At 64.5% G+C, this 56167-nt stretch carries 54 protein-coding genes and 1 tRNA gene (2 of these 55 only partly in view); 22 read left to right on the top strand and 33 right to left on the bottom strand.

Going from position 1 to position 56167, the window contains the following annotated elements:
* The 4 genes from BJI69_RS16035 to BJI69_RS16020 all read right to left on the bottom strand — a co-directional run.
* Positions 1-2268: the 5' portion of a TonB-dependent receptor plug domain-containing protein gene (locus BJI69_RS16035; RefSeq protein WP_125903085.1), read on the bottom strand. Its footprint begins 603 nt before the window's first position; the window shows 2268 of its 2871 coding nt (coding positions 1-2268); the start codon lies at positions 2266-2268; its stop codon lies off the left edge, out of view.
* A gap of 195 nt (positions 2269-2463) precedes the next feature.
* Positions 2464-2706: a DUF3820 family protein gene (locus tag BJI69_RS16030; protein ID WP_046966759.1), complete on the bottom strand. Its 243-nt coding sequence runs from the start codon at positions 2704-2706 to the stop codon at positions 2464-2466.
* 17 nt (positions 2707-2723) lie between these two features.
* On the bottom strand, positions 2724-2960 hold the full coding sequence (locus BJI69_RS16025) for a hypothetical protein (protein WP_046966758.1): 237 nt from the start codon (positions 2958-2960) through the stop codon (positions 2724-2726).
* Between the two features lie 65 nt (positions 2961-3025).
* Positions 3026-3271: a hypothetical protein gene (locus BJI69_RS16020; RefSeq protein WP_046966757.1), complete on the bottom strand. Its 246-nt coding sequence runs from the start codon at positions 3269-3271 to the stop codon at positions 3026-3028.
* A gap of 204 nt (positions 3272-3475) precedes the next feature.
* Here BJI69_RS16020 and BJI69_RS16015 point away from each other — a divergent pair, with 204 nt between their 5' ends.
* Positions 3476-4516 (top strand): TraB/GumN family protein, encoded by a 1041-nt coding sequence (locus BJI69_RS16015; protein ID WP_078023237.1) that lies wholly within the window; start codon positions 3476-3478, stop codon positions 4514-4516.
* On the opposite strand, the gene BJI69_RS16010 is transcribed toward BJI69_RS16015, so the two are convergent.
* Positions 4483-5520: an Lnb N-terminal periplasmic domain-containing protein gene (locus BJI69_RS16010; protein WP_425476862.1), complete on the bottom strand. Its 1038-nt coding sequence runs from the start codon at positions 5518-5520 to the stop codon at positions 4483-4485. The two genes, BJI69_RS16015 and BJI69_RS16010, sit on opposite strands and share 34 nt — an antisense overlap.
* A gap of 178 nt (positions 5521-5698) precedes the next feature.
* On the opposite strand from BJI69_RS16010, the gene BJI69_RS16005 reads away from it, so the two are divergent.
* A complete protein-coding gene (locus BJI69_RS16005) occupies positions 5699-6397 on the top strand; it encodes an HAD family hydrolase (RefSeq protein WP_046966755.1) in 699 nt (232 codons plus the stop codon).
* 15 nt (positions 6398-6412) lie between these two features.
* Here the strand turns inward: BJI69_RS16005 and BJI69_RS16000 are convergent, their stop codons facing one another.
* Entirely contained in the window at positions 6413-6826 is a 414-nt protein-coding gene (locus BJI69_RS16000) for a PAS domain S-box protein (protein ID WP_046966754.1), read from the bottom strand.
* Positions 6827-6986: 160 nt separating this feature from the next.
* Between BJI69_RS16000 and BJI69_RS15995 the strand changes: the two genes are divergently transcribed.
* On the top strand, positions 6987-7520 hold the full coding sequence (locus tag BJI69_RS15995) for a BON domain-containing protein (RefSeq protein ID WP_052767075.1): 534 nt from the start codon (positions 6987-6989) through the stop codon (positions 7518-7520).
* Position 7521: 1 nt separating this feature from the next.
* On the opposite strand, the gene BJI69_RS15990 is transcribed toward BJI69_RS15995, so the two are convergent.
* The 3 genes from BJI69_RS15990 to BJI69_RS15980 all read right to left on the bottom strand — a co-directional run bounded on the left by BJI69_RS15990 (position 7522) and on the right by BJI69_RS15980 (position 9042).
* Positions 7522-7944, bottom strand: coding sequence for a response regulator (locus BJI69_RS15990; protein ID WP_046966753.1), 423 nt, complete (start codon positions 7942-7944; stop codon positions 7522-7524).
* 134 nt (positions 7945-8078) lie between these two features.
* On the bottom strand, positions 8079-8603 hold the full coding sequence (locus tag BJI69_RS15985) for a tetratricopeptide repeat protein (RefSeq protein WP_052767074.1): 525 nt from the start codon (positions 8601-8603) through the stop codon (positions 8079-8081).
* A gap of 79 nt (positions 8604-8682) precedes the next feature.
* Positions 8683-9042, bottom strand: coding sequence for a DUF1304 domain-containing protein (locus tag BJI69_RS15980; RefSeq protein ID WP_046966752.1), 360 nt, complete (start codon positions 9040-9042; stop codon positions 8683-8685).
* Between the two features lie 98 nt (positions 9043-9140).
* On the opposite strand from BJI69_RS15980, the gene BJI69_RS15975 reads away from it, so the two are divergent.
* From BJI69_RS15975 to BJI69_RS15960, 4 genes are all read left to right on the top strand, one after another.
* Positions 9141-9416, top strand: a complete 276-nt coding sequence (locus BJI69_RS15975) for a hypothetical protein (RefSeq protein ID WP_125903083.1) — start codon at positions 9141-9143, stop codon at positions 9414-9416.
* A gap of 83 nt (positions 9417-9499) precedes the next feature.
* Complete coding sequence (locus tag BJI69_RS15970) at positions 9500-9868, top strand: UBP-type zinc finger domain-containing protein (protein WP_046966750.1); 369 nt, start codon at positions 9500-9502, stop codon at positions 9866-9868.
* Positions 9865-10845 (top strand): NAD(P)H-quinone oxidoreductase, encoded by a 981-nt coding sequence (locus BJI69_RS15965; protein WP_046966749.1) that lies wholly within the window; start codon positions 9865-9867, stop codon positions 10843-10845. Before BJI69_RS15970 ends, BJI69_RS15965 begins: the two co-directional genes overlap by 4 nt.
* 20 nt (positions 10846-10865) lie before the next feature.
* Positions 10866-11201, top strand: a complete 336-nt coding sequence (locus BJI69_RS15960) for a tRNA-binding protein (RefSeq protein ID WP_046966748.1) — start codon at positions 10866-10868, stop codon at positions 11199-11201.
* 21 nt (positions 11202-11222) lie between these two features.
* Here the strand turns inward: BJI69_RS15960 and BJI69_RS15955 are convergent, their stop codons facing one another.
* The 5 genes from BJI69_RS15955 to BJI69_RS15935 form a co-directional block, all read right to left on the bottom strand.
* Positions 11223-13067, bottom strand: a complete 1845-nt coding sequence (locus BJI69_RS15955; protein ID WP_046966747.1) for a glycoside hydrolase family 35 protein — start codon at positions 13065-13067, stop codon at positions 11223-11225.
* Between the two features lie 85 nt (positions 13068-13152).
* The gene (locus BJI69_RS15950) at positions 13153-13548 is read right to left on the bottom strand and encodes a nuclear transport factor 2 family protein (RefSeq protein WP_046966746.1); all 396 of its coding nucleotides are present in this window, start codon (positions 13546-13548) and stop codon (positions 13153-13155) included.
* A 17-nt stretch (positions 13549-13565) separates the two neighbouring features.
* Positions 13566-13994: a hypothetical protein gene (locus BJI69_RS15945; RefSeq protein ID WP_046966745.1), complete on the bottom strand. Its 429-nt coding sequence runs from the start codon at positions 13992-13994 to the stop codon at positions 13566-13568.
* Between the two features lie 66 nt (positions 13995-14060).
* A complete protein-coding gene (locus BJI69_RS15940) occupies positions 14061-16115 on the bottom strand; it encodes a putative bifunctional diguanylate cyclase/phosphodiesterase (RefSeq protein WP_046966744.1) in 2055 nt (684 codons plus the stop codon).
* 135 nt (positions 16116-16250) lie between these two features.
* Positions 16251-16688, bottom strand: a complete 438-nt coding sequence (locus BJI69_RS15935) for a GNAT family N-acetyltransferase (RefSeq protein WP_046966743.1) — start codon at positions 16686-16688, stop codon at positions 16251-16253.
* A 125-nt stretch (positions 16689-16813) separates the two neighbouring features.
* Here BJI69_RS15935 and BJI69_RS15930 point away from each other — a divergent pair, with 125 nt between their 5' ends.
* The 8 genes from BJI69_RS15930 to BJI69_RS15900 all read left to right on the top strand — a co-directional run bounded on the left by BJI69_RS15930 (position 16814) and on the right by BJI69_RS15900 (position 24289).
* On the top strand, positions 16814-17593 hold the full coding sequence (locus BJI69_RS15930) for a hypothetical protein (protein WP_046966742.1): 780 nt from the start codon (positions 16814-16816) through the stop codon (positions 17591-17593).
* Positions 17594-17735: 142 nt separating this feature from the next.
* Positions 17736-18506 carry a c-type cytochrome gene (locus BJI69_RS15925; RefSeq protein WP_211258465.1) on the top strand — a complete coding sequence of 257 codons (771 nt, stop codon included), beginning with the start codon at positions 17736-17738 and terminating at the stop codon, positions 18504-18506.
* Positions 18503-19729, top strand: coding sequence for a c-type cytochrome (locus tag BJI69_RS15920; RefSeq protein ID WP_046966741.1), 1227 nt, complete (start codon positions 18503-18505; stop codon positions 19727-19729). Before BJI69_RS15925 ends, BJI69_RS15920 begins: the two co-directional genes overlap by 4 nt.
* Before the next feature lie 16 nt (positions 19730-19745).
* The gene (locus tag BJI69_RS22665; RefSeq protein ID WP_046966740.1) at positions 19746-19919 is read left to right on the top strand and encodes a hypothetical protein; all 174 of its coding nucleotides are present in this window, start codon (positions 19746-19748) and stop codon (positions 19917-19919) included.
* 10 nt (positions 19920-19929) lie between these two features.
* A complete protein-coding gene (locus BJI69_RS15915) occupies positions 19930-20499 on the top strand; it encodes a cupredoxin domain-containing protein (RefSeq protein ID WP_046966739.1) in 570 nt (189 codons plus the stop codon).
* Entirely contained in the window at positions 20489-22114 is a 1626-nt protein-coding gene (locus BJI69_RS15910; protein WP_046966738.1) for a cbb3-type cytochrome c oxidase subunit I, read from the top strand. Before BJI69_RS15915 ends, BJI69_RS15910 begins: the two co-directional genes overlap by 11 nt.
* A complete protein-coding gene (locus BJI69_RS15905; protein WP_046966737.1) occupies positions 22111-22902 on the top strand; it encodes a c-type cytochrome in 792 nt (263 codons plus the stop codon). The genes BJI69_RS15910 and BJI69_RS15905 overlap by 4 nt, the downstream gene beginning before the upstream one ends.
* A 121-nt stretch (positions 22903-23023) precedes the next feature.
* On the top strand, positions 23024-24289 hold the full coding sequence (locus BJI69_RS15900; protein ID WP_078023234.1) for a DUF1214 domain-containing protein: 1266 nt from the start codon (positions 23024-23026) through the stop codon (positions 24287-24289).
* Positions 24290-24398: 109 nt separating this feature from the next.
* Here BJI69_RS15900 and BJI69_RS15895 read toward each other — a convergent pair.
* The 3 genes from BJI69_RS15895 to tpiA form a co-directional block, all read right to left on the bottom strand.
* Positions 24399-24483: transfer RNA gene (locus tag BJI69_RS15895), tRNA-Leu, on the bottom strand.
* 32 nt (positions 24484-24515) lie between these two features.
* Complete coding sequence (gene secG / locus BJI69_RS15890) at positions 24516-24947, bottom strand: preprotein translocase subunit SecG (RefSeq protein ID WP_046966735.1); 432 nt, start codon at positions 24945-24947, stop codon at positions 24516-24518.
* Between the two features lie 22 nt (positions 24948-24969).
* Positions 24970-25722 carry a triose-phosphate isomerase gene (tpiA, locus tag BJI69_RS15885; RefSeq protein ID WP_046966734.1) on the bottom strand — a complete coding sequence of 251 codons (753 nt, stop codon included), beginning with the start codon at positions 25720-25722 and terminating at the stop codon, positions 24970-24972.
* Positions 25723-25883: 161 nt separating this feature from the next.
* Here tpiA and BJI69_RS15880 point away from each other — a divergent pair, with 161 nt between their 5' ends.
* Positions 25884-28298, top strand: a complete 2415-nt coding sequence (locus BJI69_RS15880) for a DUF3772 domain-containing protein (protein WP_046966733.1) — start codon at positions 25884-25886, stop codon at positions 28296-28298.
* A 131-nt stretch (positions 28299-28429) separates the two neighbouring features.
* Here BJI69_RS15880 and BJI69_RS15875 read toward each other — a convergent pair whose 3' ends face one another.
* The gene (locus BJI69_RS15875; RefSeq protein ID WP_046966732.1) at positions 28430-30064 is read right to left on the bottom strand and encodes a serine hydrolase; all 1635 of its coding nucleotides are present in this window, start codon (positions 30062-30064) and stop codon (positions 28430-28432) included.
* A 67-nt stretch (positions 30065-30131) separates the two neighbouring features.
* Positions 30132-31034 (bottom strand): DMT family transporter, encoded by a 903-nt coding sequence (locus BJI69_RS15870; RefSeq protein ID WP_125903082.1) that lies wholly within the window; start codon positions 31032-31034, stop codon positions 30132-30134.
* Positions 31035-31133: 99 nt separating this feature from the next.
* On the opposite strand from BJI69_RS15870, the gene BJI69_RS15865 reads away from it, so the two are divergent.
* On the top strand, positions 31134-32012 hold the full coding sequence (locus BJI69_RS15865; RefSeq protein ID WP_046966731.1) for a LysR substrate-binding domain-containing protein: 879 nt from the start codon (positions 31134-31136) through the stop codon (positions 32010-32012).
* Between the two features lie 8 nt (positions 32013-32020).
* Here BJI69_RS15865 and BJI69_RS15860 read toward each other — a convergent pair whose 3' ends face one another.
* From BJI69_RS15860 to BJI69_RS15845, 4 genes are all read right to left on the bottom strand, one after another.
* On the bottom strand, positions 32021-33853 hold the full coding sequence (locus tag BJI69_RS15860; RefSeq protein WP_046966730.1) for an ABC transporter ATP-binding protein: 1833 nt from the start codon (positions 33851-33853) through the stop codon (positions 32021-32023).
* A 55-nt stretch (positions 33854-33908) separates the two neighbouring features.
* Positions 33909-35756, bottom strand: coding sequence for a catalase (locus BJI69_RS15855; protein ID WP_052767072.1), 1848 nt, complete (start codon positions 35754-35756; stop codon positions 33909-33911).
* Positions 35757-35836: 80 nt separating this feature from the next.
* On the bottom strand, positions 35837-36481 hold the full coding sequence (locus tag BJI69_RS15850) for a Pr6Pr family membrane protein (RefSeq protein WP_046966729.1): 645 nt from the start codon (positions 36479-36481) through the stop codon (positions 35837-35839).
* Complete coding sequence (locus BJI69_RS15845; RefSeq protein WP_052767071.1) at positions 36481-38442, bottom strand: M1 family metallopeptidase; 1962 nt, start codon at positions 38440-38442, stop codon at positions 36481-36483. The genes BJI69_RS15850 and BJI69_RS15845 overlap by 1 nt, the downstream gene beginning before the upstream one ends.
* A 224-nt stretch (positions 38443-38666) precedes the next feature.
* Between BJI69_RS15845 and gnd the strand changes: the two genes are divergently transcribed.
* A complete protein-coding gene (gnd, locus tag BJI69_RS15840; protein ID WP_046966728.1) occupies positions 38667-39671 on the top strand; it encodes a phosphogluconate dehydrogenase (NAD(+)-dependent, decarboxylating) in 1005 nt (334 codons plus the stop codon).
* 167 nt (positions 39672-39838) lie between these two features.
* Here the strand turns inward: gnd and BJI69_RS15835 are convergent, their stop codons facing one another.
* From BJI69_RS15835 to BJI69_RS15805, 7 genes are all read right to left on the bottom strand, one after another.
* Complete coding sequence (locus BJI69_RS15835; protein WP_046966727.1) at positions 39839-40783, bottom strand: cation diffusion facilitator family transporter; 945 nt, start codon at positions 40781-40783, stop codon at positions 39839-39841.
* A gap of 175 nt (positions 40784-40958) precedes the next feature.
* Complete coding sequence (locus BJI69_RS15830; protein ID WP_046966726.1) at positions 40959-41942, bottom strand: malate dehydrogenase; 984 nt, start codon at positions 41940-41942, stop codon at positions 40959-40961.
* A gap of 37 nt (positions 41943-41979) precedes the next feature.
* A complete protein-coding gene (locus BJI69_RS15825; protein WP_046966725.1) occupies positions 41980-43179 on the bottom strand; it encodes a pyridoxal phosphate-dependent aminotransferase in 1200 nt (399 codons plus the stop codon).
* A gap of 103 nt (positions 43180-43282) precedes the next feature.
* The gene (locus tag BJI69_RS15820) at positions 43283-43789 is read right to left on the bottom strand and encodes a peptidylprolyl isomerase (RefSeq protein WP_046966724.1); all 507 of its coding nucleotides are present in this window, start codon (positions 43787-43789) and stop codon (positions 43283-43285) included.
* A 125-nt stretch (positions 43790-43914) separates the two neighbouring features.
* Positions 43915-45666, bottom strand: a complete 1752-nt coding sequence (locus tag BJI69_RS15815) for a 3-hydroxybutyrate oligomer hydrolase family protein (RefSeq protein WP_046966823.1) — start codon at positions 45664-45666, stop codon at positions 43915-43917.
* Positions 45667-45859: 193 nt separating this feature from the next.
* Positions 45860-46618 carry a hypothetical protein gene (locus BJI69_RS15810; RefSeq protein WP_125903081.1) on the bottom strand — a complete coding sequence of 253 codons (759 nt, stop codon included), beginning with the start codon at positions 46616-46618 and terminating at the stop codon, positions 45860-45862.
* Positions 46619-46678: 60 nt separating this feature from the next.
* Positions 46679-47587 carry a hypothetical protein gene (locus BJI69_RS15805; protein WP_046966722.1) on the bottom strand — a complete coding sequence of 303 codons (909 nt, stop codon included), beginning with the start codon at positions 47585-47587 and terminating at the stop codon, positions 46679-46681.
* 177 nt (positions 47588-47764) lie between these two features.
* Here BJI69_RS15805 and BJI69_RS22125 point away from each other — a divergent pair, with 177 nt between their 5' ends.
* Entirely contained in the window at positions 47765-49954 is a 2190-nt protein-coding gene (locus BJI69_RS22125; RefSeq protein WP_052767070.1) for a pilin, read from the top strand.
* Positions 49955-49972: 18 nt separating this feature from the next.
* Here the strand turns inward: BJI69_RS22125 and BJI69_RS15795 are convergent, their stop codons facing one another.
* Positions 49973-50494 (bottom strand): hypothetical protein, encoded by a 522-nt coding sequence (locus BJI69_RS15795; RefSeq protein WP_154670751.1) that lies wholly within the window; start codon positions 50492-50494, stop codon positions 49973-49975.
* A 608-nt stretch (positions 50495-51102) separates the two neighbouring features.
* On the opposite strand from BJI69_RS15795, the gene typA reads away from it, so the two are divergent.
* The gene (typA, locus tag BJI69_RS15790) at positions 51103-52950 is read left to right on the top strand and encodes a translational GTPase TypA (RefSeq protein ID WP_046966720.1); all 1848 of its coding nucleotides are present in this window, start codon (positions 51103-51105) and stop codon (positions 52948-52950) included.
* Between the two features lie 113 nt (positions 52951-53063).
* Here the strand turns inward: typA and BJI69_RS15785 are convergent, their stop codons facing one another.
* Positions 53064-54188 carry a mechanosensitive ion channel family protein gene (locus tag BJI69_RS15785; protein ID WP_071925002.1) on the bottom strand — a complete coding sequence of 375 codons (1125 nt, stop codon included), beginning with the start codon at positions 54186-54188 and terminating at the stop codon, positions 53064-53066.
* A gap of 70 nt (positions 54189-54258) precedes the next feature.
* Between BJI69_RS15785 and BJI69_RS15780 the strand changes: the two genes are divergently transcribed.
* Together BJI69_RS15780 and BJI69_RS15775 are read left to right on the top strand one after the other, a co-directional pair.
* Positions 54259-54939 (top strand): Dph6-related ATP pyrophosphatase, encoded by a 681-nt coding sequence (locus BJI69_RS15780; protein ID WP_046966719.1) that lies wholly within the window; start codon positions 54259-54261, stop codon positions 54937-54939.
* Positions 54932-55450, top strand: coding sequence for a mismatch-specific DNA-glycosylase (locus BJI69_RS15775; protein WP_046966718.1), 519 nt, complete (start codon positions 54932-54934; stop codon positions 55448-55450). Before BJI69_RS15780 ends, BJI69_RS15775 begins: the two co-directional genes overlap by 8 nt.
* On the opposite strand, the gene BJI69_RS15770 is transcribed toward BJI69_RS15775, so the two are convergent.
* Positions 55426-56167: the 3' portion of a c-type cytochrome gene (locus tag BJI69_RS15770; protein ID WP_052767069.1), read on the bottom strand. The gene runs 479 nt beyond the window's last position; 742 of the gene's 1221 nt are visible here — the last part of the coding sequence; its start codon lies beyond the right edge, outside the window; the stop codon is at positions 55426-55428. The genes BJI69_RS15775 and BJI69_RS15770 overlap by 25 nt on opposite strands.

The following is a 56167-nucleotide window of genomic DNA, read 5'->3' as shown; positions in this document are numbered from 1 at the left end:
GCCGGGTGCCGCCGGGTCGGGACCGTCCGCGATGATCGCCGAGCCGGCTGGCAGGGGTTCACCGGCAAAGTAGGCGTCGAGGACGGCGTTGGGATCCTGCTGCGCGATCACCCCGGTCTTCTTGATCCGGTAAAAGTCCAGCGACGCGCTGAGGTCCTGCGTCGGCTGGAACAGCAGGCCGAGGGTGTAGCTCTTCGAGCGTTCCGGCTGGATCTTCGGATTGGACGTGGTCAGGAAGGCCAGTGGATACGGCTGCACGTAGCCGCTGTTGTTATGCGCATTCTGAAAATCTTCTGGCGGCGTGAACGTCGCGAAGCCTTCGCTCTGGCTGTTCCCGCTCTCGGAGAAGCCCGGCGCACGGTAACCCTTCGAGAACGTGCCGCGCACGGCCAGTTGCTCGAACGGTTTCCACTTGAAGCCGATCTTCGGCGAGAAGTTGTTGCCGAAGTCCGAGTAATGGTCGAAGCGGCTGGAGGCATCCACTTCGAAGGACTCGGTAAAGGGTGCATCCAGCTCGACGTAGATACCGCCTACCGTGCGCTGGCCGCTCGTCCGCGCGACACCCAGCCCCTGCGCCTGCAGGTTCGCATTGAGATCCGGATCGTTCTGTTGCTCGTGGCGCACGTCGACGCCGGTGGCCAGACCGAGCGAGCCCCCGCCCAGATCCATCAGCGGACGCGTCACATGGAAGTCGATCGATTGCAGGTCGCTGGTCGACGTTTTCCGCAACGTGGGCGAGAGTGCATCGAGCAGCTCACGCGAGTTCGCCGACGGATTGACGAAGTTATACGTGCCATTGGTGATCGCGGAGATCAGCTGCCCGTAGTTGAGCAGACCATCCAGGCGCGTATCCAGCGAATCGTGGTTGAGCACCAGGGCCGTGTCGTAGCTCCACTCACCCCACTGTCCGGTGAGACCGCCGACCAGGCGGAGGTTGTGGTTGTCCGTCTGGCCACTGGCCAGGGCACTGGGGAACGAGTAATTGATCAGTGCCGCACTACCCTGGGCCGCGAACGGGTTGTTCGGATTGAGGGAACCGTCCGGCAGCGTCGCCGGCAAGGCGATCGCATTGGTGTTGTTCGGCGTGCTCGCCTGGATCTGCGCCGGAGTACCCGGGAACGAGGTCTTGACCTCGTAATAGCTGCCGGCGATATAGGCCTGCGTCGTATCGGACAGCTTGATGGTGAAACGGCCATACAACCCGCCCCGCTCCGTCGTGGGCTGGATCGCGGTGTAAAGGGCGCGATTCTGCGCGCAGTAACTGCCCGGATTGGCCGGATCGTCGGTGATCAGGGTACCGAGCGAACCGCACGATTGCAGCGGTTGCGCGAGACCGCCCGGGTCGGCCACCCCGGAGGTGACATCGCCTGGCCGAGACAGGGTACCCGGCGTCACCGTGCCGTAGATCGAACCGGAATTCTGCGAGGGCTGGCCACCGATGAGGTTGTTGCCGCCGCTGCGACGCAGGTCGGCCGTGTTGTACGGATAGCCCCTATCGCGGGTCATGATGCTGTTGTCTTTCTGGTATTCGGCACTGAAGTAGGCATTCCAGCCGTCCTTCCTCAGATCGCCACCACCGAACAACACTGTCCCGCGCTTCGTGGTCCCTCCGCCATGCTCCGACGTACCGACATCGGCGGTGAACTCCGCCCCCTTGAAGCTGGGCTTGAGAATGATGTTGACCACGCCGGCGATGGCGTCAGCGCCATACAGCGACGACGCACCGTCCTTCAGTACTTCGATGCGGTCGATCGCGTTCGACGGAATGGTGTTGAGATCGACAAAGGAACGCTGGCCGTCGTCGGTCACCGGGTAGTTAGCCGCACGCCGGCCGTCGATAAGGACAAGCGTCGAGTTCACGGTCAGGCCACGCAAGGCCACGCCCGTCGAACCGACCGCAAAGCCGGCGGTAAACGAGGCCGGGATGGAACCGCTGTTGTCGGCTGAAATGGAGCGTACGACGTCGGACACCGTGGTCAGGCCGCTTTTCTGAATCTGTTCGGCCGTGATGGTGGTCACCGGCGACGGCGTTTCCACGTCGATGCGAGGCAGGGCCGAACCGGTGACCGTGATGGCGGTCAACTCAGTGGTCTTTTTCGCCTGGTCGTCCGGCGGCGGTGTTTGTGCGGGCGAGGCCGAGGGCGCCGGCGCGGCGGCCGGCGCAGGTGGCGTCTGGGCCGACACTTGGGCACAGGCACAGGCAAGAGCGGCGGCGATGGCCAAAGCGAGGCCGTGGCGCCGAGGCGCCATGTTTTTTGTCGTTTTCATTGTGAGTCTCCGGGCCTTAGGGGAGTTTGGCTGGGACCTGGCGACCCTGCGAATGAGAACGCAACGAGAGATTCACAGGGACGCAAGGAAAACTTACGCCGTGTAAACGTCGTGCACCATCGGCCATTCGGAATAACTTGCACACCCTGAAAAGGGCCTGTTCTGGCACGCGCTATGCACGTGCCATGCGGACGATCAACGGGAGCTCGAGGCCTTGCGCAGGGGGTCGAGCAAGCGGCGCAGGCCGTTGTGATCCAGTTCGAGCATGATCGCAAGGAGGCGGCCAAGCTCTCCCGGCGGGAAGCCTTCCCGTGCAAACCACGCGAGGTAGTTTCCTGGAAGGTCGGCTATGGCCCTGCCCTTGAACTTGCCGAAGGGCATGATGGCCGTGGCGAGTTTTGCGAGGTCGGCGCGGAAGGCGTCGTTGGGATCGGTCATCCCCGCATTCTAACCGCCTACTCGTCGCCCGGATCGAAGCCCTCGCGATCCTTCATCAGCTTGCGCGCCGCCGCGATGCCCAGGGTCAGGCCTTCGGCACAAGCGTCCTCTTCATTTTCGTGCAAGGTGGTGCACAGCTTCTCGGCGATCTCGTCGCCATCCTCGCTGATGACGTATTTGCCGCGCCAGCGCCCGGGTTTGGCAACATAGCACGAACCTTCCACGTCGAAGAAACCGATTTTTCGATGCGTCATGAGTGGGGTGTTCCTCCTTTTCTGCCCCCCATCCTATGCATCGCGCATCAAGGTGACGTGCAGCGCTATTGCAGGCCACTCACCGGACGCTTGGCGTTGGACTCGAATTCGCGCCAGATACCGTCCGCGCCTTCGACCGAGACCAGCACCTGCAGGCCGCTGTGGACGCCCAGCAGCTTGGACTGCTGCACGGCGTACGCGATAGCGCCCACGCGCGTTTCGAAATTTTCCATGGGCACGCCATTCATCTGCACGTGCCATAGCCCTGCCAGGTCGGGGCTGAACGGAATGTCGTAGATCACCAGTGCCATGAATCGGTGGGTAACCCTGTTTGTTACAGCGGACGCGGCGGATGGCAAAGATTATCCGTTCGCGAATGCACCCACAATGGAAGGATCACGCACTATTTCCTTCACGCCGGACTCACCATGAAAGGCGCTGTACACGTGAACGCGAGGCCAGCGGGCATCACCGATGGCAGGCGATCGGTGGGCGTGTTCGTCTAGACTTCGCCGATGACGACGCCCCGCTTCTTCCTTGCCCTGCCCCTCTTCGTCGGTCTGGCCAGCGCGGCCGGCGCGCAGACCCGGACGACTCCCCCGCCTGCCGCCGTTCCGGCGCCTGCCAGCAGCGTCCCGACGCTCGAAGCCGTGACGGTCAGCGGCGTGCAGCCCGGACCGGGCTTGTGGAAGGTCACCAAGGGTGGGCACACGTTGCTGATCCTCGGCAGCCTGGCGCCCATCCCGCAGAACATGACCTGGAAGGCGGACGAGGTCGACGATGCCCTCGCCCATGCCAGCGAGTTGATCCTTCCGCCGAAGGTGGACATCAAACCCAACGTCGGCTTCTTCGGCAAGCTCGCCCTGCTGCCGACGCTGATTGGCGTCCGCAATGCACCCGACGGGGCGACCCTCAAGGACACCCTGCCTGCGGACGTCTACGCGCGCTGGCTGACCGTGAAGGCCCGTTACATCGGTGACGACCGTTCCGTGGAGCGCTACCGCCCCATCTTCGCCGTCGTGGAGCTGTACAAGAACGCCGTCAAGAAGAGTGGCCTCGGCAAGGCCGGTGTGATCACCCGCACCGTGGTCGCCATCGCCACGAAGTACAACGTCAAGCAGACACCGGTGCAGTACACCTTGCTGGTCGACGATCCGCGCAAGGCGGTAAAGGAGTTCAAGCGTTCGACGCTGGACGACCTTTCGTGCTTCACCCTGAGTGTCGAAAACATCGATGCGCAACTGGCCGACATGACCCGTCGCGGCAATGCCTGGGCCACCGGCGATATCGGCGCACTTCGCGACGACCGCACGGCCAAACAGCGCGCAGCCTGCCTCGATGCCGTTACCGACGGCGGCGTGGCGCAGCGCATCGGCCTGACCGACATACCGAAGGCCGTCCGAGACACCTGGCTCGGTGTGGTCGACAACGCCATGGCCCACGATACGCAAGCCGTCGCCATCGTGCCGATCGAAGACCTGCTCGGCGACGACGGCTACCTGACCGCGCTCAAGGCCCGGGGCTACAAGGTCGAAGCCCCCGACGACGGCGACTGAGCCGGCGGCACGCCCTCGCGGATGATCGCCGAGAAGTCGTCGCCCGGCTTCGTCGCCCTCGCCCGCTCGGTGATTCGTCCGAGCCGGCGCCATTCGTCCACCGAGAACCGTCGATCCAGCGCGCCGTTATCCCTGAGGTACCCCGGCAGGTAGCCAGTCAGAAGCAGGCGGATGTCGAACGGAAGACCGTCGTCGATGCGTCGCGCCATGCGGTAAACGATCGTCGTGCAGTTCGAGGTCACCGTATTGTAGAAGCGCGGCCGCTCGACCAGTTCGTTGGCTGCCTTGACGTAGGACAGGAAAAGCGAGCGCATCGCTTCGTTCGGCATGCGTAACGGGAAAATGTAGTCGTCCTCGCCGCGCACATTGGTCCGCACGCGCACGATGTCATGCTCGTCGGCGGCGATCAGCACCAGTTCGAACTGCTTGAAGAACCCGCCAACCTCCGAGAAGGCCTCACCCTTTTCGCGGCGGATCTCCATCGAAAAGACCACGTGGCGGCCATCGTCGAAGCCAAACGACAGCATGGCGTGCGCGATCGCTTCGCTCGACCAGTAGGAGAGAATCGCGTCCGCCGAAACAAGATGATCGAGATCGTAGTCGCGGGTCTCCCAGCGCGCGTCGTAATCGTCGTCGCTGCGCCAGTCGAAGTCGCGTACGTTGCGCAGGGTGACATGCGATCCGTGGACCTCGCCCGATAGCAACTGGGCCACATCGTCCGACCAGAGCCGGTCGTTACGTGGCCGGATGGTGGTCCACCAGCCGATCAGCAGGACCAGGGCGACGGCCAGGGCGATCGGGGCCCACCACGCGCGCCAGCCGAACAGCGCGATCACCAGACCCAGATAGACGACGCTCCACACGACGGCACCGCTGGCGCGTAACGGGACAGCGCCGGGAAGCTGGTAGAACAGGGCGATCGCTCCCCAGGCACCGGAGAAAAACAACAGAACACCGGCGACGGCTCCCGCGACGGTGCGGGCGAGCATCCTGCGTTTTCTCATGGGTAACGGGCTTCCGGTTGGCACATCCGGCAAGCGTCGCCGCTGCGCCCTGCGAACGCAAACGATTCCGCTGCCGAAACGACCTATTCGGACTATGGCGCACTGCCACAAAGCGCGTTATTTTCGGCGTGAAGCCGGGCATACGACCACGGCAACGCTGATTTCGAGGGGGGCTGGCATGGTCCGTTTTCCGGCGATACCGCAGGCGATCGTCTTCGACCTCGATGGCGTCCTCTTCGACACCGAAGCGCTGTACCGCGACGCCCTGCTCGCCGCGGCCTCGGACCTCGGCATCCAGATTCCCCTGTCGCTATGCCAGCGCATGGTTGGGCTGCACGGGCATGCAGCCCGCATGCTGCTTCGGGAGTACGTCGGTGACGAAATCGACCTGGATGCCGTGTGGACCGGTGCCTCGGAGCGTTACCACGCCATGTTCGACACCGACCTCCGGCTCAAACCCGGGGTCACCGCCCTGCTCGACACCCTCGACGAATTCGGCCTGCCCCGTGCCATCGCGACCTCGTCGTCGCATGGCACGGCCATCCACCACCTGGAGGCATTCGGTCTGCGCGACCGCTTCGACGCCCTCGTGGCAGCGGGGGACTGCGAACGCTGCAAACCCTACCCGGATCCGTACGTGCGCGCGGCGCGCATCCTCAACAAGCCCGCCAATTGCTGTCTCGCGCTGGAAGACTCCCAGGCAGGGGTCCGTTCGGCCGTGGCCGCCGGCCTGCCGACGATCATGGTGCCCGACCTGCAGCAACCCTCGGCGGAACTGCGCCGCCTTTGCGCCGGCATCGCGACGGACCTGGTCGTGGTCAACGAATGGCTTCGCCAGGCCTGCGGCGCCGCCAGCCGCAACGAGCCAGCCCACTGATCAACCCGCCGCCGATCAACCCGGTGTCAGACCGCTGATCGCGTCGTGGACCAGGACGGAAGCGACCTGGTCGCCTTCCGCGTCGACCACGGGATAGGCCGAACCCTGCATCGTCTGCCGGGAGCCGTCGGGGCGACGAATCACCCAGCGCGCGTGTTTGCTGGTCTCCCCGTTGCGGACGGCACGAGAGAGCGGCAGGTCCTCGGACGGGTACGGGCGGCCTTCTTCGGTGAAGATGCTGTACATCCGGCTGTAGTCTTCCGGCCCCACGGCCAGCCGGACCCAGCCATGCAATTCCGCGGCACGCTCGTTGAGGTGGACGATGTCGCCCTGCGCGTCAGCAACGATCACGCCGAAGGACGTGTCCTTGAGACTGCGCCAGGGATGGCCGCCAAAGGTCCACGGCTCATCGAAACTGATACGCGACATCTCACCCCCGTTACGATGTCTGGCGGATCGCCGCTTTCCGGCGATGTGTGGGCCATAGTGGCCAAAAGCGCCGACTGCCACAAGGGAACTACGTCGCGTCCACGCGCCCTGCATGGAAAAAAGCGAACACTGAGGACTCTTACCGCGCGGGAGCCGCACCATGGGCCGTTTTGACGAACGCAACGTGCCGGGCGACGAGTTCGGCAGCATGTATGCCAACCGGGGACGCTTCCCCGACCAGCGCGACTTCGGGTCCAGCCCGTACGAAGCGGGCCACGAGTCCGGCGCCGGGCATCATCCCGGCCATCGCGACTTCGGCGGGCACCACGCCTACGAGGGGCGTCATCCGGGCCATCGCCATTTCGGCCGCGACGAGGGCACCTCGACGCAGCCAGGCGAAAGTCGCCGCTGGACGGCTTCGGGCTATCCCGGCGGGCACCGCGGGACGGGGCCACAGGGCTATGTCCGTTCCGACGAGCGCATCCGCGAGGACGTTTGCGAACGACTGACGCTACATGACGCGATCGATGCCTCGCATATCGAGGTCGATGTATCCGGGGGTGTCGTCACACTGGGCGGCGACGTGCCAGAGCGTTACATGAAGCACCTGGCCGAGGACGCGGTGGTGGAAACCATCGGCGTGAAAGACGTCGCCAACACGCTGCGCGTGCGTGCCGGCGGGGCCGCGGCCTGAGTCAGGCCCGGCCGACAACCGACACGGTGATGCTGGCCGGTGCGGTCGCATGCACGGCTGCGTGGCAGCATGCCTCACGGATGGCCTGCTCCAGCTGTTGTGCGCTGTAGGGTTTACACACAAGAGGTGCGAGATAGCGAACAGGAATATCGAGCGGCATGGCCCCCGTGGCGAGCACGTAGGGCACGCCACGGCGGATCAGTTCGTCCAACGCGGGATACGCCATGACGCCCTGCAGATCCAGGTCGACGACGGCGACATCGCAGCGTTCCACATGCGCAACGCGGATGGCTTCCTCGATACACCCCGCGCACGCCACCACGTCGTAACCCAGTCGCCCGACAAGCAGGTCCGTCAGCGCTGCGGCGAGGCCGGAATGGTCTTCAAAAATGATCGCGCGTGGCGCGGACCGCTCAGTACTCATGAAAGCCTCGATATCGGCTTTGGGGAACCTGGGAGTCAAACTACTACCGAATTTGCACGTTGAACATAGACCACTAGGTAGATTTTTCCGTGCGATTCCTTGTCTCGATTGAATCGCGAATCCGTCATATCCCGCTACCGTTCGTCGGTGGGTTCCACGATAAACGGCGGTGCGCCCCCGTTCCCTTTATTTCTTGCTCCGACGTCGTCGCCCACCCTGGCGAGGCGTTGCACGATCCGGCCGCTGTCTCCGCGAAGGCCATCACCGGGCTCGCTCGCGCGAGCGCTGGCGACCAGGGCCGCCTGCGCCTGCTTCAGCCGTACGACGCCGAGGTTGTATAGGGCCTGCGCGTAGTCGGGCCTGAGCTTGATCGCACGTTCGTAGGCCTGCCCCGCCTCGTCGAGTTTCTGCAGGCGGAAGCGGGCATTGCCCAGGCGGAACCATGCGTCCGGGTCCTCAGGCGCGGCCGCGACCACGGATTCGTAGAGACTCGCCGCCTGCGGAATATTTCCGCTCGCATAGGCCTGGTTGGCCGCCTGCTCGTCACGGGCGGCGTCGGCCGCGCGATCGGGCGCGTGCAGGGTGCGATGTCCCGCGCATCCGGCGAGGACGGCCATCGTGGCGATCAGGGGCAGTCGGGAGAATCCACGTAGGGTCACGTTTGCAGCTCCTCAGGGAAGGCGACAGTCACCTTGCCCCTCGAATGCGCAATCCGTCAAATACGCCGCACGCGGTATATCAGCGCGCAAGCCATTGTGCTGCCAGCGCCAGGGCAGCGGGCAAAGCCTGCACGTACAGGATCCGCCGGCTCGCCGTGAGCGCGCCCCAAAGACCGGCGACCACGACACAGCCCAGCCCGTAAAACACGAAGGCGGTGGCGAAGGGCTCGCGCAGGACCAGTCCGAGGACCAGCGCGACGACCAGAAAAGCGTTATAAAGCCCTTGGTTGGAGGCCAGGGCCGCGCTATCTTGCGCGAATTGGGGCGTGATGCCGAAGACCCTGGGGCCACGGGTGCGCCAGAGGACCATCTCGAGCAGCACGATGTACACGTGGATCAGAATCACCAAAACGGTGAGTACGGTAGCGGCGACGGCCATGGCGATCCTTCCTCGGGAGTGACCGCGATTCTACTTAGGCCGGATGGCGGATTGCAGGGCCTCTATACGGACGCTTTCATTAGAAGATGCGTAACCTGATGGCAGCACAGGAGATCTCGCTGGAGGCCCTCGGGCTGCTCCAGGCCTTGCTGCATCACGACTATTGCGAAGCGCAGTTCCGTGCGAACCATGTCGCGCGACACGCCCTCGAACATGAGCATCTGCCCGTGGCCGACGCGGCCGAGCGGATCGAAGGGCTGCTCGAGCAAGGCTGCCCGAACAGCATGGAGTTGCGGATCGCCCTGCGCTTCCTCGCCGCCTCGGTGGACAGCATGCAGATGGTCGCCCTCCATCGTGCCGGTCGCATTCTATGAGCGCCATCGAGAGGGTGTACGGAACATCTAGACAGGCCGCCGCGGCTGTCGGTTAGGATCGGGCATCCCCTCCGGAGTTGCCCATGAACAAGCAAGACGACGGTATCAACCTGGACGCCGAGCCCAGTGGCGACGGCTGCGTCGAGTGCCTGGCAGCCGGCACCTGGTGGTTCCACCTTCGCCGTTGCGCCGAATGTGGTCACATCGGCTGCTGCGACGATTCGCTGCACAAACACGCCAGCAAGCATGCGCATGCCACCGGTCACCCGGTGATCCAGAGTTTCGAACCCGGCGAAGACTGGTTCTACGACTACCGTACCGACGACATGTTCGAGGGTCCGACCCTCAAGGCGCCGCATAGTCATCCCCGCGAGCAACCGACACCAGGCCCGGAAGGCCTCGTGCCGCGCCGCTGGCAGGCGGTACTCGCCCATGGCGAGGAAAACTCGTGAAGGCCGTTGTCTTCGACGATTTCGGCCCCGCCGATGTGCTGCGACTCGACGATGTCCCCGAGCCCGAACTCCGGGACAGCGACCTGCTCGTCCGCAATCATGCCGCCGGCGTGAATCGCGCCGACATCATCCAGCGCACGGGTGGCTATGGCAGGGATAGCTTCGGCGACTCCGCCATCATGGGCCTGGAGATCGCCGGCGAGGTGATCGCCGTGGGCAAGGACGTACAAGGTTTTGCCGTCGGCGACCGCGTGATGGGGATCGTCGGCGGCGGTGGCTATGCCGAACAGGCCCGCATCGACTACCGCATGGCGATGCCGATCCCGCAGGGCATGGATTATGTGCGTGCCGCTGGCATCCCCGAAGTCTTCGTCACCGCCCATGAAGCCGCCCTCCACCTCGGCCGTCTCGACGCGGGCGAAAGCATCCTCATCCATGCCGCCGCCGGCGGCGTGGGGTCCGCCGCCGTGCAACTCGCTCATGCGGCGGGCGCACGGGTTTTCGCTACCGCGGGTGCCGCGAAGCTCGATCGTCTTCGCGAGTTCGGCGCGGATGTCGCGATCGATTACAAAGCCGATGATTTCGCCAGGGTGATCGAGCGCGAGACCGACGGAAAGGGCGTCGACGTGATCGTGGATTTCATCGGCGCACCCTATTTCGAACGCAACCTCGCATCGCTCGGCTATGGGGGGCGTCTCATCGAGGTCGGCCTGCTCGGCGGCGCCAAAGGCGCGACGCTGCCGTTGGACCGTTTGCTCTATCGCCATCTGCAGATCATCGGCACGGTGATGAAGTCGCGTCCGCAGCGTGTCAAGCAAGCCATGACGCAACGCTTTCGCGATCGTTGGCTGCACGCCTTCGACGATGGCACGCTCGTGCCGGTGATCGACAGTCAGTTCGTCCTCGCCGACGCTGTGCAGGCACACCGACGCATGGAGTCCTCGTCCAGTGTCGGTAAGATCATCCTCACCATGTAACCGCAAGGACGAGCCTGACGATGAGTGAACCGATCACCTGGGCCGATTTCGAGAAAGTGATGCTGGTGGCGGGTACCGTCACCCGTGCCGAAGTGTTTCCCGAAGCGAAACGCCCCGCCTACCTGATCTGGGTGGACTTCGGCCCGCATGGCGAGCGTAAGACCAGCGCGCAGGTCACCGGCGTGTATCAGCCCGGCGACCTCGTCGGTCGGCAGATCGTCGGCGTGATCAATTTTCCGGAGAAACAGATCGGCCCCGTTCGCTCGCAGTTTTTGCTCACCGGCTTCCACACCGATGAGGGTGTGGTGATCACGACCGTGGAGCGGCCCGTGCCCAATGGGACTCGGATGGCCTGATCGAACCGACGTGCCGGCGGGTCACTTCGCCGGCGTATCGAACACCGGATCCTTGAGGCCGGCGATGGTATGCGATCCGCCCGCCTGCATCTTGAGCACGACGATATCGTTGCGCCCCTTCTTAAGCCACGAGGCCGGCACGTACAGACTCTGCTGCGGCCCGATGTGCCAGAAGCGCCCCAGGTGATGGCCGTTGACCCAGACGTTGCCCTTGTTCCAGCCGCGCATGTCGAGGAAGGTACCGTCCGGCTTTGCCAGAGTGAAGCTGCCGTGCCAGAACGCCGGACCCTGGCCCGTGCTTGCGCCGGGAGCGAAGTGCAGGCTCGACAGGTCGTCCAGCGGCAAGGGGTAGACCGACCAGTTGAGCAGGTCCTCGCCGGCCACCTGCACCGAATAGGTGATGCCCTTGTCGTCGTCTTCCATGCCGGGGCCGATATTGATCCGGCCCATGTTCTCGACGACGAGGTCGAGGGTGCTGCCGGCCTTCAGGTCCACCGGCATGGCGTGCTGGTCCTGGCGACGATCCAGCGTACCCAGCGGCTTGCCGTCGGCGAGCACGGTGGCGTAGTCACGTACGTCGCTCACATCGAGGGAGCCCTTGGCATCGGTATCCAGTGACTTGCGATAGAGGATCAGCCCGTAGTTCTGGCCGAAGGTCTCCATGCCGTGCGGCGTGACGGACGTCTGCGGCCTGGACAGCCCAGGCAACGCATCGAGCAGGCTGACCGACGTGTCCAGCGTGAAGCGCGGGATCGCCACTGTCGGTGACGAGGCGGGGACCTTGGGCAGGGTCTCTCCCTTCGGCAAGTGTGCGGCGATCACCTTGCGCAGCGCGTCGAATTTCGGCGTCAGTCGGCCGGCCTCGTCGATCGGCGAGTCGTAGTCGTAGCTGGTCGTGACCGGGAGGTAATGCGCGTCGTCGTTATTCGCGCCGTTCATCCAGCCAAAGTTCGTCCCGCCATCGACCATGTACAGGTTGAACGAGATGTCGTGATCCATCATCCACGACACCGCACTGCTCACGTCGCCGACGTCGCGCGTCTTGTGTGCCAGGCCCCAGCGGTCGTACCAGCCCGTCCAGTACTCGCCGGCCATGCGCGGCATGCCTTCCATCAGCGGCGCCGAGCGTCGAAACGCACGCTCGGTCTGCTTGCCATCGCCGGTGAAGTTGATCACCGACACCATGCCGGGCAACGAGCCGCGCGGCATCCACGTCGGGCCAGGTCCATTGGAGGTGAACATCGGGACGTCGAAGCCGGCATCGACCATCTGCTGGTGGATCGCTTCCAGGTAATCCCGGTCGTTGCCGACGTACCCGTATTCGTTCTCGACCTGCACCATGAGAATGGGACCACCGCGACTGCTAAGCAGAGGCGCAAGTTCCTGGTTCAACCGCTTGAACCATGCCGCGCTGGCTTTCAGGAAGCGCGGGTCGAACGAGCGGATACGCAGGCCGGGCGTACGCAGCAGCCACGCCGGAATACCCCCGAACTCCCACTCGGCGCAGACGAAGGGGCCGGGGCGCACGATGACGTTGAGGCCTTCTTCCTGCGCGGTGCGCACGAAGGCGGCGATGTCTCGGTCGCCGCTGAAATCGAACTTGCCCGGCTCTGGCTCGCTCTCGTTCCAGAACGCGTACGTGGTGATGGTATTGAGGCCCATCGCGCGTGCCTTGCGCAGGCGATCGCGCCAGTCCGCGCGGGGAATACGCGGATAGTGCATTTCACCCGAGCGGATCACATAAGGCTTGCCGTCGAGCAGGAACTGCCCCTGCCCCACCGCGAAGTGCGGCGTATCCACCGCGAAGGAAGGAAAGGCGACGCCCGCCAACAGGCAGGTCGACAAGAGCAGACTCAGACGCTTCATCGTGTCTTCCGCGGAGTTTAAGCGTCTGAACTTACCGATGCGCCCCGCAGAGAGCAAGGGCGTCCGTCACACGAAATTGGAAAACTCATACAATATCGAAGCGCTCGGTCGGCGTTCCCTGGTGATAGACCATCCGCCAAGCATCACCTTCGCGGATCCACGTGCTCGACCGCAAGGTGTGCCGCGAGTCCACACCGGATGGCGAACGATGCGCCGAACGATAGAGCAGGATCGCCATGCCATCGATCGGCCGGTGCAACTGGAAGCCATCGGCAACGATCGTCCCGTTCCCTCCCTCCGTGGGAAGATCTCGGAGCACATCGGCGAGGTCGATGCGATAGCCCGACCTGCCGATCTCCTGGAATGAGGGATGCAACAGCGCACGCAGCCGATCGACGTCACGGCGCCCCGCGGGATCGTGGAGCTCCCGCTCCAGGGTCGCGAGTGTCGTCAGCAGTGCGTCGTCGGCATCTACCGTCACGGAAGCTTCCCGACCTTTTACGCGGTGAAGAAGCTCGGCGAGATCTCCACGGCGAACGGATCGTGCAGCCGCACTTCGCGCGCATCTTCCGAGATGATTTCGTAAGGTACGTAGATGAAACGCGCGTAGCCCTTCGACTCGATATGCACGCGCACGCCGTCCTTCGCGGGTGCGTCGAACTCGTCGGGAATGGTTACGTTGGCGACCAGCGCCGCCGCCAGTGCTTCGGAGGGGCGTCCCGTCGCGAAGCGATCGAAGATCACACGATAGACATCGTGGGCTTCCGGCTCGTCGCTGCCATCGTGTCCCGGATCGGCCGCCAGCCTGCCCTCTTCGGACACCGTCGCGCCGAACGGGTAGAAGTCGCCGTTCTCCTCCAGCATCTCCTTCGCAAAATCCATCGAAAAGGTGAAAAGCTGGTTGAGCCGCGTCTGCGTGACATCCATACGAAATCCTCGAGCACGCCGATCGGCGATGGGTGGAGGCATCGTAAGACAGCGCGGCCGCCGAAGCTACGCCGCCGTCGGCAGGGTCCGGGCCAGCTGGTCGCCGGGGACCGGACTGCCCAACAGGAAGCCCTGGAGCACATCGCAGCCCAATCGTGTCAGTAATTCCTGCTGCTCGCTGGTCTCGACGCCTTCGGCGACGATGTTCAGGCCCAGCGTCTTGCCCAGCGCGATGATGGCCGAGACGATGGCTTCATCGTCGTTGCCCCGGGTCAGTTCGGTAACGAAACCGCGGTCGATCTTCAGTTCATCGGCGGGGAGCTGCTTGAGGTAAAGAAGACTGGAATACCCCGTGCCGAAGTCGTCGATGGAAATACCCACGCCGAGGGCGGCCACCTCGTTGAGGATGGCAAGGCTGGCCTCCGCATCGCGCATCGCCGTGGACTCGGTGATCTCCAGGACCAGGCAGGCCGGATCGAGTGAGTGGCGTGCGAGTGTCGAGCGGAGCACATCGACCAGGCCGGTATGCGTGAGCTGCACCGTCGACAGGTTCACCGCGACCGTCCAGGCCGCATGCCCTTCGTCCTGCCACACACGCATCTGCCGGCACGCCTCGTCGAGCACCCAGTTGCCGATGGGAATGATCAGGCCCGTACGCTCGGCGACACCGAGGAACTCGTCCGGAGGCACCAGACCCACCCCGGGCTTTTGCCAGCGAAGCAAGGCCTCGACGCCGGTAACCGGACCATCCGGCGAAACGAGCTTCGGCTGGTAATAGAGCAGGAACTCGCGCTGGTCGAGCGCCCGACGCAGGTCGTGCTGCAGCTGGAGCTGCTGGTGTACGTTGGCGTTCATCGCGCTTTCGAAGAAGCAATAGCCGTTACGGCCCTGCTCCTTCGCGTGATACATCGCCGCGTCCGCATTGATCATCAGGTCGTGCGTGGTCCGGCCGTTCTCCGGAAACACCGCGATGCCGACGCTGGCCGACACATGCACACTGTGCTCGTCGATCAGGTAGGCCGCCCCGAGTACGTCGACCAGTCGTTGCGCCAGCACGGCCGCATCCTCCGGTCGCGAAACGTCCACCGCCATGACGAACTCGTCGCCGCCCAGGCGGGCCACCGTGTCCTCGCCACGCTTGGTGGTCAGGACCCGACGGGAAACCTCCTTCAGCAGCAGGTCGCCGACATGGTGGCCGTAGACGTCGTTCACCGCCTTGAAGCCGTCCAGGTCCATGAAGAGCACGGCAAACTGACGCCCTTCCCGCGTCGCCTTGTGGATCGCCTGGTCCAGGCGATCGCCGAGCAGCACCCGATTCGGCAGACGCGTGAGGTTGTCATGCAAGGCGAGCTGCACGAGCTCGCTATTGGCCCGGTCCAGCGACGTGGTCAGCACGTTGGCGCGGACGTCGAGCATCGACACGATCAGCGCGATCGCGAACACGGCGAGGCTGACGACGATCACCACGAGGGCCAGCCACTTGGCGTCGATGCCGGTGTTGGCGGCGCCACAGAAGCTGCCGACCGGAAAATTCGCGGCGGCCATGCCGGTGTAGTGCATACCGACGATCGCGCAGCCCATCACCAGCGACGCACCCAGGCGGGCGCGCACCACGTGCTCGGCATCCTTGCGCAAGCGGAAGGCAATCCACAGCGCGGCACCCGAGGCCAGCACTGCTATGACGACCGACAGGGCGAAGAGGAGTGGTTCGTAAACCACCCCAGGCATCATCCGCATCGCTGCCATGCCGGTGTAATGCATCGCGGCGATGCCGGCGCCCATCATGAGCGCACCGACGACAAGCCGCCGCCTTGGCAGCTGCTCGTGGCATACCACCCAAAGGGCGAAGGCCGAAGAACCGATCGCAAAAACCAGCGAAAGCAGGGTCAGGTCGAGGTCGTAACCGATCGAAATGGGCAGGCTGAAGGCCAGCATCCCGATGAAATGCATCGACCAGATGCCGATACCCATGGCGAAGGATCCGCCCACCAGCCAGAGCGCCGAGGCCGTTCCGCGTGTACTCGACACCCGGCCGGCCATGTTCAGCGCCGTATAGGAGGCGAGGATGGCAACCACGAGGGAGAAAGCGACGAGGACGCCGCTATAGCTGCTGACGAGCATGGGATTACCTGAGGGGCCTGCGGTGCGGCCACGCATCGGGGCGATGGATGGCCTCGTACAGGATATCGGCAAATGGGGGGTGAGCTTGAGGGAAAACGATCAATTCCGTCAGATTCGGAACAGGCCGACCGGTATCTAGAAGCGTTTGCTTAAGAAATAGCGGGCGCTCTCTCTCGGATGATCGACGAGCTCGCCGAACACGGTGTAACCCAGCCCTTCATAGAAGCCCCGTGCCTGGAAGGCGAACGTATCCAACCACGCGCCGAGACAGCCACGGCCGCGTGCGATGTGTTCCGCCTGCTTCATTAACGCGGCACCCGCCCCCTTGCCGCGCATCGTCTCCGGGACGACCAATAGCTCGACGACCATCCAATCGTAGACGGTCTTTCCCCAAAGACCGCCGATCGTTTGTCCATCGTCGCCCTTCAGCAGAAGGACCAGCGGCTCGGCCAATGCTCGAGGGCCCTCCTTCTGGTTATAAGCAAGCAGAGGCGCTGCAACGGCCGCCCGATCCTCCGCCGTGGGCTCGTCAACCGCGAGCACATTTATCCCCGTTTCCTCGAGCGACGTCATTGAACAACTCTCCCTTGATCTGGCCACTATATCGGATGGCCTAAGTCTTCCAGCCTAAGTAAGGTCATCAGGCGTCAAACGTTTGCGGAGAGTAGCCTGACCAGGATCGGACTCGGAGACGGGCTATGAAAAGGTTGCTTCTCGGTGGCGTGCTTCTGGCACTCCTGCTTCCGCTCCAGGCCACGGCGCAAAGCGCGTTCGGCGGCACCTGGAAAGTCGATATCAGCAAGGTGCAATCGTCCACGAAGCCGACCGTCGTAACGCTCAAGGGTGGCGAATATTCGTGCAACTGCACACCCCCTATCACGATCAGGGCCGACGGTGCCGATCATGCTGTCACCGGCCATGCTCGCTTCGACACGGATGCGGTGAAGATCGTCAATGACCACACCATCGTTGAAACGGCGAAGAAGAACGGCGCCGTGGTCAACACACGCACCACGAAGGTGGCAGCCGATGGCAAGACGGCGACCTTTGAATCGGTCAGCACCCGCGAGTCCGGAACCACGACGGTCAAGGGCACGCTCAATCGCGTCGCCGCCGGTGCTGCCGGCTCGCATGCGGCGGCTGGCTCCTGGGTGGTTGGCGGTTACCAGAGTGCGTCCGAGGGTGTGACGACCGTCACGTATAAAGTCGACGGTGACACCATCAGCATGAACGACCCGAACGGCGAGTCGTACACGGCCAGGCTCGACGGCAAGCCGGTTCCGTACAAGGGTGACCCCGGCACGGACACCATCGCCGTCAAGATGGTCGGCAGCGCGCTTGAAGAGACCGCCATGCTGGCGGGCAAGACGACCTCGATCGCGACGTCCACCCTGTCGGCCGACGGCAAAACCATGACCACCGTGATCCACAACGTGCCCGCTAACCGCGACATGACCCTGGTGTCGATGAAGCAATAGGCTGGCGATGCCTAAGTAGTTCAACGGTTCCCGACCACGACTTGCCGGTACAAAATCATTCACGGCTTTCCAATCTCGCGACCACGGGCGGCGCATAAAGTCCGCGCAGGAAAGAGTGTCGACAGGCAGGGGCTTCGAACCGATGAATCGCGATCGTCACAGGATCGATCAATACGGAACCGGCCGTCGTATGGTCGGCGTAGCGGCGTGCCTTTTGCTTTTCCTGGTTACCGGTAACCTGCGCGCGCAGACGCAGACGCAGACACAAGCACGCAGCAGCGTGACGGCGCCGGACTCCATAGCCACGCGGGTGATGGCCTGTACCACGTGCCACGGCGAGCGAGGCCAAGGCAGCGGTGACGACTATTACCCGAGGCTCGCCGGCAAGCCCGCTCGCTATCTCTACAACCAACTGATCGCGTTTCGGGACGGGCAGCGCAAGTACGCGCCCATGACCTACCTGCTCGAGTATCTGCCGGACGCCTATCTGCAGGAGATGGCACAGTATTTCGCCGCACAACAGACGCCCTTCCCTTCACTGCCCCGGCCCGATGTCGGACCCGAGGTCATGGCCCTCGGCAAAAAGTTGACCCTCGAAGGCGATCCGGCCCGGCACATTCCCTCCTGCGTAGCCTGCCACGGCGCATCGCTCACCGGGGTCTCGCCTGATATCCCGGGGCTGCTCGGGTTGCATGCCAAATACATCAGCGCCCAGCTTGGCGCGTCGCGCTATGGCGCGCGCGTCACCGCAAAGCCCAACTGCATGCAGAAGATCACCATCCTGCTGAACGATGCGGACATCTCCGCGGCGGCCGCCTATCTCTCGTCGCTTCCCTCGCCACTCAATCCCGCGCCGGCAACCGAGGGCTCGCTGAAGCTGGCACTCACCTGCCAAAGTAGTGACGCCCGATGAGAACGTATCGCTGGATCGCCGCCGGTCTTCTCTTCCTGGCACATGCCGCGTCCGGTCAGGACGCCTCGGTCGTCGCGCGCGGTGAGTACCTCGCACGCGCCTCGGATTGCATTGCTTGTCACAGCAATCCGGGGGACAAACCGTTCGGCGGTGGCCGCCCCATGGTCACGCCGTTCGGCACCCTGTATTCGCCGAACGTTTCGCCCGATCGCGTCACCGGCATCGGCGCGTGGACCGCGGACGAGTTCTACACGATGATGCATACCGGTCGTGGACGATCGGGTGCGCTGCTTTACCCGGCCATGCCATTTGCCGCGTACACGAAGATGACGCGGGCGGATGTCGATGCCATCTTCGCCTACCTGAAGACCGTGCCGCCGGTGCACCGGCCGAACAACGCGCAAGACCTTCGCTTCCCGTACAACAACCGCAACCTGCTACTCGGCTGGCGCACGCTCTACTTCAAGGAGGGCGAATACAAACCCGATCCCTCGAAGTCCAGCGAGTGGAATCGCGGTGGCTACCTCGTGGAAGGCCCTGGCCATTGTTCGATGTGCCATACCGCCATCAATGCCCTGGGCGGCAGCTCCGCCTCGGCGGCCTACCAGGGCGGCCTCATTCCCATGCAGGACTGGTACGCACCTTCGCTGACCTCGAACAAGGAAGCGGGGCTTGGCGAGTGGAGCATCGGCGATATTTCCGACCTTCTGCAGGCAGGCGTGTCCACGCGCGGCGCGGTCTATGGACCGATGGCCGAGGTCGTGCACAACAGCCTCCAATACCTTTCCGATGCGGACATCCGCGCGATGTCGGTCTACCTCAAGGCCTTGCCGTCCACCGGCGAAACGGCCGAACCCACGAAGGCGCAGGTGCAGGACAAGCTCCGCCTGTTCCCGCTGGGCAAGAAGATCTACACGGCGCAGTGCGCTGTCTGCCACGGCTCGCAGGGTGAAGGCCGGGGCGTGGACTTCCCGCCGCTGGCAGGCAACCAGTCGATCCAGATGACCTCTTCGGTCAATCCGATCCGCATGGTCCTCAACGGCGGCTATCCGCCCGGCACGATACGCAACCCGCGGCCCTACGGCATGCCACCGTTCGCGCAAGGCCTGTCGGATGAAGAAGTCGCCGCCGTCGTGACGTATATCCGCACCGCCTGGAACAACCGAGGCACGGCGGTGACGGACGCCGACGTCAACGCGCTTCGGTCCGCGCCGCTGGATTAACGAGGACATCGCTTTCATGACCGACATCGACCACGAACATCCCAGCGAAGAGGACAAGCGCGTCGACGAGATCGTGCGATCCGGTCCGCGTGGCGCCCTGATGGTCGCCGGCGTCGCCGTCGCCCTCGTCTTCCTGATGTGGTTCCTCTTTTACTTCTTCGCTTTCCTTCCACGCGGCAACATTAACTAGAGGCGTCATCATGGTTGCATCGGTTCCCGCAGACCCGCCCGGTGGCGAAGATGTCGCCAGGCGCGTCGAAACGCGCTGGGCGATCGTCATGGTCGGCATCGTCGCGTTGCTGGTGGCGATGGTCATCTTCACCGGCCTGCACTGGGCGACGATGCCGCCATCGCGCGTGGAAACCATCGATCCGACCACCCTGCATGTCGCGGGCGAATTCGTCGAGAGCAACTTGGGTAGCGCGGCCGAAGCCGATGGCTCGGTCACCGTGCGGATCGTCGGCCAGCAGTACTCGTTCACGCCGCAATGCATCGTCGTCCCGGCGAAAACACCCGTGACCTTCCGTGTCACGAGCGCCGATGTGATCCACGGGATGATCATTACGGGGACCAATATCAACTCGATGGTCTCGCCGGGTTTCATCTCGACGTTCAAGACGACCTTCGACAAGCCAGGCGATCACCTGATGCCCTGCCACGAGTTTTGCGGAACCGGGCACGAGGGCATGTGGGCCAACGTCAAGGTCGTCGAGCCGGATGCCTTCGCCAAACTGGTCGGCCCCGCAAGGAGAGCCAGCTGTGATCTCTAACAAGCGCCTCGTGCTTGCTCACTTCTGGCTGGCGTTCGCGCTGTTCGGCGTCGCCGTGCTCCTGGGCGAATGGCAGATGTTCATCCGTAGTCCGCTCAGCGGCTGGCTGCGCAACGCGGATATGTATTACCGCTCGGTCACGGCGCATGGCACGGTCATGGGCTATGTGTTTCCCACCCTGGTCGCCATGGGCTTCGGCTACTTCATTTCCGAAGCATCCCTCGGCCAGCCACTGATCGGCCGGCGCTGGGCCTGGACCGGCTACTACATGATCATCGTCGGCTCGATCGCCGCTGTCGTTCCCGTGGCGCTCGGGCTGGATTCGGTGTTGTACACCTTCTATCCGCCGATGATCGGCAACGTGTTCTATTACCTTGGCGTCGTGCTGGTGGTGGTCGGCTCCTGGGTGTGGGTCGCCCTCATGGGCGTGAACCTGTACGTGTGGAAGCGCGCGCATCCTGGTGCACCGGTTCCCCTGGCTATGTTCGCGAATGTCGCGGGCGCTTATCTCTGGGCGTGGACCGCGGTCGGCGCCGCGCTGGAGTTGCTCTTCCAGATCATTCCCGTGGCCTTGGGTTATGCCACCACCATCAACGCCGGGCTGTCGCGTGTCCTTTTTTCATGGACCCTCCATGCCATCGTTTACTTCTGGCTGATGCCGGCGTACATCGCCTTCTACACCATCGTGCCGCGCGCGATCGGCGGTCGGCTTTACAGCGATTCGATGGCGCGCATCTCGTTCGCGCTGTTCCTGGTCTTCGCCATGCCGATCGGCATCCATCACCTGTTTGCGGATCCGGAAGTCGGCTCGGGTTTCAAGGTCGTCCATTCCATCTTCACCGCCATGGTCGCGGTGCCGACCCTGCTGACGGTGTTCACCATCTGTGCTTCGGTCGAGATCGCGGCCCGGTTACGCGGCGGCACCGGACCCTTCGGCTGGGTCAAGGCCTTGCCGTGGAAAAACCCGCAGATGCTCGCCCTGGCGCTGTCCTTCGTCATGCTCGGGTTCGGCGGTGCCGGCGGCCTGATCAACATGAGCTATCAGCTGGACTCGACCATCCACAATACGCAGTGGGTAACCGGGCATTTCCACCTGATTTTCGGTGGCGCGATCGTGATCATGTATTTCGCGATCGCTTACGACCTCTGGCCGCACCTCACCGGGCGCGTCATCCAGGACGCCCGCCTCGTCCGCACACAGCTGTGGCTGTGGTTCATCGGCATGATCGTGCTGACCTTTCCCTGGCACTACGCGGGCCTGCTCGGCATGCCACGACGCATGGCGTTCTATGACTACACCGCACCCGGCATGTTCGCCGAGGGCGTCTCGGTCGTCATGTCCGTCATCGGGGGCGCCTTGCTCGTGGTATCGGCATTGATCTTCATCGCGGTGCTCGTGCGCAATCACTGGGCCACCCGCGTGGAACCGGAGACCTTCACCTTCAGCCGGGCCGTGCATGAGCCGATCACGCTACCGTGGGCCTTGAATGGGCTGGGGCTGTGGGTCGCGCTGATGATCGCCCTGACGATCACCAACTACGGCTACCCGATCGTTCAGCTCATGCGGATGCCTGAGGCGAGTGTTCCGCCGGTCTTCGTGGGAGGCAAGCCATGAGTGGCCCGCTATTACGCAACCGCTGGTTCGTCGGCAGTGTGGGCGGCACTTTCCTGCTGCTGGTGTTTTCGCTATTCGTGGGCTTCGTGTGGCTACCCTCGGCGCAGGAGGATGCCTTGTTCAAGGGGCTGTGGAATTCGATCTGCAGTGCCGCCGGCGCACCGAGGTCGTGGTTGAGTCCGACCAGTGCGCCTGTCACACCCCCGACGAAGGTCTCCGAGGTCGTCCTGACGCCAACCACGCTCGATGAGCCCGCGTCAGGCGGCGGCGTCGGACGGGGCGCTACGCTCGCACTACGCTGCACCATGTGCCACGGCTTGCGCGGCGTGAGCTCGTCGCAGACGCCGAACCTCGCCGGCCAGTACGCATCGTCGATCTACAAGGAACTGCGCGATTTCCAGAGCGGCGCAAGGCCGAGCGCCGTGATGACGCCGCTCGTCATCAAGCTCAGCGACCAGGACCTGCGTGACCTCTCCGCGTACTACGCCTCCCTGCCCCGCCGGCAGACACCCGGTGCCCAGGACCTTCAAGCCGCGCCGGACATCGTTGCGACCGGCGCACCCATGCGCAACATCCCACCGTGTGGCTCCTGCCACGGCCGGCTCGACAGCAAGCTGGGCGTGCCATGGCTGGATCCACAGCCACGCGACTACCTGAAGACGCAGCTGGAAGCGTTCGCCCACGGCACACGGCGCAACGACACGAGTGCCCAGATGCGCAATATCGCGCGCAACATGACGCCGGAAGAAATCGATGCGTCGGTGAACTATTACTCCGGGACGCGGTGATCCAGGGAGTACGACGAATCGGCCCTACGCAAATTTACGTAGCGATTCGACCGGAAAACCACGCTCGATTCGTGGCTGTGTCCAGGCGACAGTATGGCCCTCGACATTTGCGGGGCACGCCATGAGCGACCAGCAAGAGCCCTCGATCAAGCTTTCCGAGCAGGCAATCGCGGATGCCTATATCTACCTGCTCGGACGTCTTCTCATCACCCGTCAACAGCAGATCGACTTCGACCGCGAAGGCATGCAATGGAACACGCTGCTGCATCGCAAACCCGGGCAGGTCGACTGGCCCAACCCGAACCTGGATGTCGCCTACTCGGAAGCCTGGGTGGCTCTCGACGAAGATAGCTATCTGCTGATCGACATACCCAGGATCGAACACCGTTACTACGTCGTTGAGTTCCTCAACGGCTGGGGCGAGACGGTCGCCAACATCAACGAGCGCCTGTATCCGGATGTCACGAACGGCCGGTTCGCGGTCTGCCTGCAGAGTTCGCATGCCATCGTGCCTCCGGACGCGCAACGCGTCGACCTCCCGGCACGCGTTACACGCGTTCTCTTGCGAGTGGAGCTGGGCGCGAACTGGGATGAAGCGATCGCACTCCAGCATCGATTCTCCTTCGAGATGCAAGGGTCACCGGCGGAGCCACCTCTTCCGCGGACGTTGATGTTCGACACGGAGGCGCTACCCGGCGTAGAGGCTTTCGATTCGGCCCTGCTTGCCCTGGAAGAACCGGATCTCAGTCCGCTCGAGGACATGCAACACGCGGTACGCACGATCGTCGCGGCGATCGTCGATCCCGCTGAGCGCGATCGCGTCGACGGCATCATCCGGAACATGGCGCTCAAGCAGTTCGCTGCCGCTGCGGCGATCATCGGCCGCGGCACGATCAGACAGGGCTGGGCGAGGCCCGCCTGCTGCGGCCACTGGGGCAGCGACTGGCTCACCCGCACGACGGTGAATTACGGCGGCATCTGGGCCAACGTGTTCGAGGAAGTGCTGTATTACCGGGGCGCGATCGACAGCACCGGCGCTCCCCTCGTCGCGGACGGCAGCTACACGCTGACGTTCCCGGCGAACGACCTGCCCGAGACCTACGCAACCTACTTCTGGTCGGTCATTGCCGTGGATCGCGCACACCGGCGCGTGCTTCCCAATGCCCTGAAGCGCTACCTGCTGAACAAGGAATCGGGGCTGGTAAAGGCGAATGACGGCTCGCTAACGCTCTACTTCGCCGCCGTACGCCCCGTCGATGCGCCCCAGACCAACTGGCTACCCACGGGAGGTGGCAAGCCCTGGTCGCTGACGTTCCGCTTCTACGGACCTCGCGGCGGCGTCATCGATGGGACGTATTACCCGCCGCCTTTGGTCCGTCGCGGGTGAGTGCCGTTCGGGCGTTCTGGTCGGAAGGTCGAAACCACCGACAAACGCCCACAAAAAAACCCGCTATCGCGGGTTTCTTTGCGATCCGGTGAGGTCTCCGGATCTTTGTTGGTGCCCAAGGGGGGACTCGAACCCCCACAGCCTAAACCGCTACCACCTCAAGGTAGTGCGTCTACCAATTCCGCCACCTGGGCATAACTTTTACAGCGTGTTGCGGTGTCGCTGATTACTTCTTGGCCGGTTCCGCGGGAGCCTGGTTGGCCTCCTGCTTCGCAGCCGGTACATCGGTGTTCGCTGCCGGGGCGGTAACGGCGGGTGCCTGCGGCACGTCCGACGCGACCGGCTTGACCGGAGCGTTGTTGACGGGAGCGGCCGGCACGGTAGCACCGGACATCACGCCAAGATCCGCGGCCGGCTGGGGCGTGCCCGAGCGACCGAGGTAGATACCCATGCCCAGGCTAAGCACGAAGAACAGTGCTGCCAGGACTGCCGTGGCGCGCGTCATGAAGCTCGACGAACCACGTGCACCAAACACGGTAGCGGACGCGCCGCCACCGAAACCCGAACCTGCATCCGCACCAGCGCCGCGCTGCATGAGAATCAGCACGATCATCGCTGCCGCGACCAGGATGTAAAGAACGCTGAAGAGGATGAACATATCTTCTGTTTGCCGTGTCGCGTTATCGACGCGCCGCGGCGCAAATTTCCAGGAAGTCGGAGGCTACGAGAGCGGCTCCGCCGATCAATCCCCCGTCTACATCAGGCTGGGCGAAAAGGTCGGCCGCATTGGCCGGCTTGACGCTGCCACCGTAAAGCACCCGGGTCAGGAGCGAGATATTAACATCCTTTTTTGCCACTTGGCTACGGATGAACGCATGAATTTTTTGGACCTTGTCCGGGGTGGCCGTGAGGCCCGTCCCAATGGCCCAGACAGGCTCATAGGCGATCACGCCGGTACGGAATGCTTCTACGCCATAGACATCGATCACCGCGCCCAGCTGACGGCCGATGACTTCCTCGGCCTTACCCGCCTCGTGCTCTTCCTGCGTCTCACCCACGCAATAGATAGGTGTCAGGCCGGCATCGCATGCCGTCCGGAACTTCCTCGATAGCAGCGCGTCGGTCTCGTGGTAGTACTGGCGCCGCTCGGAGTGGCCCACCAGGGTCCACTTGGCGCCGACATCCCGAACCATCGAGCCGGATATCTCGCCGGTGAAGGCGCCCTGTTCCGGGTGCTCGGAAATCGTCTGGGCACCGAAGCCGAGGCCACGATCACCGTATTTGTGGACGAGATCGGCCAGGTAGACCATGGGCGGGATGACCAGCACGTCGACGCCGTCTTCCAGGCCCTCGACGATTTCGCGGACCAGGCCATCGGCCATCTTGCGCGATCCGTGCATCTTCCAGTTACCGGCGACGAGCTTCTTGCGCATGGTTTGCTTCCGGGCGGGGCCAAGGGGCGGCAGGATAGCGGCGGCTCCCCCGGCGGCAAAAGCTGCAACGCCGCATAAAGCCACCGGAACACCACGTTCACCGAGGGTATCGCATAACCCTCGGAATTGACCTGCCCCGTCCTGCCTTCGATGATCCCTGCATGCGAACCCTGAGAATATTCTTTACCGCCCTCCTTTTGACCGTCTCGGTCGCCGCCTTCGCGCAAGCGCAGGACGACGACCCGGGCAAGCAGATCGGTGATCTCCGCTCCCAGCTCGACCAGATCGAAAAGGGGATGAAGGACGACAACATCACCGACAAGGTGATCGACGACCTGCGTGGCCAGGCCGGCGATGTCGTCGGCAAGGCCCAGAAAGTCTCCAGTGCGCTGTCGCCCAACCGTGATGCCGCCAAGGCCCGCCTCGACCAGTTGGGCCCTGCCCCGGCGACCGGCACCAAGGAAGCGCCGGAGCTCGCGGCCACGCGCAAGGATGCCCAGAAGGCCTTCGACGCCGTCGACGCACAGATCAAACAAGCGGACGGCATCACGCTCGAAGCGCAGCAAACCACCAGTCAGCTCGCCGACCTGCGCCGCATCCGCTTCCAGCAATTCCTCTCCCGGCGCACGGCGTCGCCGTTTTCGCGCCCGTTCTGGTCGGAACCGGCCAAGGCGTTCCCGCGTGACTCGGCTAACCTGAGCGACTTCACGACCGGCGTGAAGACCGACCTGGCCAGGAGCTGGACCGACGGCAACCGTATCGCCCTTATCGTCTGCGCCTTGTTCGGCGTGCTGCTCATGACGGGCGTGCGCTTCTATCTCGAGCAACGCGCCCGCCACCTGACGGCGAACCGCATGCCGCCGGGCCGCCTGCGTCGCTCCGCGCTGATCCTCGGCATCACCCTGACCTCGGCGCTGACCACCGGCCTCGGCACCCAGTTGCTCTACCTGGGCCTGAACTGGAACGAGACCTTCAGCGATGACACGGATGCGATGGCCAAGGCCCTCGTCCGCATCATCTTCTTCGGCGCCTTCATCGCCGGTCTCGGTCGCGCCCTGATCTCGGCGAAGCGGCCGTCGTGGCGACTGCCCGCCATCTCGGACGAGACGGCGCTCAGCCTGCGTCGGTTCCCGATGCTCTTCTCGCTGGCCGTGGTGCTGTTTTATTTCCTCAAGGAACTCAATCGCACGATCGGCACCAGCCTCGCCGCCACGGTGATGACCAGCAGCCTGCAGGCGCTGGTGCTTACGACGCTCACCGCGGTCGGGCTGGTACGCCTGAGCCGTTCGCATCATGTCGTCGACGAAGACGGCGACCCGCCCGCGCCCCGCCCGATCTGGGCCAGCCTGTTCATCGCGGCCGCGTGGATCGCCATCGTCGCCTCCTGGATCGGCCTGCTCACCGGCTTCGTGGCCTTCGCCTCGTTCATGGCCGGCCAGGTGGTGTGGACCGTCATCGTGCTCTCGGCGACCTATCTCGCGATGCGCCTGGTCGACGACCTGTTCGAGACGCTGCTCTCCGAAAAGGGCCCGATGAGTGCGCGTGCGCAGGCCATCTTCGGCACGCACCCGCGACTACTCGACCAGGCGGGCGTGCTGCTGTCGGGCATCGTGCGACTGGCACTCTTCATGTTCGGCCTGGTGGCGGTGATCTCCGGGTTCGGCGCCGACGCGTCGGACATCCTGACGCTGGGCACGAAGCTGCAGACGCTGAAGATCTACAACTTCGAGTTCAAGCCGGACCAGATCCTCACGGCGATCGGCTTGTTCTTCCTCGGCCTGCTCGCCGTGCGCGTGATCAAGAACTGGCTGTCCGAGCAGTACCTGCCGCGGACCAACCTCGACCCGGGCATGCGGAGCTCGCTGACGACCTTGCTGGGCTATGTCGGCGTGGTGATCGTCGTCGCGATCGCCCTGCTGGCAATGGGCCTCTCGGTACAGAACGTCGCCTGGGTCGCCTCGGCTCTCTCGGTCGGTATTGGTTTCGGTCTGCAGGCGATCGTGTCGAATTTCATCTCCGGCCTGATCCTGCTGGCGGAGCGTCCGGTGAAGGTGGGCGACTGGGTGGTTCTCGACGATGCCGAAGGCGACATCCGCCGGATCAACGTGCGCGCCACGGAAATCCAGGTATCCGACCGCTCGACCATCATCGTGCCGAACTCGTCGTTCATCACCAAGCCGGTGCGCAACATGACGATGGCCAACCCGCAGGGTCGCGTGCTGATCAAGTTGCCGATGCCGCTGGATACCGATCCGATGGAAGCGCGCGAGCACATGCTCGAGGCGATGCATGCGCATAAGCAGGTGCTGGAGACACCGGCACCGTCGGTGACGCTGGACAACGTCGACCGTGCGGCGATGACATTCGCCGTGACCTGTTACGTGGGTGGGCCGCGCGACGTGGGTAACGTGAAGAGCGATCTGCTGTTCGACATTATTGCGCGGCTGCGCAAGTCGGACATTCCGTTGCTGCGGCCGCAGGATCTGGTGTTGCGTGGCGGCGGGAACATGTCGGACGTGGTCGGGCCGACGGCGGATGCGGCGCCCAAGGCGTCGACGGATGATCCGTCGAGCTGACGGGTGGCTGCGTAGCTGATGCCGCGCGGCGAGCACCCGTTCGCCGATGAATCGGCTCCTACCGAGCTGGCGCAACCTGCTTGGTAGGAGCCGATTCATCGGCGATGCTTTTCGTCCAGACGAGCGATGCCTTACTTGCCAGCCTCAACAGGCGCCAACCGCAGATCCTGAAAATCAAAGCTGAAGTCGGTCAGCGGCGACACCGGCTCCATGCGCACTTCGCGCACCTTGCCATCCGGATCGAGATCGAAGTTCACGAAGGCATCGCCGTTGAGCGAGCGATCGGTCCAGTGGGCGATGAAGGTGTCGTGCTGCCAGGGCTCCAGGGTGCCGGTGAGCTGGGCCGTCTTGGTGAAGCTCATCACCAGCTTGCCACCCTGCTTGCTCACCTTGACATCGCCGTACCAGGGATCGCGATACGTACCCACGTAGCCATCCAACGGCAACGACGGCTTTGAACCCTTTGCACGCGCTGCCTCGTGCTTCTTCATGCTGTCGTCGGCATTGCCTTCCGACTTACGCACGCCCGCCGCGTACGCGGCGATCCAGTCCGTCTTCGGCGCATCCGTGTACGCATCGAGGGCGCGCATCGTCACGGCCTGGAAGGCGGCACCGGACTCCTGGTTGGTCAGCACCACGATGCCGAGCTTCAGGTCGGGCACGAGGGTGACGCGCGAGACCATGCCCGGCCAGCCACCGGTGTGCCACACGAGCTTGTGGCCGCGATAGTCGGAGACGAACCAGCCTTCGCCGTAGCCGGAGAAATTCGGCTTGGCCGCCTTGAGCTCGGGCACGCTGGGATCGGCGATGCGGATCGGCGTCAGCAAGGACCACATCTCCTTCTGGCGAGCCTCGCTGAAGAGACGTTGCTCCTTGCCGGCGCTGTCCTTGTAGACGCCACCGTCGAGCTGCATCGTCATCCACTTGGAGAGGTCATGCACGCTCGAGTAGATCCCGCCAGCGGCCTGGTTGTTGTTCCACGACATCGGCTCGACCGGCTTGAGCTCTTTGAAGTTGAACTTGGCGTGGCCCACGGCGATATCGTCGCCCGCACCGATGTGCTCGGGTGCGTGCGTCTGCGATTCGGTCATGCCCAGCGGGGTGAAGATGCGCTGGGTGATGAAGTCGGCCCAGGGCTTGCCCGAGACCTGCTCGATCACCAGGCCCGCCACGGCGAACAGGATGTTGTCGTAGTTGTACTCGGCGCGGAAGCTGTTGGTCAGCGGTACGTAGCGAAGACGCTGCACCACTTCCTGCGTCGTATACGTCGTCGCAGGCCAGTACAGCAGGTCGCCTGCACCGAGGCTGAGACCGCTGCGATGCGCGAGCAGATCGCGGACGCGCATCTCGCGCGTGACATAGGGATCGGACATCTGGAACCAGGGCAGCCGATCGATCACGCGATCGTTCATGTCGAGCTTCTTCTCGTCGGCGAGGATCGACAACGAGGCGGCGGTGAACGCCTTGGTGTTCGATGCGATGGCGAACTGCGTGTGCGCGTCCACCTTGGCCGGATCGCCGAGCTTGCGCACGCCGGAACCCATTTCGAGGACGATCTTGCCGTCTTTGACGATGGCCACGGCGATGCCGGGAACGTCGAACTGCTTGCGCGTGGCGTCGACATACGCGTCGAAGTCGGCCAGGTCCATCGGTCGGGCCACCGTGCCGGCGGGAACAGACACAGGCGCCGCGTCCTGGGCATGCGCGGCGAGTGCGAAGGCGAAGCTGGTGACGCCGAAGGCGAGGAGATAACGAAGACGCGGCATGGAGAGTCCCGGCAGGAGAGAACGTGCCGGGACTATTCCACGCCGCGACGATCCGCGAAAGACCCTTTCAGGCCTTGCTCTTCTGGCTGAAGAGCACACTGCCCAGGATGATCGCGCCGGCCAGCGCCATCGTCGGGGTGAGCGCTTCACCGAGGAACATCCAGGCCCAGGCCACGCCGAACAACGGCACCAGGTAGGTCGACGTCGCCGCACGCGGCGCGCCGATGCGCTGGATCAGCCGGAAGTAGAAGGCGTAAGCCAGGCCCGTCGACAACACACCGAGGGCGACGACGGCGATCCACGATTTCGTCGGAATCGGCGCATCCGGCCAGGTCAGCGCGGCCAGCGGCGCCATGAGGATCGTGGCACCGAGCAGACATCCAGCCGCCACCGCGGTAGGCGGCAGGTCGGAGAGATAGCGTTTGATCAGGTTGGCGGCGAGGCCATAACAGAACGACGCTGCGGCACCGGCGAGTGCGGCGGGGGCGACGTTTTCACCGGCGGTGCGCCCACTGGCGAGAATCACCACACCGACGAAACCGGCAACGAGGGCGATAGCCTTGCGCGTGCCGATCTTCTCACCGAAGCCGATGAAGGCGACGAGTGCCGCGAACAGCACCGTCATGCTGTTGGCGATGGCACCGATACCGGCCGGTGCGCGCTCGGCGCCCCAGGCGAACAGGGTGAACGGCAGCGCCGCACTCAGGGCACCCAGGACGAGCATCTTCCACAGGTGCGAGAGGCGGATCGCCTTGCGGGCCCGCCACAGCAAGGGCAGCAGGATCACCGAGCCGAACAGCAGGCGCGTGGCGACCATGGGGAACGGACCGAAGTCCTTCGCGGCGACGCGCATGAAGAGGAACGAGCCTCCCCAGATGGCACCCAGGGACACCAGCTCGACCGGCGTGCGCCAATCGCGTTCGGCGACCGGGCCCAGGGAATCCGCGGGAGGGTTGATGGCGGTCGACATATGAACCTCGCTTGTGGCTGACCCCTATTTTCGCTGGAACGGCGCGCCGGACAAGCGCATTCTTTGCAAGCCAGCCTCTCATTTGATTCAGCCCTTGCCATGCGATCTGCCCTCCTCCCTGCCCTCGCGGCCTTCGCCTCTGCCGCCCGACACCAGAATTTCGCTCATGCGGCCGAGGAGTTACACCTCACCGCCAGTGCGGTGAGCCATCACGTGCGCAAGCTGGAGACCGCCCTGGGCGTGAGCCTGTTCCAGCGGCATGCCCGTGGTGTGGCGCTGACCCCGGAAGGTCGCCTGCTCGCCGATGCGGCCGGTTCGGCGCTCGCCGAGGTCGAAGCCGTGCTCGACAGCCTGCGCCAACACCGACGGGATAACGGCCTGCGCCTGAGCGTCTTGCCCTCGTTGGCGGCGAACTGGCTGACTCCCCGGTTGCGGCGCTTCGTCGAGGCCCATCCCACCGTGCGCCTTTCCATCGACACCGATCGCTCCCTCGTCCGTTTCGACGAAGGCGGGCCCGACCTGGGCATCCGCTACGGCCTGGGCCAGTGGCCCGGCCTGACCGCGCGTTTCCTGATGGACGATTCGCTGCAACCGCTGGCCTCGCCGGAACTGGCGGCAAGCATTGCGTCACCCGAGGACGTCGCCACCCTGCCCTTGCTGACCGACATCGCACCGGAGGGCTGGCGCGAGTGGTTCAAGGCGGCCGGCGTGCGCTACCCGCGCAGCGGCACGATGCATACGCTCAGCGATTCGGCCGATGGCCTCAACGCCGCGGCGTCAGGCCTGGGTGCCGTGCTGGCGCGCACGCGACTGGCGTCGGCCCATCTCGCCGATGGGCGACTGGTGCGCTTGCCGGGGCCGGAGCTTCCGACGCGCTACGCCTATTACCTGGTGCATTCAGCCCATCGACCGCCGACCGCGGCAGCCCTGGCGTTTATCGCCTGGGCAGAGCGTGAGACGCTGGAGCCTCGCATTTAGGCAACGCATCAGGCAACGCCGACGAAGCCGCCGGTCTGGTGGGCCCACAGGCGCGCATACAGACCACCGCGGGCGATCAGCTCCGCGTGCGTGCCGGTCTCGACAATGGCACCGTGCTCCATGACCACGAGACGATCCATCCGCGCGATGGTGGAAAGACGGTGGGCGATGGCGATCACCGTCTTGCCCTGCATGAGGGTCTCGAGACTTTCCTGGATGGCCGCTTCGGCTTCCGAATCCAGCGCCGAGGTGGCCTCGTCGAGGACAAGGATCGGTGCGTCCTTCAGCAGCACCCGCGCGATCGCGATGCGCTGGCGCTGGCCACCGGACAACTTGACGCCGCGCTCGCCGGCATGGGCGTCGTAACCGGTGCGGCCCTCGCCATCGGAGAGCAGGGGCACGAACTCTTCGGCGCGCGCCTTGCGCACGGCTTCGAACATCTCCGCATCGGTCGCATCGGGACGCCCGTACAGCAGGTTGTCGCGAATCGAACGATGCAGCAGCGAGGTGTCCTGGGTGACCACGCCGATGTTCGAGCGCAGCGATTCCTGGGTCACCTTCGCGATGTCCTGACCGTCGATGAGGATATGTCCCTCTTCCAGGTCGTACAGGCGCAGCATCACGTTCATCAGTGTGGACTTGCCGGCACCCGAAGGGCCGACCAGCCCGATCTTTTCGCCGGCCCGGACGATGAGGTCGAGCCCGCCGATGACGCCACCCGCCTTCCCGTAATGGAAGTGGATATCGTCGAAACGCACTTCACCCCGGGTCACCACGAGCGGCTTGGCGTCGTCGCGATCGACCACGGTACGCTCCTGCGCCAGCGTGGTGATGCCGTCCTGCACGGTGCCGACGTTATCGAAGATGCCGTTCACGACCCACATGATCCAGCCGGACATGTTGCTGACACGGATGACCAGTCCGACGGCGAGCGCGACCTGCCCGGTCGAGACCGTGCCTCGCGACCACAGCCACAGGGCCAACCCGCTCGTACCCGCGATCAGCAGGCCGTTGAGCGAGGTGATCGAGACGTCCATCGAGGTGATCATGCGATTGGACGAGCGCACCTTGTCGGTCTGCTCGAGCATGGCCTCGCGCGCATAGGCTTCCTCGCGGTTGGTATGCGCGAACAGCTTCAGGGTCATGACATTGCTGTAGCCGTCGACGATGCGTCCCATCAGCTTGGACCGCGCTTCCGAAGCCTTCCAGGAACGTTCCTTCACCCGTGGCACGAAGAAAAACAGCATGCCGATATAGCCCGCGATCCACAGCACCAGCGGCAGGGCCAGCAGCAGGTCCGCCTTGGCGAACAGGTAGATCGAGGTACCGGCGTAGACGGAGACGTACCAGAGCGCATCGACCACTTGCACGGCGGACTCGCGCAGGGACGGCGCCGTCTGCATGATGCGATTGGCGATGCGGCCGGCAAAGTCGTTCTGGAAGAACGCCAGGCTCTGCTTCAGTACGTAACGATGGTGCTGCCAGCGCACCATGTTGGTCATGCCGGGGTTGAGCGTCTGGTTCACCAGCAGGTCGTGCAGGCCGATGGACAGGGGCCGTAGCACCACGATGACGAAAGCCATCCAGAGCAGCGTCGTGCCGTGGGTCTGGAAGAACACGGCCGCCGGGGTCTTCTGCGCCATGTCGACCGCGCGACCCAGGAAGTCGAACAGGGCGACTTCGATCAGGGCCACCGCCAGGCCGACGACCAGCGCAGCGACAAACACCTTCCATACCTGACGCAGGTAGTAGATGTAGAAGCGAACGACACTCTTCGGCGGCGCCTTGTCCGGCGCTTCGCGGAAGATGTCGATAAGGGATTCGAACCAGCGAAATATCATAGGCTCATTCTAGCCCGGTTGGGTGTCACCGGTATGCGTCCCGCCCCGTTGGTGCTCAAGCCAGGGTTTCGCGGATCCAGTGGCGACCGCTGGCGATCGCCTGCACAAAGCCGGCAGCCATGGCCTCGCTGGCCTTGCCGGTCGTGGCCACCACGCCATGCACGGTCCGCCATTTGGCCGCGACGGACATCCCGCCCGGCAAGGCCGCGAGCAGTTCCACGCCGGCACCACTGGCCGCGATGGCCTTGCAATGGCGCCAGCTGTCCCGAATGAAGTCGTCGACTTCCACATGGCGCTTGAGGGCATCCACGCTTTTTCGGCCACCCGGTATGTAGATGGCGTCGAACAGCACGGAATCGCCTGTCCGGAAGCTGAAATCGGCTTCCACGGTATCGTGATGCGAGAGGATCGCGCCCAGTTGCGGCGCGACGATTTTCACCCACGCGCCCCCGGCGACGAGAGCCTCACGCAACAAGGCCAGGTCCGTACGGTCATACCCGTCCGCGAGAAGCACCGCGACCTTGCGCGTCGCGATGCCGTGCTTGCGGTCGCTGACCATGCTGAGTGCCGGCGAGACAGGTACATCGCGAGCGGGGATGCGCCGATGGGGCGGCGCGGTGCCCTTACGCGGCACCGGCATGCCAAGCCCCCTGCCGACGCTGGCCGCCATGTCCTCGTCCACCTGGGCGAGCATGAACAACATGCGCTCCCGCACCGCGGGCGCAGCCACCTTCCCCAGTTCGAACTCGAGCGCATGACAGATATGGTTGTACTCGGCCTCGGACTGGCTATGCAGGAACATGCGCGCCTGGGTGAAGTGGTCGAGAAACGTTTCGCTGTACGCACCGTGGCCGTCGCTGCGAGGACGTCGATGCTCGGATGGCGGGTTCCTGTCGCGATTTATCGGCAGGCGATGTCCATCGTCCCTGCCCAGGCGCAACGTCTGGGCCCGAGCATACGCCTCGACACGGCCTTGCAGGAGGGGATCATCGGACAGGTCGATACCCGGCACGACGCGACCCGGGTGGAAGGCCACCTGTTCGGTCTCGGCGAAATAATTCTGCGGGTTCCTGTCCAGCACCAGCTTGCCGATGCGCCGAACGGGCACCACTTCCTCGGGAATCAGCTTGGTGGGATCGAGCAGATCGAAGTCGAAGGCATGCCGGTCCTTCTCGTCCACCACCTGCACGCCGAACTCCCACTCGGGAAAGTCCCCCGCTTCGATCGCATCGAAAAGATCACGCCGATGAAAATCCGGGTCATTGCCCGAGATCTTTATCGCCTCATCCCAGGTCACGGCGTGCAGACCGAGCACGGGCTTCCAGTGAAACTTGACGAAACGACGTTCGCCCGCGGCGTTGACCAGGTGGAACGTATGAACGCCAAAGCCTTCCATCATGCGGTAGCTTCGGGGAATCGCGCGATCCGACATCGCCCACATGATCATGTGCATCGACTCGGGCATGCGCGAAATGAATTCCCAGTACGCGTCCCGGGCGGTAGCGGCCTGGGGCATCTCGTTGTTCACGTCGGGCTTCGCGGCCTGGATCAGGTCGGGAAACGTCATCGCGTCCTGGATGAAGAAGACAGGCATGTTGTTGCCGACGAGATCGTAGTTCCCCTCCTCCGTATAGAACCTCACGGCGAAGCCGCGCACGTCGCGCGCGAGGTCACTCGATCCACGAAAGCCGGACACGGTGGAGAAACGGACGAAGACAGGCGTACGCCGACCCTGTTCGCGAAGAAAGTCGGCCCGCGTCAGCGATGCCATCGATTCATACGCTTGGAAATAGCCGTGGGCGCCGGCACCACGTGCATTGACGACACGCTCGGGAAGACGGGCGTGGTCGAACCGGTCGAACTTATCGTGCAACGCAGATGCGTCGAACGGCGCTTTGCTCATGACTGACCCCATGCATTGGCAGCAGGTCGGTTATGGCAGTGCCCTCGTGAATCGAGGGTCAAGGCAATGCAAGAAGAATGCTAGGTGCGGCCGTAACGGCCCATCGCGCGATCGATGGCAACCAGCCCCAGGCCGAGCACGATGAACACCGCGCCAACCATCAACGCATTGAGCGCGACGACGGCATAGCCCAGCTGCCCCGCATCCACGAACGGATACGGGTACTCATGCACGACAGCGCCGCGCAACAGCGTCCAGAGCAGAAACACCAGCGGAAAAGACAACCAGCGTAGCGCGTCACGCCAGACCAGCGTGCCGTGCGGCAGAAGCGCCACCCACCAGAACAGGTACAGGAACGGCACGAGGTAATGAACGACGCGATCGGCGATCAGCTGCGGGCCTTGCGGATGCCAATGACCGGCGAGGATCGTCGTGTAGATCAGGCAGGTCACCGCGATGCACAGCGCCGCGAGGCCGCGGACACGGGGCTGTCGCCAGAAGCGCAGCGGCGCCCAGTCGCCCCCTGTCACCACCGACGTCGCCACCACCGCGACGAGCAGATTGGACAAGATAGTGAAGAAACTGAAATACCGGACCGTGGCGTAACCGATCGGCCCGGACCACAGGATCAACCAGTACTGCAACATCAGGCCCGACCACGCGACCGCCGCGACGACGATCGCGTAAACATTCGAAATCGCGGCGGTGCGTGGCGAGACAGGCATCAGTGGGCCTTACCGGCAGCCGGTGCAGCCGCTGCAGGCCAGCTGTTGTTCGAACGATCGCGATCGGGAATGACGTGGTCCGGGTCGATGGTGGCCGCGACGATCTTGCGCGCACCGGGCACGGTCAGATCGAAGCTCTTGTGCTGCTGCCAGGTTTCCACCGGCACGCGGATATCGAGCGTGCTCTTGTCATCGAAGGTCACGCGCAGCGTTGCCGGCATCACCAGCTGGTCACGGTTCTCGATGGTCACGACAGCACCCTCGACCTTCGTGATGGCCATGTCCAGCTGCCAGTTGTTGGCGTACCAGCCCCGCCAGAACCACGAGAGATCCTCGCCCGCCTCGCTTTCCATCAGACGGAAGAAGTCGGATGGCGAGGGATGACGGTACGCCCATGTGGCGATGTACTTGCGGAAGGCGGGATCGAAGCGCTCGGGACCAATGATCTGCTCACGCAACAACACCAGGCCGAGCGCCGCCTTGAAGTACGTCGCGGGATGACGGTACTTCTCCTTGACCATGTCCGCGCCGATCAGCAGGTTCGGCGCATCGGGGTCGGCGAGCAACGGAAGGATCTCGTCGACCGGATTACCGCCCTTGGGCGAGTACTCGCTGTCGCGCTTGGGCGCGAACTCGCCATGATGGAAGGCATCCGCCTCATAGACGTCGATGAAGGTGTTGAAGCCCTCATCCATCCACGCGTTGCGGCGCTCGTCGGTGCCGACGATCATCGGGAACCAGGTGTGGCCGATCTCGTGCGCGGTGACCATGTGCAGGGGCTTCGCCGGCGCCTTCATCGGATCGAAGACGATACCGGGGTACTCCATGCCACTGGCGGCGGAGCCAGCCTCGTTGACCGCGACCGGATAGGGATACGGGTACCACTTGGTCGAGAAATGCTCGACCGACGCCTTCAGGTATTCCGTCGAACGGCCCCAGGAGTCGTTGCCCACGCTCTCCACCGGGTAGACGGACATCGCCAGTGCCTTCTTACCCTCGGGCAGGTTGATCCGCGCGGCATCCCAGACATAGGCCGTGGACGCACCGAAGGCGACGTCGCGGCTGTTCTTCATGCGGAACTTCCAGGTCAGCGTACCCGTCTTGCTGGGCCGACTGGCGGGATCGGTCACCTCGGCGGGCGTGCGGATCATCACCGTAGCATCGCTCTCGCGGGCCTTGGCCAGGCGCTCACGCTGCGTCGCGGTGAGCACGTCGTCCGGGTTCACCAGTTCACCCGAGCCGGCGACGATCATGTTCGCCGGTACGGTGATCGCGTAATCGAAATCGCCGTATTCGAGATAGAACTCGCTGTTGAGGAAGGGCGCGGTATCCCATCCACGCAGGTCGTCATAGACGCACATGCGCGGATACCACTGCGCCATCTCGTAGATGTTGCCGTTCTTCGAGGGCGCGAAGCCGGTACGTCCGCCGAAGTCGCCGGGCAGGTCGTAAGAATATTCGATCGTCAACGAGACCTTGCCGCCGCGCGCCGCGACGGGTTCGGGCAGGCGCACCTGCATGCGCGTGTCGGCGACGACATAACTGGCCTTGACGGTCTTGCCACCCTGCTCAAGGGTGACCGTGGCGACGCGATAGCCGTCGGTGTGCTGCTTAGGCGTGCGGCCCGAGGTGAAGTTGCCCCGCGCGTCGGGCGTGTAACGGTTCTGGTCCATCTGCAGCCAGAGCACGTCGAGCGCATCCGGGCTGTTGTTGGTGTAGTGGATGGTCGCCTTGCCTACCATGGTGTTCTTCACCGGATCCAGCGTGGCCGCGAGCTCGTAGTCGGCACGGTTCTGCCAGAACAGCGGGCCTGGCATGCCACTGCCCGAGCGATACGCCGTAGCCTGCTGGGGGTAGGTGAAGGGCGCGAAGGTCTCGCGCGGGTCGAAAGTCGCGGCCGAGGCACCCAGCGATCCCGCGAGGGCAAGGCTGGCGATCGACAGGCGGGCAACGTTTTTCATCGGTAGCACCTTGGGGACGACCCCTCAGCGTAACCGGCAAACGAAGGCCGCCTCTACCGTGCCGAAAGTCAGGTCAACACAAGACGCGGGGTGCACATGCGGTTTACCATGGGCGTTGAATCCTCCTTAGGGCGCCTGTTCGAGCGCCTCATCCCTAGGTATACCTTGCATCGCGCCCTGGTATCCGCATATTCCCCACGTTGAACTCATCGAGGACCCCACGCATGAAAATCGGTTTGATCGGACTGGGCCGCATGGGCGGCAACATCGCCCGCCGCCTTATGAGGGACGGTCACCAGACCGTGGTTTACGACAACAACGCCGACGCGCGTGCCACGCTGGCCAAGGACGGTGGTGAAGCCGTCGAGTCCCTCGAGGCCATGGTCAAGGCCCTGCCCTCGCCGAAGATCATCTGGGTGATGCTCCCCTCCGGTGAAATCACCGAGAACACCATCGCCACCCTCAGTGGCCTGCTCGGCAAGGACGATATCGTCATCGACGGTGGCAACACCTTCTACAAGGACGATGCCCGCCGCGCCGAAGAGCTCGCTGCCAAGGGCCAGCATTACGTGGACGTCGGCACCTCCGGCGGCGTGTGGGGCCTGGATCGCGGCTACTGCATGATGATCGGCGGCGACAAGGCCACCGTCGACTACCTCGATCCCATCTTCAAGACCCTCGCTCCCGGCGCCGGCGACATCCCGCGCACCGAAAGCCGCGACGGTCGCGATCCGCGCGTCGAAAATGGCTACATGCATGCGGGTCCGGCAGGCGCTGGGCATTTCGTCAAGATGATCCACAACGGCATCGAGTACGGCATGATGCAGGCCTTCGCGGAAGGCTTCGACATCCTGAAGAACCGTGACGGCAAGCAGATCCCGGAGCGCGAGCGCTACAGCCTGGACATGGCCGACATCGCCGAAGTCTGGCGTCGCGGCAGCGTGGTGTCCTCCTGGCTGCTCGACCTGACCGCCAGCGCGCTGGCCAAGGGCCCGGAGCTGGACAACTACTCCGGCTACGTCGACGACTCCGGCGAAGGCCGCTGGACGGTCAATGCCGCGATCGAAGAAGCGGTCCCGGCCGAGGTGCTCACCTCCGCACTGTTCGCCCGCTTCCGTTCGCGCCAGGACCACACTTACGCCGAACGCCTCCTCTCGGCCATGCGCATGGGCTTCGGTGGTCACATCGAAGGCCGCGGCAAGCCGCCGAAGGAAAGCGAGCACTCGTAAAGCAACAGGCTCTCTGCAGGAGCCGATTCATCGGCGATAAGGGACATGTGGGAGCCGCTTCAGCGGCGAAAAGCCAACGGAGCGTTGAAGTCCCAGTGGCCAATCGCCGATAAATCGGCTCCTACAAAGCGCGAAGCACGAGCCCCGCACACGCGGGGCTTTTCTATTCAGGCCTTACCGTCGAGTTGCCGCAACCTCTCCCGCCACCCCTCCGGCGTCTGCGGCTTGATAAACAAGGCCACGATAGGGAGGTTCGCCGCCTTCGTCCGCGCCTCGATTTCCCGCACGCATTCCTCGATTTCCACGGTGGTCAGTGCGTCGTCGAACGCGGCGGACAGCGCGACCAGCACGTGGTCGGGCCCCACCTGCACCGTAAGCACCCCGTTTACCGCTTCGATCCCCGGCACCTCGCCGGCGATATTGCACACTTCCGCCAGCAACTTCGGCTGCGCGGGCTCGCCGATGAGCAGGGCCTTGCTCTCGCGCGCCAGCAGGCTCGCCGCGGCGGCGAGCACCACGGCGATGCCGACGGATGCCCAGCCATCGATGCGCGGATCGTTCAGCGCATGGGACAAGTACACGCCGATCGCCGCCATGCCGAGGCCGAGCAAGGCGGCCGTGTCCTCGAACAACACGGAAAATGTCGTCGGATCCTTGGTCCGGCGGAACGCTTCGAAATAGCCGTACTTGCCCTTCTTCCGCTGCACGCTCTTCAGCGACAGCCACCAGGAGCTGCCTTCGAATACGGCGCTCACCGCAAGCACGATGTAGTTGGCCGTCGGATCCTTCAGTGGCTCCGGGGTCAGGATGTGGTTGACGCCTTCGTACAACGAGAACCCCGCACCCAGTGCGAGGACCAGCAGCGCAACGATGAAACTCCAGAAATACAGCTCGCGGCCGAAGCCCAGCGGGTGCTGACGGTTGGGCGGCCGTTGCGACCGCTTCAGCCCATACAGCAGAAGCACCTCGTTGACGCTGTCCACCAGCGAGTGCACGCCCTCGGAGAGCATGGCCGAGCTGCCGGTGAGGGCCGCGGCAACGAATTTCGCCACGGCAATAGCGACGTTCGAGGCAAGGGCGACGAAGACGACGAGTCGGGAGCTATGGGCCATAGCCCCTAGTAAACCATGTGGGTGCCATCCTTTGTGGGAGCCGCTTAAGCGGCGATGGGGTGCTTGCCTCAATCCGGCCCACTACCGCGGGATCGCCGCTGAAGCGGCTCCCACATAGACAAAAAGGCCGCGCTTCGCAGCGCGGCCTTTTTATTTGCAGGAACCTGCGGCGAACTTACTTCGCGAACAGATGCTCCACGCCGGCGCGCTCTTCGCGCAGTTCCTTCTCGGTCGCATCGATGCGAGCCTGCGAGAACGCGTTGATCTCCAGACCCTGGACGATGGCGTACTTGCCATTCTTCACGGTCACCGGGTAGCCGAAGATCACGCCCTTCTCGACGCCGTACGAGCCGTCCGACGGGATACCCATCGAGACCCAGTCACCCTCGGCCGTGCCGAGCGTCCAGTCACGCATGTGGTCGATGGCGGCCGAGGCAGCCGAGGCCGCCGACGAGGCGCCACGGGCCTTGATGATGGCCGCGCCGCGCTGCTGCACGGTCGGGATGAAGTCGCTCTCGTACCAGGCCTGGTCGACCTGCTCGAGTGCCGCCTTACCCTTCACCGTGGTCTGGTGCAGGTCCGGGTACTGCGTGGAGCTGTGGTTGCCCCAGATCGTGAGCTTCTTGATGTCGGTCGAGTGCGTACCGGTCTTCTCGGCCAGCTGCGACAGCGCGCGGTTGTGGTCGAGGCGGACCATCGCCGTGAAGCACTTCGGATCGAGGTCCGGTGCGTTCTGCTGAGCGATCAGCGCATTGGTGTTGGCCGGGTTGCCGACGACGAGCACGCGCACGTCGCGCTTGGCGTGGTCGTTCAGGGCCTTGCCCTGCGGACCGAAGATGGCACCGTTGGCTTCGAGCAGATCCTTGCGCTCCATGCCCGGGCCGCGCGGACGCGCACCGACGAGCAGCGCGTAGTCGACATCCTTGAAGGCGACGTTGACGTCATCGGTGGCGACGATGCCGGCGAGCGTCGGGAACGCGCAGTCGTTGAGCTCCATCACCACACCCTGCAGGGTCGGCAGCGCCGGGGTGATTTCGAGCAGGTGCAGGATGACCGGCTGGTCGGGGCCCAGCATGTCGCCGGCGGCGATACGGAACAGGAGGGCATAACCGATCTGGCCGGCTGCGCCGGTCACGGCAACGCGAACGGGTGCTTTCATCTTTCGACTCCTCAGGAATATCGCTTGGGACTGATGATCAGGTGAGCTCGGCGAAGAACTCGACGATGCGGGCCATGCCCTTGTCGAGCGCCTCGTCCGGGCAGGAATAGGAGATGCGCAGCGCGCGCGGTTCGCCGAAGGCCGAACCCGGCACGCAGGCGACGCCCTTGGTCTCGAGCAGCGCGGCGCAGAAGTCCACGTCCGACGTGATCGCCACGCCGTCATGCTTCTTGCCGAAGGCCACCGAGATATCCGGGAACGCATAGAACGCGCCCTGCGGACGCGGGCAGACCACGCCCGGGATCGACACCAGCGCGTTGTAGACGCGATCGCGCTTCACGGCGAACTCGGCGCACTTCGCGGCCGGCACGTCCTGCGGACCCGACAGCGCGGCGACCGCGGCGGCCGTGATCACTTCCGGCAGGCTGGTGATGTGATTGGAGTTGAGCGTGGTCACGGCCTTGGCCACGGATTCCGGCGCGGCGATGAAGCCGACGCGCCAGCCGGGCATGCCGTAGGTCTTCGACAGGGAATCGACGAAGATCACGCGGTCCTTCAGTTCCGGGCGGACATGCACGAAGTTGTGGTAACCCACGCCGTCGAACACCATGGTGTTGTAGATGTCGTCGGTGATGATCCAGGTGTCCGGATACTTCGCGATGACGTCGGCCAGCGCGACGATTTCATCGCGCGTGTAGACCATGCCGGTCGGGTTGGACGGGTTGTTGAACAGGAAGACGCGCGGCTTGCGGGCAAGCGCTTCGTCGAGCTGCGCCGGCGTGAGCTTGTAATGCTGCTCCGGCGGGCACGGCAGGATGTTGATCTTCGCGCCGACGATCTCGGCGATGTCGAGGTAGCTGGTCCAGTACGGCGCCGGGAAGGCGATTTCGTCGCCCTCGTCCAGCAGCGCTTCGGCCAGGTTGTAGAGGATCTGCTTGGCGCCGACGCCCGTGGAGACGTTTTCGCGCTTATAGCCGGTCAGGCCCAGGGCTTCGATATGACCGAGGAAGGCGTCGACCAGGGCATCGGAGCCGCGGTTGCTGCCGTACTGGCCGGAGTCCTTCGCCAGCGCCTCGCGGGCCGCGGCGTAGACGTGCTCGCCGGGGAGGAAGTTGGGGACACCGATCGAGAAGCTGACGATGTCGCGCCCCTCGGCCTTGAGACGCTTGGCCTTTTCGGCAATGACCATGATCGCACTGGGTTTCGCGCGACCCATTCGCGTGGCGAGCTGCGGCATCGTTTCCTCGGAGGGGGACGGGGCAAAGGCCGCTATTTTAACACGGGTCAGAAACAGAAACGCCGCCCTAAGGCGGCGTTTCAAACACAGGAAAACCGGCCGCTTAGCGCGCGTCCAGCACCTCGTTCCACTTGGCAACGTTCGCTGCCTGCTTCTCGAGCAGCGCGTCCACGTCACCCTCGACGATCACTTTGTCGATCGTGTCGTCCTGGCGGATAGCGTCCACCACGGCCTGGTCTTCCGGGCCGACGATCTCGCCGAACACGCTGTGCTTGCCGTCCAGCCACGGGGTCGGGCCGTGGGTGATGAAGAACTGCGAGCCGTTGGTGCCCGGGCCGGCATTGGCCATGGACAGGACGCCCGGCTTGTCGTGCTTGAGGCTGGCGTCGAACTCGTCGGCAAACTTGTAGCCCGGACCGCCGCGACCCGAACCCTCGGGGCAGCCGCCCTGGACCATGAAATCGGCGATCACGCGGTGGAAGGTCTTGCCGTCGTAGTAGCCGCGCTTGGCCAGATTCACGAAGTTGGCCACCGTCATCGGCGTCTTCTCGTCGTGCAGGCGCAGGTGCAGGTCGCCCTTATTGGTCTTCATGGTGACGTTGATGGTCATCGCAATTCCTGTAACTCGTTGAAAATCGGTCCAATCGCCTTGTGCGACCGGTTCCGGGGGGCTGCAAGGCCCCCAAAGATGGCGCCCTATTCCCCAGAGTTCAAGCGAGAAAACGTGATGGCATCTCAGTTTTGCGGCAAGGCTAGCGCTCGAGCGGTCAGCGGGCCGGCGCCGCGGGGACGCGCGTCGCGTACGGCGGCGTCCTCGGGCAGCGCCCTGCCCTCGGCCACCGTCGCCCACGCCCGGTCCAAAGCGGCGTAGCCATAGGGAAGCAGCGGCACGTGGCGGTCGCCGAAGTCCGTGAAGGCGAGGAAGGCGTCGAAGTGCTGGGCGTAGGGCACTTTCCAGAAGACCGGCCGCAGGCCGGCGTCGCGCAACCACCTCACATAGGGCTGCGAGCTGAAAGCTGCTGGGATCAGGCCGTCCTGGGCGCCGTGGACGATCAGGATGGGCAACCCTTCGCGGGGGAGCTCGGCCGCCGTGGTCTTCACGGCCGCGCGCAGTTGGTCCGCCTCCGCCCCATGGCCGGTCTGCAGGTCATGCAAGGTCAACACGCCCGGAAGCGTCGGATCGAGCGACAGATCCGTACCGCCGTCGAGCGAAATGCCCGTTCCCGGCGGCACGCCCGAACCGTCCGCCCACCACGCCGCCCGCACAATGGCATCAATGGGTCCGGCCATCCCGGCCGCGTGATGCAGTCGGTAGCAAAAGCCGCCAGGCATATGAGCGGCATCGCGTTTCAGGTAAGCCGATGCATAAGCCACGGCGACCGCGCGCCATAGATCCAGTGAGGTGGACGAAGCGGCCGTGGCGAGGACGTCGTCCTGCCAACCCCCTGCCCTGAGCCGGTCCAGTGCCTCGTCGGCCTGGGCTCCAGGCATCACGGCGGACAGTCTGCCGTGGGCCCGCAGCGCCGCCCCCCGCAACACCCAGGCGGGCGGAGATGCGGCGCCAACACGGGCGAACGGAACGTCGTCGAACTGGCGTGCAGACAAGGCGGCCGGGAGCAACAGGGCGGCCTCGGTAGCGTAGTCGTAGAACGAGCGCGACCCGCGGATATGGATATTGGGCTCGAGCGCGACGACGGCGGCGAGGATGCCCTCCTTGTCATCCCCGGCGGCGCGCAGCACGGCGCCGCCACCGTTCGACAGGCCGGTGGCGATGATCGTCGTGTTCTGCGCGGTGAACGGCGCCTCCTCGGGGAAGGCGCGGTCGAGCACGCCCAGGCCGAAGCGCGCCGCCTGCAGTACATGGCGCCCCCAGTCCGCTTCGGGATTGTCGCCCGAGTGCGCATGCTTGACCGCGATGCCTGCATCGGGGGCCAGACCCTTCGGTTCGAATTCCAGCGGCGCCGAGCCGGCCCTGGCGCGCGTGCCGTCGAGCTGAACGCCCGTATCGTCGGAGGGATCGAAGTAGCCCGCTCCACCGCCTTTATCCGTATACGCCACGGCACAGCCCCGCGGCAGTCCCCAGCCGCCAGCCAGCGCGATGGCTCCGTAGATGCCACGCGAACCGGACGACGCGGTGACGACAAGGCAGCGTTTCTTGCGATCGAAGTCATCGGGCACCTGCACCAGCACACGGTGCGATGCGCGTGCCCCGGGCAAGTTGGCGAAGGTGGTGAACTCGCGGCCTGGCACGTTCGGGACGCTGCCGTAGAGGCTGCCAAAGCCACCGCGGGGCCCCAGATCGGCGACGCCCTTCCAACTGGACTGGATCGCACGTCGACGCAACTCTGCCGGGGTCGGCGAGCCGGGCTGCGCAAAGCGCGTCGAAGCCCCGGCCAGTCCGCGCAGCCCGAGGCCCGCGCTCAGCAGGTCGTCACCGTCGCGATGCGCGGTGACGCGGGGGTCGTCGAAGGTGTCGTTTGCTGACATGCGAAAGACCATGCGTGAATGGCTGGCCGATGGCAAGTCACTCATGGACGTGGGAGCGACGCTGGCTGATGCGTACCAACTGCCGCGCATTCCAACGCGCCTCCCAGCCGTTCATCCCTGCGGAGTAACCATGGAACGGGCGGTCCTTGATTAACGGCGGGGAAAACCGGAGCGGCGCTGCATGTCTTGCCAGCTACCGATCGGCTCCGCGGCGCTCGCGCTCCTGCATCAACTGCTGCAGCATCGAACGCACAGCCGCCATCTCGACCCGCGAATGCTCCGTCGCCCACAAGCCGAACACGGTAATTGCCGGTGTGCAGCGACGGTCGCGCGCACACATCCACATGGTGTCCATGCCACCCGCATCGCAAGCGCCGGAGTACCGACAGGCAATACTGCGCACCGCCATGGCCTGGAGTTGGCCAAGGTTCGGAACGGTGTTTGTATAGCGAAGGAACCCCGTACCTAGCTGCCAGCGGATCGATCCATTTTCTATCGCGTACGCGGCGGATTCGAGGCGCATCGGCGAGTCGCTGGTCAGCGCCACCTCCACCGCTTCGTCCAACGTGAGCGGCTTCTCCACGGGGGAATTCCACGGCGTGGTCTTCCCGATCGCCTTGTAGCGGGCGTAGTCGTTGCCGCGATTCACGCCGCCGCAGAAGCGATCCTGCCATGCGCCGAAGACACGGAAAGAACTCGTTATGAACGGCTCCGACTTCCAGTTCGGCTCATACTCCCTGCACAACATCGCTGCCTGGACGAGCAAGTGAAGAGCGTCGGGATCATCCGCTGCGCGGGCATCGTAACGCGAGTGCAACGTCTCGAAGGTGTCGCCGGGGCGTTCCAGCGGGGGTGAACTCGCGCGAACTGCGCCTGCGCCTATCGCCATCACGGCCACACCGACGCAGGTCAACGCCAGACGCCGCACCTTCCGCGATTCCTTAATATCCACGGTATTCCCTGCTTGAAGTATGTGAGAGCCGCTTTAGCGGTGAACCCTTTGTCATGCGGCTCAATCCTTGCTAGAGCTCGAAGCAATACGGCGAGCGCGCTCGTCGAGTATGCGTTGCTGGATGCGGGCGATGATCGCGATCTCGTCAGGGGCGAATTCAGTCGCCCACATGTCGTCGACACTTTCACCCACCCGGCAGCCCAAAGCAGGCGGTCTCACGCACAGCCACATGGTCAGCAGGTCGTTCGGGCCGCATCCGCCAAGTTGCGAACATTGAAGGCCCTCCAGCGCGACCTGCTGGTAGCGCGGTAGTCGCGCAGCGTGCGCCGTGCCCTCGACATCCTCCGCGCCCAAGGCCCACCGACCCAGACCGGGCAGGTCGACCAGATCGCCTGCAAGGGACATGTCTTCCGGCGAATCCGAACTGAAAACTGCCTCGAAGACGAGACGGTTTCCATCATCGTCGTCCTTGTCGTTCCAGTCTTCATGGCGCGTCTTAAATGATTCGAGAGTCATCGCGGCATAGGCGTGGAATTCGTTGGCGGTCGTGCGTCCATGGCAGAACCACTCCTTCCACGCAAGGAAAGTGCGGCCGGATTCCGTCCTGGAGTTCGTACGCCAATCCGGCTTGACTGGTGTGCTGCACGACCCTGCGGCGTTCAGCATGACGAACAAGGCCCGGTCGTCATACGTCACCCGTTCTGCCAGACGACGCTCGATGGCGGAAAAGTCGTCGCCGGGAATCAGATAGCCGTCCGGATTGATGCTTCCGGACGACGCATGCCCGCGAGCCGACAGAGGGGCGACGTGCCGTCGCGCCGACACTATGGGCCTCTTCGCCTCGCCGCTTCCACGCCGCGAATCGACGACCGGAGCGAGGGCTCCACGAACAGGATCTGCGACGGCCTGCCCTGCCAGGCGGAACACGATGGCAAGGCATACGAAGCACAGCGCCAGAAGCCACGGCAAGGCGCTTCGTTTTCCGTTTGATATGTTGACGTTCCCCACTCCATATCCCTGGATTTGCCGTCGTCAACGGCCGATGCGGAAAGCGTAGCGGATGGCTGTGTCGCATGCAGCATGTTTGCGGGCTGCTATCCTCCAGCTCCCGGCAGGAGCCGGAGGAAGCCAAGGGGATACTGAGCAATGATTGCCCGTCGTACCGTCCTGCTGTCTGCCGCGATCACCGCCGCACTCGGCCTCGCCGCCTGCCACAAGAAAGACGAATCACCCACCGCCGATCCCAAGGCCGTCGCCGCCGCGCAGGCCGCGATCGCCGCGCCCGCCTGGTTGCGCCAGCACCTGCCCGCGCAAGCCGTGGCTTACCTGCGCCTGCCGTCGCCCTGGGCCGTGATCGGTGGTGTGCCGAATGGCCGTCCGCTCGATGCCGCCCTCTCCGTGAAGGCGAATCTCGATGCCGTGGCGAAGCTGCGCGAGACCATCGCGAAGGACAAGGTCCTCGCCGATGCCAAGATCGGTCCGGCACTCAATCTCCTGTTGGGCGATCTTCGTTCGCCGCTCGAGATCGTCCTGATCGATCCGCTGGGCATTCCCTCGCCGACCTCGCGCGTCGTCGCGACGGGCAGCTTCTCGTTCGATTCCATCGCCGCGTTCAATGCGCGTCTCGCCTCGCTTAATGCGCCGCTGCTGGTCGCGCCCCTGGATGCCCAGGGCAACGGCAAGCTGGCCTCGGGCGGCAGTGTTCGCTACGTCGTCGCCGACCATCGCTTGTGGGTCACCCAGTCGATGCAGCAACCCAGCGACGAGCACACCATCGACGAGCTGGTCGCCACGCTCGCCAAGTCCTCGGCCGCCACCGCGCCGGCGACGCTCGGCCCGCTCGAAGCCCACATCGACACCTCGGGTGAAGGCTTGTTCGGCTGGGCGACCATTCGCGGTATCGGCGCCGTCGCCGCCAACCAGGCCGGCGAATCCCCCTTGGGCAAGCTGCCGACGGATTTCGCCTCCAAGGCCGATGCGTTCGCCTTCGGCAGCGGCACCGCGGACGGTCGGGGCCAGTTCCGCATGGTGGTGCATGCCCCACAGGCTCGCGTCCTGCAGTACGCGGCGCCGCACTCGTTCGCACCGACAGTGAAGAGCGCAGGTCAGCCGCGCTGGGCGATGACCTTCGCGCTGCCCAGCGCCGAGGGTTACAAGGCCTTCGAGGACAACCTCAATCTGGACTTCGGCGCCGAACGCGCGAAGACCATCCGCGACGGCCTGAGCAGGATGCGGGACAAATATGGCTTCGACGTCGCCGACTACACGAAGTGGATGGGCCCGGAGTCGATCGTCTTTGCCGACGACGCCGGCCAGTTCGTCGCCATCCGTGCGCGCGACCTGAAAGCCTGGCACGCGCGTATCGACGAGATGACCAAGGCGGGACGCTGGCGCAGCGGCGAGACGACCGTCGACGACGCGAAGGTGCACTGGCTGTTCATGCCGGGCGCGCCGTACGAGCCGGCGGCCGACCATCCCGAGCAGCAGGCCCTCGTGCCCTTCATGAACCTGATGCAGCGCTTCGGCAGCCGCCTCTACTGGGTCGAGGAAGGTGACTGGATCATCCTGGCCAAGGTGCCCCAAGCCCTGGCCGATCGTGCGGCAGCCAAGCTGGACACCTCGCTGGACGACTGGTTTCGCGGCCGGGCCTATCCTGGCTCACACGTGCTGATGGGTTACACGGCCAATAGCCGCGACGCCCAGCGCGATGCTTATTACACCTATATCGGGATCCTGCAGATGATGGGTGGCATGGCCGGGGCCGACCTGGATATCACCAGCCTTCCTGCCGCCCATACGCTCGGCCTGCCCGAGAAGGGCGTGGTCGGCGCGGCGATCGAAGCGGATGCGGATACGTTCGCCATCTCCTTCACCTACGAACAGAGTCCGGCGGAACTGGTCGGCCAGATGGGCTCGGCGGGCGCCGTGGCGACGGCGGCTATCCTTGCGGCGATTGCCGTGCCGCAGTACCAGCAATACATGTTGCGTAGCCAGGTGTCGGGGGCGCTCGCCGCCGCCGACCCGGTCAAGCTAGCTGTCGCCGGGCGTCGCCTGGCTACGGGCAAGTTCCCGGCGAACAACGCGGCGGCCGGCCTCGGCACCGCGGAATCGCTGGGCAACGACTACGCCGGCTCGGTCGAGGTCGGCCAGGGTGGCGAGATCGTGGTCACGATGGATGCCACCCCGCCGCACAAGACGGACGCGAAGCTGGATTCGGGGCAGATCATCCTGACACCGAAGCTGGACGGAAAGACCATCACCTGGACCTGCTCGGGCGAGGGCATCGACCCGAAGAACATGCCGGCCACCTGTCGGGATGAGCCCGCCCAGCTCTGATGACGACCGCGACGCCCCTCAGCCGGGGGGCGTCGCCAAGCGGCGTGCGCGCTCGTCCCGGATACGCTGCTCGATGGCGAGCACGATGTCGATCTCTGCCGGCGAGAGCTGCTCGTTCCACATGTCGTAGACGCCCTGTCCGGGCGCGCAGGTGTAACCGTCGCTCGCCAGGCAGATCATGGCCGAACGCATGCCGCCAGGCTCGCAGCCACCCGTCGTCGCACACTGCATGTCGTCGAGAGCCACGTGCTGGTACTTGTGCAGGTCGGCCTCGTACGCCGAGCCTTGAACGAGATCCCGACCCAGGTCCCAGTGGCCCGTCGCGTCTCGCGGAAGGAGAACACTGGCCATGTCCGTGACCTCGACGTCGTCGGAAGACGTCACGGCATCGAAGATCTCGTCCACCGAGCGAGGGCCGGTCACCGCCCATCCGGGATAACGCCGGTCGAAGGCAACCCTGCCCCGCTGGTTGATGCTGTCCAGCTCGGCCTGCGATACGGTCCGCGTGCAGAACGATGCCTTCCAGGCGGCGTAGGCCATGGCTCGCGGGTTGTTTGTACGGCTCTGCCAACCCGGCTCCACAGCGTGTCGGCAGACCGCAGCGGCCTGGCGCATGAGGAGGGTCGCGGCGACGTCCCCCTCTCCGGACAGGGGACCCAATCGCGCGAAAAGCGCCTCGACGGTGCGATCGTCGCCTGCTCCGAGGAGGGGCTGCATCGCGGCGGGGGGCTTTCGACCGAGGCCTCGCTCAGTGGCATGTCGGGTGCCCGGCGGCGCCGTATCCACGCGAACCGATGCGGGCGCCACGGGCGACGTCGAGGGCCTGGCGTGGCCAGAATGACCACCGGTCACCGCGAAAACGAGAGCGAGCGAAAGCAGTAACCCCACCGTCCACCCGATCGCCCTTGGCGTCGGACGCCCTGTCAACCGCTTTTCCATGCCCGGCCCCTTTTCCATGGGCGGCAGCTTAGCGCCTCGCCGGCCGCCGTAAAACGGCCCTTTTTCCTGCTTTCGGATGGATTTCGATGCATCGGGCGGGCTTCCTGACGGACTCTCCGCCCCCGTCATGCGAAAGTCGCTCTTTTCCTTTATAATCGGCGGCTTCCCAAACCAAAGAGGCGATCCGGCTTTACGCCGGCGCATACCGCATGTCGATCGAATTCCTGCGCAATATCGCCATCGTCGCTCACGTCGACCATGGTAAGACCACCCTCGTCGACCAGCTTCTGAAGCAGTCCGGCACGCTCAATGAGCGCACCGTGCTCGCCGAGCGCGTCATGGATTCGAACGACCAGGAAAAGGAGCGTGGCATCACGATCCTGGCCAAGAACACGGCCATCACCTGGGAAGACAAGAAGACGGGTGCGAAGAACCGCATCAACATCGTCGACACCCCGGGACATGCTGACTTCGGTGGCGAAGTCGAGCGCGTGCTGTCCATGGTCGACACCGTGCTGATCCTGGTCGACGCGATGGACGGCCCGATGCCGCAGACGCGCTTCGTGACCCAGAAGGCGTTCGCGATGGGCTTCAAGCCGATCGTCGTCGTCAACAAGGTCGACCGCCCCGCCGCCCGTACGGAGTGGGTCGTCGAGCAGGTCTGGGATCTGTTCGCCAAGCTCGGTGCCACCGACGAGCAGATGGACTTCCCGATCGTCTACGCTTCGGCGCTCAACGGCTATGCCTCGCTCGACGAGAACGCGCGCGAAGGCGACATGACCCCGCTGTACGAAGCGATCATGCAGCACGCGCCGAAGCCGGACGTCGATCCGGACGGCCCCTTCCAGATGCGCATCAGCCAGCTGGACTACAACAATTTCGTCGGCGTCATCGGCATCGGCCGCGTGCAGCGCGGCACCCTGAAGAAGGGCATGCAGGTTGCCGTGATCGACCGTGAAGGCAAGAAGCGCCAGGGCAAGGTCGCCCAGGTGCTCGGCTTCCTCGGTCTCGAGCGCATCGAGCAGGAAAGCGCCGAAGCGGGCGACATCGTCGCCATCTCGGGTATCGCGGACCTGACCATTTCGGACACGCTGACCTCGCCGGACACGCCGGAAGCACTGCCGGCGCTGAGCGTCGACGAGCCGATGATCAGCATGACCTTCCAGGTCAACAACTCGCCGTTCGTCGGCAGCAAGGATCTTTCGGGCGGCAAGTTCCTCACCAGCCGTCAGCTGCGTGAGCGCCTCGACCGCGAGAAGGTGCACAACGTCGCCCTCCGCGTCGAAGACGGCTCCGACGCCGACAAGTTCCTGGTCTCGGGCCGCGGCGAACTGCACCTCTCGGTGCTGATCGAGAACATGCGTCGCGAAGGCTACGAGCTGGCCGTGTCGCGTCCGGAAGTCATCCTCAAGGAAATCGACGGCCAGAAGATGGAGCCGATCGAGGAACTGGTGATCGACATCGAAGAGATCCATCAGGGCGGCGTCATGGAGCGCCTCGGCATCCGCAAGGGCGACCTGAAGAACATGGTGTCGGACGGTAACGGTCGCGTGCGTCTCGAGTATGAGATCCCGGCCCGCGGCCTGATCGGCTTCCAGAACCAGTTCAAGACCCTGACCCAGGGCTCGGGCCTGCTGTTCCACGTGTTCAAGCACTACGGTCCGTACACCCCGGCCCCGATCGCCAAGCGCCAGAACGGCGTCATGATCGCGAACGCTGGCGGCAACACCCCGGCCTACTCGCTCGGACCCCTCCAGGAACGCGGCAAGCTGTTCGCCGCCGAAGGCGACGCCGTGTATGAAGGCCAGCTCATCGGCATTCACGCGAAGGACAACGACCTCACCGTCAACGCCATCAAGCCGAAGCCGCTGACCAACATGCGCGCCTCCGGTAAGGACGATGCGATCCAGCTGACCCCGGCACTCAAGTTCACGCTGGAGCAGGCCCTGGACTTCATCGACGATGACGAGCTGGTCGAAGTCACGCCGAAGGAAATCCGCATGCGCAAGAAGCACCTGACCGAAGGCGATCGCAAGAAGTCTTCGCGCGGCGCTTAATCGATAGCGTTCGATGCTAGCGAAAGGCCCGGCTTACGCCGGGCCTTTTTTTGTGAGCCACTTTCGAGGAATCGTGACTGTGGGAGCCGCTTCAGCGGCGATGGGTGCTCGCCTCAACCGGCCCGCTGCCGCGGGATCGCCGATGAATCGGCTCCCACAATCGCCGATGAATCGACTCCCACAGGGCTCTCGAACTCGCCGCGGACGCGCGGCAGGAAGCCGGCGAACTCACGCTGCACGAAGGCAATCAGACCCTCGCGTACCTTGCAGCGAAGATCCCAGGACTTGCTCGAATTGGACGAGCTGACCAGCGCGCGCAACTGCATGGCCTTGTCGTTGGTATCGACCACCTGTAACACGCACACACGGCCGTCCCATTCCGGGGCCTGCTTGCAGAGGCGCTCCAGTTCCGTACGCAAGGGACCCAGTGGTAGCCCATAGTCGAACCACAACATGGCCGAACCAAGCACCTGCGAGTTCGTGCGCGTCCAGTTCTGGAACGGGTTCTCGATGAAGTACTGCAAGGGCACCACGAGGCGGCGCTCATCCCAGATGCGCACGACGACATAGGTGCTGGTGATTTCCTCGATCTTGCCCCACTCGCCTTCGATCACGACGACATCGTCGAGCCGGATCGGCTGGGTCAATGCGATCTGCAGACCGGCGATGAGGTTGCCGAGCACGGGCTTCGCCGCGAGACCCACGGCCAGGCCAGCGAGCCCGGCCGACGCCAGCAGGCTGGCACCGAACTGGCGCACGGTGGGGAACGTCATCAGCGCCACGCCGATGCCCAGTACCACGGCCACCACGCTGCCGGTGCGACTGAGCACGCGCGCCTGCGTCTGCACGCGGCGCGCACGGAGGTTGTCTTCGCGGTCGATCGGGTTGAAGCGGGATACGGTCGCGTCGAGCGCGCCGATGCAGCGGACGATGAACCATGTGCAGGCGACGATCAGCCCGAGGCTGACGACGTGCTCCAGGCCATCGATGAGGCTGGCCGGCTCGTCGGGCGACGCCCTGAAGGCGATCAGCAGCATGGCAAGGGGAACGATGGCTTCCATCGGGGCATTCGCCCGGGCGATCATGCTCGCCCCGGCAGGATGCGTGATCGCGAAGCGGCGCAGGAAAAATTTCGTCACGCGACGAAGGACACCCGCGACGGCCAGCGCGATCACGACGATCAACGCAAAACGCGTCCACGGATGCGCAAGATCTGGCATCCAGTTGGAAGGATTCATGGTTTCCAGCCTAGCGGCCGGTATGTCCACATAATGTTGTGGTGCAGCAAGAGCGAGGTAAAGTGCCGGCATGTCCACCCCGATCATCGTTTCCTGGAGCGGCGGCAAAGACTGCCTGATGACGCTCGGACGCCTGCGTGCCGATCCTTCCTGGCGCGTCGTTGGCCTGCTGACCACGGTGACCGCCAACCACGACCGCATCGCCATGCATGGCGTGCGCCGAACCGTCCTCGCGGCGCAGGCGGCCTCGCTGGGGCTCCCGGTAGTCGAGGCCGTCCTCACGTGGCCCAGCCACAACGACGCCTATGAGGAGGCCTTTGCGAGGGCCCTCGACACGGCACGGCAGCGCTGGCCCACCCTCGCCCACATCGCCTTCGGCGACCTGTTCCTTGCCGACGTGCGTGCGTATCGCGAAGCGCAGCTCGCGCGTATCGGCGGATGGACCGGCGTCTATCCCCTTTGGGGCGAGGACACCGCAACACTGGGACGTCGCTTCGTTGCGGACGGACACCGGGCGGCGCTCTGCTGCGTGGACACGACGCAACTCGACGCCAGCTTCTGCGGCCGCGACTACGATCAGGCACTGCTCGATGCGCTGCCTTCGTCCGTCGATCCCTGCGGAGAAAACGGCGAGTTCCATACGCTCAGCTACGGCGGGCCGCTGTTCGCGCACGACATGCGCATCGTCCGTGGCGAATCGGTACTTCGCGACGAACGCTTCCAGTACACCGATTTTCTCCTCGATGACTGAGTCCTTCGTCCTGCCCGATGTGCTCGAGCCAGGCCTGTCGCTGGTCTTTTGCGGAACGGCCGCAGGCACGCGTTCCGCGCAGGATCGTGCGTACTACGCGCACCCGGGCAACATGTTCTGGCGCACGGTGTACGCGGTTGGCCTGACACCTCGCCTCCTCGCGCCCGCTGAGTTTGCACGGATGCCGGCCTATGGACTCGGCCTCACGGACCTTTCCAAGTTCCACTACGGCAACGACAACGAACTGCCGGTGGGTGCCTTCGATGTGGCCGCGTTACGCAGCAAGATAGAAACGTTCGCCCCCCGCGTGCTCGCCTTCACCAGCAAGCATGCCGGCACGTCCGCGCTTGGAAAATCCCTCACGTATGGCTTGCAGCCGGCGAGGTGGGGCCGAACGCAGCTGTTCGTTCTCCCCTCCCCCTCCGGCCAGGCACGACGCTCATGGAACGCCGGCATCTGGCAGGAGCTCGCCGATCTCGTGCGGACTCAGCCGCCCGGAATCGAGCGGTAGGCACGCACATCGTTCGGTGACACCGACGGGGCCTTGTTCGACCACGCCTGGCGTATGTACGTCACGACCGCAGCCGCGTCGTCATCGGACAAGGTCTGCGAGAACGGCGGCATCGAATACGGACGCGGATTGGCGACTGTTCCCGGTGCGAAGCCACCCGACAGGACGATGCGAATGGCGTTGATACCGGTCGGCTCGACGACGGACGAATTGCCATCCAGCGGCGGATAGGCCGTGCCTTTGCCGCGCCCATCGGCTGCATGACAGCCGGCGCATTGCTCGGCATAGACCTTCTGCCCCGCCTTGGCAAGATCGGCGGCATCTGCCGCGGATTCGCGCTGGCGGGGCACTCCGCGCTCGGGTAACGACTTCAGGTAGGTGGCCATCGCGGCGAGATCGGCATCGTCGAGGTGCTGCGTGCTCCGGATCACGACATCGGCCATGGGGCCAAAGGCCGTGCCCTTGCGCGAGCGGCCGGTCTTCAACAGCGCGACGACATCGGCCTCGGTCCAGCCGCTCAGGCCGCCGTTCGGGCCCATGGACAGGTCGGGCGCGTACCAGTTCTGCACAGGTACGAGGCCGCCGGCGAGGAAGGGCTCGGTGACCATCGCACCGAAGGTGTTGCGCGGCGCGTGGCATTCGTTGCAATGCCCCAGGCCTTGCACGAGATACGCACCGCGGTTCCACGCGGCCGACTGTTTCGGATCGGGCGCGTAC

The sequence above is a fragment of the Luteibacter rhizovicinus DSM 16549 genome (genome assembly GCF_001887595.1).
Taxonomy (GTDB): domain Bacteria; phylum Pseudomonadota; class Gammaproteobacteria; order Xanthomonadales; family Rhodanobacteraceae; genus Luteibacter; species Luteibacter rhizovicinus.
The sequence above is the reverse complement of the archived record's forward strand: the minus strand, read 5'-3'. Positions and strand labels throughout refer to the sequence as shown.

What these genes read in the sequence shown, in the direction of transcription:
- BJI69_RS15990 (WP_046966753.1), bottom strand. Translation starts at nt 7,944, where the DNA reads ATGAGTACTGAGCGGTCCGCGCCACGCGCGATCATTTTTGAAGACCAT.
- BJI69_RS15935 (WP_046966743.1), bottom strand. Translation starts at nt 16,688, where the DNA reads ATGACGTCGCTCGAGGAAACGGGGATAAATGTGCTCGCGGTTGACGAG.
- BJI69_RS15880 (WP_046966733.1), top strand. Translation starts at nt 25,884, where the DNA reads ATGCGAACCCTGAGAATATTCTTTACCGCCCTCCTTTTGACCGTCTCG.
- typA (WP_046966720.1), top strand. Translation starts at nt 51,103, where the DNA reads ATGTCGATCGAATTCCTGCGCAATATCGCCATCGTCGCTCACGTCGAC.
- BJI69_RS22125 (WP_052767070.1), top strand. Translation starts at nt 47,765, where the DNA reads ATGATTGCCCGTCGTACCGTCCTGCTGTCTGCCGCGATCACCGCCGCA.
- BJI69_RS15825 (WP_046966725.1), bottom strand. Translation starts at nt 43,179, where the DNA reads ATGCCGCAGCTCGCCACGCGAATGGGTCGCGCGAAACCCAGTGCGATC.
- BJI69_RS15860 (WP_046966730.1), bottom strand. Translation starts at nt 33,853, where the DNA reads ATGATATTTCGCTGGTTCGAATCCCTTATCGACATCTTCCGCGAAGCG.
- BJI69_RS15795 (WP_154670751.1), bottom strand. Translation starts at nt 50,494, where the DNA reads ATGGCCTACGCCGCCTGGAAGGCATCGTTCTGCACGCGGACCGTATCG.
- tpiA (WP_046966734.1), bottom strand. Translation starts at nt 25,722, where the DNA reads ATGCGCAAGAAGCTCGTCGCCGGTAACTGGAAGATGCACGGATCGCGC.
- BJI69_RS15940 (WP_046966744.1), bottom strand. Translation starts at nt 16,115, where the DNA reads ATGCTCGTCAGCAGCTATAGCGGCGTCCTCGTCGCTTTCTCCCTCGTG.
- BJI69_RS15830 (WP_046966726.1), bottom strand. Translation starts at nt 41,942, where the DNA reads ATGAAAGCACCCGTTCGCGTTGCCGTGACCGGCGCAGCCGGCCAGATC.
- BJI69_RS15900 (WP_078023234.1), top strand. Translation starts at nt 23,024, where the DNA reads ATGAGCGACCAGCAAGAGCCCTCGATCAAGCTTTCCGAGCAGGCAATC.
- BJI69_RS16010 (WP_425476862.1), bottom strand. Translation starts at nt 5,520, where the DNA reads ATGAGAAAACGCAGGATGCTCGCCCGCACCGTCGCGGGAGCCGTCGCC.
- BJI69_RS15875 (WP_046966732.1), bottom strand. Translation starts at nt 30,064, where the DNA reads ATGCCGCGTCTTCGTTATCTCCTCGCCTTCGGCGTCACCAGCTTCGCC.
- BJI69_RS15975 (WP_125903083.1), top strand. Translation starts at nt 9,141, where the DNA reads ATGGCAGCACAGGAGATCTCGCTGGAGGCCCTCGGGCTGCTCCAGGCC.
- BJI69_RS16030 (WP_046966759.1), bottom strand. Translation starts at nt 2,706, where the DNA reads ATGACCGATCCCAACGACGCCTTCCGCGCCGACCTCGCAAAACTCGCC.
- BJI69_RS15905 (WP_046966737.1), top strand. Translation starts at nt 22,111, where the DNA reads ATGAGTGGCCCGCTATTACGCAACCGCTGGTTCGTCGGCAGTGTGGGC.
- gnd (WP_046966728.1), top strand. Translation starts at nt 38,667, where the DNA reads ATGAAAATCGGTTTGATCGGACTGGGCCGCATGGGCGGCAACATCGCC.
- BJI69_RS15915 (WP_046966739.1), top strand. Translation starts at nt 19,930, where the DNA reads ATGGTTGCATCGGTTCCCGCAGACCCGCCCGGTGGCGAAGATGTCGCC.
- BJI69_RS15865 (WP_046966731.1), top strand. Translation starts at nt 31,134, where the DNA reads ATGCGATCTGCCCTCCTCCCTGCCCTCGCGGCCTTCGCCTCTGCCGCC.
- BJI69_RS15960 (WP_046966748.1), top strand. Translation starts at nt 10,866, where the DNA reads ATGAGTGAACCGATCACCTGGGCCGATTTCGAGAAAGTGATGCTGGTG.
- BJI69_RS15920 (WP_046966741.1), top strand. Translation starts at nt 18,503, where the DNA reads ATGAGAACGTATCGCTGGATCGCCGCCGGTCTTCTCTTCCTGGCACAT.
- BJI69_RS22665 (WP_046966740.1), top strand. Translation starts at nt 19,746, where the DNA reads ATGACCGACATCGACCACGAACATCCCAGCGAAGAGGACAAGCGCGTC.
- BJI69_RS16000 (WP_046966754.1), bottom strand. Translation starts at nt 6,826, where the DNA reads ATGTCGCGTATCAGTTTCGATGAGCCGTGGACCTTTGGCGGCCATCCC.
- BJI69_RS15980 (WP_046966752.1), bottom strand. Translation starts at nt 9,042, where the DNA reads ATGGCCGTCGCCGCTACCGTACTCACCGTTTTGGTGATTCTGATCCAC.
- BJI69_RS15835 (WP_046966727.1), bottom strand. Translation starts at nt 40,783, where the DNA reads ATGGCCCATAGCTCCCGACTCGTCGTCTTCGTCGCCCTTGCCTCGAAC.
- BJI69_RS15820 (WP_046966724.1), bottom strand. Translation starts at nt 43,789, where the DNA reads ATGACCATCAACGTCACCATGAAGACCAATAAGGGCGACCTGCACCTG.
- BJI69_RS15955 (WP_046966747.1), bottom strand. Translation starts at nt 13,067, where the DNA reads ATGAAGCGTCTGAGTCTGCTCTTGTCGACCTGCCTGTTGGCGGGCGTC.
- BJI69_RS15785 (WP_071925002.1), bottom strand. Translation starts at nt 54,188, where the DNA reads ATGAATCCTTCCAACTGGATGCCAGATCTTGCGCATCCGTGGACGCGT.
- BJI69_RS15780 (WP_046966719.1), top strand. Translation starts at nt 54,259, where the DNA reads ATGTCCACCCCGATCATCGTTTCCTGGAGCGGCGGCAAAGACTGCCTG.
- BJI69_RS15855 (WP_052767072.1), bottom strand. Translation starts at nt 35,756, where the DNA reads ATGAGCAAAGCGCCGTTCGACGCATCTGCGTTGCACGATAAGTTCGAC.
- BJI69_RS15850 (WP_046966729.1), bottom strand. Translation starts at nt 36,481, where the DNA reads ATGCCTGTCTCGCCACGCACCGCCGCGATTTCGAATGTTTACGCGATC.
- secG (WP_046966735.1), bottom strand. Translation starts at nt 24,947, where the DNA reads ATGTTCATCCTCTTCAGCGTTCTTTACATCCTGGTCGCGGCAGCGATG.
- BJI69_RS16005 (WP_046966755.1), top strand. Translation starts at nt 5,699, where the DNA reads ATGGTCCGTTTTCCGGCGATACCGCAGGCGATCGTCTTCGACCTCGAT.
- BJI69_RS15925 (WP_211258465.1), top strand. Translation starts at nt 17,736, where the DNA reads ATGAATCGCGATCGTCACAGGATCGATCAATACGGAACCGGCCGTCGT.
- BJI69_RS15995 (WP_052767075.1), top strand. Translation starts at nt 6,987, where the DNA reads ATGGGCCGTTTTGACGAACGCAACGTGCCGGGCGACGAGTTCGGCAGC.
- BJI69_RS16015 (WP_078023237.1), top strand. Translation starts at nt 3,476, where the DNA reads ATGACGACGCCCCGCTTCTTCCTTGCCCTGCCCCTCTTCGTCGGTCTG.
- BJI69_RS16025 (WP_046966758.1), bottom strand. Translation starts at nt 2,960, where the DNA reads ATGACGCATCGAAAAATCGGTTTCTTCGACGTGGAAGGTTCGTGCTAT.
- BJI69_RS15930 (WP_046966742.1), top strand. Translation starts at nt 16,814, where the DNA reads ATGAAAAGGTTGCTTCTCGGTGGCGTGCTTCTGGCACTCCTGCTTCCG.
- BJI69_RS15945 (WP_046966745.1), bottom strand. Translation starts at nt 13,994, where the DNA reads ATGGATGTCACGCAGACGCGGCTCAACCAGCTTTTCACCTTTTCGATG.
- BJI69_RS15775 (WP_046966718.1), top strand. Translation starts at nt 54,932, where the DNA reads ATGACTGAGTCCTTCGTCCTGCCCGATGTGCTCGAGCCAGGCCTGTCG.
- BJI69_RS15970 (WP_046966750.1), top strand. Translation starts at nt 9,500, where the DNA reads ATGAACAAGCAAGACGACGGTATCAACCTGGACGCCGAGCCCAGTGGC.
- BJI69_RS16020 (WP_046966757.1), bottom strand. Translation starts at nt 3,271, where the DNA reads ATGGCACTGGTGATCTACGACATTCCGTTCAGCCCCGACCTGGCAGGG.
- BJI69_RS15870 (WP_125903082.1), bottom strand. Translation starts at nt 31,034, where the DNA reads ATGTCGACCGCCATCAACCCTCCCGCGGATTCCCTGGGCCCGGTCGCC.
- BJI69_RS15815 (WP_046966823.1), bottom strand. Translation starts at nt 45,666, where the DNA reads ATGTCAGCAAACGACACCTTCGACGACCCCCGCGTCACCGCGCATCGC.
- BJI69_RS15845 (WP_052767071.1), bottom strand. Translation starts at nt 38,442, where the DNA reads ATGAAAAACGTTGCCCGCCTGTCGATCGCCAGCCTTGCCCTCGCGGGA.